The sequence below is a fragment of the Bradyrhizobium sp. 142 genome, from assembly GCF_023074015.1.
Lineage (GTDB): Bacteria > Pseudomonadota > Alphaproteobacteria > Rhizobiales > Xanthobacteraceae > Bradyrhizobium.
The window spans coordinates 1-55,879 of sequence record NZ_JADPKQ010000294.1; the positions used below are offsets into that span (position 1 = coordinate 1).

Sequence of the window (55,879 nt, forward strand, 5' to 3'; positions counted from 1 at the left end):
CGACAAGCCTCCGCCAGTCAATCCCAGCAAGCCAAAGCCCAGGTTCTCTCTCGACCAGCTGGAGCTCATCTATGTGTGATTTTCCCGGGACAGCCCTGCGCAAGCGGGAGAGGGAGCGCACCTTCTTCGTGGCTCAAGTCGAGGCAACGCTCTGAGCCTGCTCGACAGGCAGATCATCGGCGTTGGGATCGCCGGGCGCCGTAGCCCAGGCGAGCTCGACCAGCGTCACGAACCTGCGTCCGGAACCGTCGAGCTGGCATACGATCAAGCCTTGCTCCTCCATGTAGCTCAGCAAGCGCTGTGCCCGGCGCAGCGAATGCGAGCCATAGGCGCGCGCGATCACGGCATCGCCGGGACACGGCCAGCCTTCCTTCGCCGCGCGCGCGATCATCATGAACACGCCCTGCATGTCTTCGGGCAGGATCGAGGCGCGGAGCGACACATCCTGCCAGGCATCATCCTCGGCAAGCTCAGCGCCAAGTCCCGCGCGTGCACGCGTCAACATGCGGCGGAATTCGGTGAGGTCGGGCACGGCCGAGCCGAGGCCTTCGATACGGCAGCGAACCACGAACTCCTGATAGAGCACGCCGATAGCGCGGAAGCCGGCATCCGGCTCGGCAAGCACGGCGCGCAAGGTCCGGTCCACGCGCTCGCGCCGGTCCGCCAACTCCTCAGCGCTCGCCGGCAGTTCGATCGCTTCAGGCCGGATTTCCGGGGCGGCGGCCTTTGCGGCCCGGAGCTGTTCGAGGAGATCGGGCGCCGGCCGACGCTGCGGCCGGCTGGCATCGGGCGGTGGCGCAGCCAGGATCACGGCGCGCGCATCCTCCAGCGTCGCTTCCGGCATCGGCATGAGCCGGGGCGTGGAATTGCGCGGCTTGGTGTCCGTCGCGCCGATATGCAGGCGCAGCGGACGGCGTGACAGCGCCGGGCCGAGCGCCATGAACTGTCCGCGCTCGAGATCGCGAAACGTCTCCGCCTGACGCCGCTCCATCCCGAGCAGATCGGCGGCGCGCGCCATGTCGATGTCGAGGAAGGTCCGGCCCATCAGGAAATTGGAGGCCTCCGCCGCGACGTTCTTGGCAAGCTTTGCCAATCGCTGGGTCGCGATGATCCCGGCCAGTCCGCGCTTGCGGCCACGGCACATCAGGTTCGTCATGGCACCGAGCGAGAGCTTTCGCGCCTCGTCCGACACCTCGCCCGCGACCGCCGGTGCGAACAGCTGCGCCTCGTCCACCACCACCAGCATTGGGTACCAGTGGTCGCGATCCACGTCGAAGAGACCGCCGAGGAAAGCCGCTGCGCGCCGCATCTGGTTCTCGGCATCCAGCCCTTCGAGATTGAGCACGGTGGAGACGCGATGCAGCCGCGCGCGTTCGCCGGCGACCTGAAGGCCGCGCTCGGTATGATCCTCGGCCTCGATCACGAGATGGCCGAAATGCTCGGCCAGCGTGACGAAGTCGCCCTCGGGGTCGATGATGGCCTGCTGCACCCAGGGCGCGCTCTGTTCCAGCAGCCGCCGCAGCAGATGCGATTTGCCGGAGCCCGAATTGCCCTGCACCAGGAGGCGGGTCGCCAGCAGTTCTTCGAGGTCCAAGGCCGCCGCGGCGCCCGCAATGGTCTGCCCCATCTCGATCGCAACCGTCATGTCCCGACTCAGACCCCTTCATTCGCGGACAGGGGCTTATCAACCCGGCCGGGGCGCGTCGAGCGGCACGCGACAAAACGCGTCGCGTTGCCCACGGCGGAGTTCAGGCGTGATTCGACAGTTGGAGGGTGGGGATCGTCGTCCGCGTCATCCGGAATCGCGCGGGATCCGAGTTCCTGCCCGCTGCGGTCACGCTCGTCTGGAGGCCTGCGGGTCGATGAGGATCGATCGGAATGAAGGCCACGGCGTGCCGCTACTGCGCGCCGGATCCGCCCTGCACGATCTTCTCGTTCAGCTTCAGGTCCACGGTTTCGACGGTGCGGTCGATCTCGGCATTGGGCGCGCCGAGCTGATGCGAGATCAGCTTCACCAACAAGTCGACGCGCTCGATAAAAGGAGCACCGCTCGCAACCGCGCGCGCCGCCGATGACGGCTTGAGCAGGCTTTCGGCAGCCTTGGCGTATTTCGCGAACGGCACCTGGTCCTGCGGATCGGCGCCGAGCTTCCGGGCGATGGCATCGACATGGTCGTAGATCGTCTGCGAGCGCGCGAGATCGCCGTGCACGGCGTCGCGGATCGACTGTGCCTCGTGCTGTGTGATGCAGCGGTAGTTGCCGGTCAGCAGCATCGACCATTTCGCCAGCGGGACGAACAGCGAAGAGAACACCTTCAGCTTCACCGGCACGTCGTGGCCATCGAGCGTCACGGCGTCGATGTCGGCTTCGAGCTCGCGCAGCACCTTGTTGTGCTTGTCGTCGGCGAATACCGACGCCTTGAAGTTCGTGGGCAGGCCGACATGAAGCACGTTTGCCGCCTCTTCCGGCGGACGGAATGCCTGCGGATCGGGCGAGCACAGCGTCACCAGTCCCGGCTCGAACCGCTCCCATACCTGCGCATTGGTGTAGGCCTCCTCGAGCTCCATGCCTGCGAGCGACGGAATCCGCTTAAGATAGGGCAGCGGCGGCATGTTCATGATCGACAGGCACGGCAGCTTCGCCGCGGCGATCCTAACCATGAGAACGCGAACCGTGTGGTTGGCGTATTGCGGCTCCTGCATGGCAAGGCCGACCATGTCGTAGCGGGAGACGTCGACGTCGGCCGGCGTCACGGCGTCCAGCTTGCCGGGCAGGTCGCGCGAGAAGATCGCCCGGTGCACCGCCTCGTCACGCAACTTGATGCGCACCTCGGTGCCGTCGCGGTTGATCAGCTCCGCGGTCTTGGCGCGGCAGACCAGGGTGACGTTGTGCCCGGCCATCAAGAGCTTCGTGCCCAGCAGGGAACCGTAAGAAGCTCCGAGAATCAAAATGTTGCGCGCCATGCTCTTCCCTATAAATCGCGTGATTTTTGGGCCCCGGCCGTGATCCGAGGGCGATTAGGGGCATGTAAGGCGAAGTATCCCACAATGGCAACTGGGATAATGCATACAAGGCAGCGTCAATATTCTCGCTTCGTTCTTGGCGAGCCCGACAACGAGACAGCTGTGACGAGCCGCCACCTCAAGAATACGCTTTCTCGAGATTCGGATTTATCGCCGCGGGCCGGGTTGCGGTGGATGCGGCAGCCTCGGGCGCGACCATCGAGCAACGGGAGCGCTTACGGCGAACCAGGCCGCGAAACTTCCGCAAACCCAGGCCACGCCATTCACCCCGGAAATTGCGCGCGGCGTCAGCCCTGGCTCGCGACGCGGGCGCGATCGAGATGTTCCTCGATCTTCGGGCGGTCGCGGGTGCGCTCAAAACTCGTGCAGAGCAGTTCGGTCTCCTGGAGCGAGACCGGGGCGCGGTACAGCCGGCACATGAATTCGGCGGTCGCACGTCCCTTGCTCGTGCTGGGACTGCGTTCGGCGAGAAACATGCAATCCCGGCAGATGCTGGCATCGAGTCGCTGATGTGCCGCATCGAGGTGATTGAGGATATCTCGCAGCGAATCGCGCAGCTTGATGCATTCTTCGGTGCCGAGTGCCGTGACCGCATTCACCACGTGATTGACCGGATCGTGCTGGCTTAGGTATTTCTCGCCCTGCGCCGTGACGTTGAGTACGACGGAGCGCTTGTCCTCGGGCGAGGGCTTCCGCACCAGGAAGGACTTGCTCTCCAGCGTCTTCACGATCTGCGATGCAGTCGCCCTGGTGGCACCGATGAAACCGGCGAGCGCGGACGGCGTGCGCGAAAACCTGTTGGCTCGGCCCAGAAAGCGCAGCGCCATCCATTCCCGATCTCGTAATCCGTGCTGGTTGCCTTCGAAATACCAAGCCCTGGCCGCCTGAACCAGCAGCTCGACGGCCTCGCGTGCCAATGGCATGAATCTACCTCGTCCCCGGAACTTCGTCTGCGGCGTCCCGAAGCCGCCTTGCGCCCTGGCTCGCGAATCCATCGAGAGACATCGGACGGCCGAAGCTGTCCGATGAGCACGTCATACCCGGCTCTCGTTCGAACGCACGGACTGCAACGCGCCCGACCTCGACCCATGGGCGTTGCATCGTCCGGAGCAGGAGGCTGCGTCGCTGATCGCATGTCAATCGCGTCGTCGCCGTGGAGTCCGAGTTGCCGTCACCAGCGGACGATGGATCGGAGTTGTTCAACCGAAGCCCCTAAACGTTCAAGTCACAAGCCACGCGTTTCTTATACTCCACTGAAACGATGAATGAGCTTCTCAACAAAATCAAGTAGAGACACCCCTCGAGACCGGATGTCGCTGCAGGCGAATGTAACGTTCAAGACAATCTCGCTGTTCGGGACACATGATAGTGAACACAATACGCCGCTCCGCAAGCAACATGCACGCAACTATACGACGGTTTAATTGCACAGCATGTTGTTGTCCGTCGTTGATGCAAGTTGATCGAAGCTTGTGCATGACGACGATGTGCATGGGCATGTCATCCACAACCTTGTGCGATGGGTCGCCAGGGGAACTCGGAGGGAATGCACGCGCCGGTTGTTCGGCCGGCGATCGCAGAAGGATGCGTTCGGTCGTTTTCGCCACGGCCGCGCGCTGCCCATGCGGATGGTTGATGCCCAGGCTGATAGCGGCGATGCATTGGCATGCGCCGGAAGCGGGGTGCCATGCGCGATCGATTGTTGAAAAAAGCGAGCAGGGGAGAGCGCGGGCGCGAAGCGCGCGCCGTCTTCCCTGATTAGCCGCCCTTGAGCATGTCTCTGAGCTCGCGAAACGGATCGGCGCTTGGCGGCGCCGAGGCGTCCTGCCGCATCGCGTTGTAGATCCGCGGCACCATGTCGACCGCCTGGTCGAGACCCGAATCACGTCCCGACTGATATCCGCCCATCAGCCGAAGGTCGCGGGTGTCCTCGTATTTGGCGATCATGGTGCGCAGCTTGCTCACCAGCTCGCGCTCCTCTGGGTCCCAAACGTTATGGGCGAGGCGAGAGACTGAGGCCAGCACGTCCACGGCCGGATAGCGCGCCTGGTCGGCGATGTGCCGGCTGAGCACGATGTGCCCATCGAGCGTGCCGCGGATGGTATCGGCAATCGGCTCGTTGTGATCGTCGCCGTCGACCAACACGGAGAAAATGCCGGTGATCGTGCCGGTTCCCTCCTCGCCGGGGCCGGCCCGCTCGAGGAGGCGCGGCAGGTCGGTGAAGACCGTCGGCGCATAACCGCGCGCGACCGCCGGTTCGCCGGCGGCGAGGGCGACTTCGCGGGCGGCGTGGGCGAAACGGGTGATCGAATCGAGCACGAGCAGGACCGATTCGCCCCGATCACGAAAATATTCGGCGACCGCCATCGCGGTCTTCGGCGCCAAACGCCGCATCATCGGGCTTTCATCTCCCGTCGACACAATGGCGACGGCGCGGTTGCGGTTGGTGCCGAGCACGTCCTCGATGAATTCGCGCACCTCTCGGCCGCGTTCGCCGACCAGGGCAAGGACGACGGTGTCAAAACCTTCGCTGCGGGCGAGCATCGCGAGCAGCGTCGACTTGCCGACGCCGGAGCCGGCAAAGATGCCGACGCGCTGGCCGGCGCAGATCGGCGCGAACAGATCGATGACGCGCACGCCGGTGCGCAGCGGCTTGTGAACACGGGCGCGCTTCATGGCCGAAGGCGCCTCCGCCTCGGCGGAGACGGTCCGCGATCCCGGAGTGAGGGGGCCCTGTCCGTCGAGCGGCGCGCCGAGCGCGTTGATGACGCGTCCCTTCCAGCTCGGATCGGGCGCGAAGGACAAGGGCGGCATCCGGTAGGCGACCGAGCCAAGGCCGCCCGCGAACTGGCGGTCGAACGGTTTGGCGATGATGCCTTCGCTGTCGATCCGCACCACCTCGCCGATCTGGGGCCTGCCGCCCGAATTGACGCCAATGAGCTCGCCGAGCCTGACGAAGCGCGACAGGCCGGAAACACGGAAATGCGTCGGCGCGATCTCCGAGATCGCGCCGCTGACGCTTGCAAGGGGAGTGCTCTGCTGAAGCTCCAGCAGCGCCCACTCAAGTTGCCGAAGAGCGTTCAAGGAAACCGTCCACTCTCATTGCGCACGAGGCGCAGTCTACCTGCCGGGATCGCCCAGCGTCCGGATTGCGTTCTGGAGCGCGCTCTCCGTGCCCTCGACCAGCGAATTCGTGCCGTCGAAGGCGCGCGAGGCCGACATCAGCTTCGTCAATTCCATCATCGGATTGGCGCCGGAGCCCTCGACATAGCCTTGCTTGAAGCCGTCTCGGGCGAAATCGGAGATGGCGGTCGCAGGCCGGTCGGGCGTGACACCGGAATTGCCGTAGCGCTCGAGATTGGCATCGGCGGGAATGTTGAACAGGCCGATGGTGCCGATCTCGTTGTTGTCCTGGGTAATCGCACCGCTGCGCGAGATCGAGACCGGTCCGCCGTTCGGGTCGAGCGTGATCTGCGCACCGCCGGAATCGACGACAGGGAAACCGGTCACGGTCTGAAGGTCGCCGTTGGGAGCGATCTGGAGCCGGCCGTCACGGGTATAGACCGTGCCGTTCGGACCGGCGAAGGCGAGCCAGCCCTGTCCGACCACGGCGACGTCGAGCGGGTTGCCGCTCTCGGTGATATTGCCGAGTTCGCGCGAGATGATGTTGTCGCCGGGCGAGGAGAACGCGACGGGGTTCGCACCAGCGCGCGACAGCACGGTCTCGAATTTCACCACGTCGGTGCGAAACGCCGCCGTGTTGACGTTGGCGACGTTGTTGGCGATCGTCTGGAGGCGCTTTTCAAGAGCGACTTGTGCCGACAATCCCACATAGAGAGCCGATTGCATGACTTACTTTCCGAACCGGATGGATTGAAGTTTCGAGAGCATGTCGGTATCCATGCTGGTCGTCGTCGACGCGCCGCCGATCAGGACCAGCGCGGGGTTGGTCGAGTTGTCGCTCTGGGCCTGGACTGCATCCCACATCGCGGCAAAGCGTTGCACGAATTTGTTGACCTTGGTCGGGTCCTGGAAATCAGTAAGCTTGATCTTGCTGGTGATCATCTTGGCCTGGGCGTCGATGTCAGCCGAGCTGATGGTCGACGACAGGCCGAGCGCTGTCTGGACCACCTGCGTCAGCGCCTTGTCCGCGAGAATCTGGTAGGAATTCTTGATCGTGGAGGCCTTGCGCGTGAAGTAGAGCGCCAGCCGCAGGCCCTCGTTCTGGTCGCCGGCCTTCTGCTCCATCGTCTGCGTGACATATTGGGTTGCCGTGCCGGTCGTGGCCGCGGCGGTCTGGGTCGCCTTGCTGCCGAGGGCAGCAAAGTTGAAGGCGGCGGCGAATTCCCGGTAGCGGGTGTCGGTCAGCTTGTTGGCGAAGGTGTCCTTGTTCGCGATCCCCTCGGTCAGCACCTTGCGCATGAACGCCTTGGCGTAGACCATGTCGCTGAGGCCATAGGCCTTCATCGCATAGGAGTAGAGGCGATAGTCCTTCAGGAAATCGTCGATGGTCTTCACGTTGCCGATATGGCTGAAGAAATAATCGGTCTCGCGGCTGACATCCGGCTGCTTCGCGACCTGCGTCAGCGACTTGCCCATGTCCTTGGTCAGTCTGGTGTAGTCCGCGATCGTGGATAGCATGACACGCGCCCCTCTGGCCGCCATTGCGACGTCGTCTCAAGCTGCCGCCAGTTGCTTGCGCGGGGCTGGCGAGGGGGAAGCCAGCTTCGCGCAAGCGTCGCCGGCTAGTTATTCCCGATGGGATCGGTGATGGAGCGGCGTGTTGGGCAGTTTCGTGGGGATCGTCATCACGGTAGCGGCGCTGCTCGGCGGATTTGCCGCCATGGGCGGGCATCTGGGCGTGCTGATGCAGCCGTGGGAGTTCGTGATCATCATGGGCACCGCGGCCGGCACCTTCATCATGGCCAATCCGTGGAAGGTGGTCGTGGATACCGGGCTTGCGTGCGCGCAGGCCGTCACCGGCGCGGTGCCCGGTGAGCGCTACTATCTCGATCTGCTCGGCGCTCTCCATGCCCTGATGCGAGAGCTGCGGGGCAAGGGCCGCAACGAGGTCGAGGCGCATATCGACGATCCCGCGTCCTCCGAGATCTTCAAGGCGTTCCCGAGCGTGCTCGGGGATGCCTCGCTGCTCCAGTTCATCTGCGACTATGTCCGCCTCATCATCATGGGGAATGCGCGCACGCACGAGATCGAGGCGCTGATGGACGAGGAAATCCATACCATCGTGAAGAGCAAGCTGTCGCCCTACCATGCGCTGGTGGTGGTGTCCGAGGCTCTGCCGGCGCTCGGCATCGTCGCCGCAGTGCTCGGCGTCATCAAGGCCATGGGCGCGCTCGACCAGTCGCCGAAGCTCCTGGGCGGCTTCATCGGTGCGGCGCTCGTCGGCACCTTCGCCGGCATCTTCCTGTCCTATGGCATCATTTCCCCCTTCGCGCTGAAGATCAAGTTGACGCGCGAGAAGCGCTGCCGGCCCTACATCATCGTCAAGCAGACGCTGCTTGCGTTCATGAACGGTGCCATGCCGCAAATCGCCGTCGAGCACGGTCGCAAGATGATCGCCAGTACCGAGCGGCCGTCGATCGACGTCGTAGAGAACGAGACGATCGCCGGTCCCAAGGCCGTCGCGACCGATGCCGAACCGAAGGCTGCACGCGCATGATGACGGAAGACCTCGACGTCGATCAGCAGAAGCGGCTGCCGAACTACCTGCTGGACGCTGCCGGCATATCGATCGAGCGTATGCCGATGCTCAATGTGATCTTCGATCGCATGGCGGCATCGTGCACGGACAGCCTCCAGCCGATAGCCGGAACGCCCTGCTATTTCTCCGTCAACGGCATCACGAACGGGCGCGTTGGCGACATCATCAAGGACTACGAGGCCAATGCCGTCGCGGCGGTGCTCTATGCCGAGCAGTGGGATTCCAGAATCCTGATCATGCTTGACCGCGATTTCGTGTTCACGATGGTCGAGGCGATGTTCGGTTCCGACGGCGCCGAACCGCCGCTCGACGTCGAACGGTCCTTCTCGAACATCGAAATCCGCCTGGTCCAGGCGCTGTTCGAGCGCTTCGCCAAGGCACTGCAATCCTCCTTCGCCGGCACCTCCAACGTCACCTTCCGCGTCGAGCGGGTCGAGACGGCGATGGCTTCGCTGGCAATCGGGCGCAGCGGCAACATGTCGATCTGTGCCAACATCATGCTGCAGGCGCTCTATCGCGGCGGCCAGATGTTCCTGATCATCCCGCACTCTGCACTCAATCCGTTGCGCCAGAAGCTCGCGACCGTGGTCGTCAGCGACGGCCGGGCGTCCGATCCGCGCTGGCGCGAGCAGATGGAGAGCGAGGTCCATCGCACCGAAGTTACGCTGAGCGCCGTGCTCGACGAAAAGATGATCTCCCTCGGCGACGTCGTGAAGTTCCAGGTCGGGCAGGTCCTCGAACTCGAAGCCACGCCGCGTACGCTGGCTCGGCTCGAGAGCAACAACCAGGTGCTGTTCTGGTGTCAGATCGGCCAGCTTGATGGCTATTACGCCATGCAGGTGGCTGATCCCGTCGATCAGAAACGGGAGTTCGTCGATGATATCCTATCTCGTTGATGCGGTGCTGCTGATTGCGCTCGCCTTCACCAGCATGCGGGTGACGCGGATGCACCGCGAACTGGCGCGGCTGCGCAGCTACCAGGGCGAATTTTCGACCATCGTCCACGAGACAGCGGGCGCCTTCGATACGGTCATCACCGCGGCGCACGATTCCACCGCAAATCTCGGGCGGCTCGCCAACGTGCTGAGCGCGAAGATCGATCAGGCTCACGAAGCGATCGCGGCGCTGGATGCGCGGCGCGGCCTTGCGCCCGCGACGAGCACGAGCGGCACCGAGGCGAACACGCATTGAATTTGGGGCTTGCGGGACATTTACGATCAAAACGTCATCTGACGGCGGCCCGCAGGCGGGGGAATGATCCAGGGGCGGCGCTCCGGGACTGGAAATACCAAGAGGCGATACCAAATGGCGCAATCGTTCGACTATGAGTCTGCATCTGCATCGGCAGACACCGAGACGTCTCCGCTGGAGCGGTTGGCGGAGATCGCCGCTCGTACGGCGGAGGAGACCGGCAAGTTCGCCAATGTCGATGCGATCCTGCGTATCCCCGTCACCATGCAGGTGGTGCTGGGCTCGGCGACCATCCCGGTGGCAAACCTGATGAAACTTGGACGCGGCGCCGTGGTACCGCTCGACCACAGGGTCGGTGAGCCCGTCGATGTGGTGGTCAACGGCCGCGTCGTCGCACGCGGCGAGGTCGTCGTTGTCGAAGAGGACAATTCCCGCTTCGGCGTCTCGCTGACCGAGATTGTCGGGCCGCTGGGGCAGGGTGAAACCTGACCATGGCGGCACAGGTCGGCATCGCGCCCATCAAGCTGCGAGGCGTTGCCACGCTCGGTGGAACGGAAAAGGTCGCGGCGCTCCTGCTGGCCATGGGCCGGCAGGCGGCCGCGAGCGTGCTCCAGCAATTCGAGCCGCAGGAGATCCGCATCGTCACCAAGGCCGCGGCGGAGCTGCGGCCGATCACGGCGCAGGAGCTGGAGGGTATCGTCGAGGAGTTCGCCCAGCAGTTCTCGATGGGTGCCAACATTCTCGGCACCCTCGGCGGCCTGGAAGCGGTGCTCGGCGACGTGCTTCCGGCCGACCAGGTCTCGGCGATCATGTCGGATCTGCTCGGCAATTCGAGCCGGTCGGTCTGGGAGCGCGTCTCGTCGGTGTCGGAAAACTCGCTCGCGAGCTATCTCTCCAAGGAGCATCCGCAGACCGCGGCGCTCATCCTGTCCAAGGTCAAGCCGGCGTGCGCCGCCAAGGTCATGAGCCAGCTTCCCTCGAGCCTGCGCAATGAGCTGATGCGGCGCGTGCTCAGCCTGAAGCCGATCGTCGACGACGCCATGAAGGTCCTGGAAAAGACGCTGCACGAGGACCTGACGCTCAACTTTGCCCGAAATCTCGGCGCGGATACCTACGCCCGCGTGGCCGATATCATCAACAAGATGGAGCGTGGCCACATCGAGGACATGCTGAAGAGCCTGTCGGAAAAGCGGCCGAAGTCGGCCGAAGTGCTGAAGGAGTTGCTGTTCACCTTCGACGACGTCATCCATCTGACCCCGAAGGCGCGCACCATGATTTTCGACCAGGTGCCGACCGACCGCATCGTCATCGCCCTGAAGGGCACCGACAAGCATTTCCGGGAACTGATCCTGTCCTCGGTCGCCTCGCGCGTCCGGCGCGTCGTCGAGCACGAACTGGCCATCGGCGAGCCGTCGAACCAGCGCGACGTGCTCGAGGCGCGGCGAGTGATCACCGACCTTGCACTCGACCTCGCGGAGAAGGGTGAAATCGAGCTCAACCCCGAGCAGGAGGATGAGCTGGTCTTCCGCTGACCGCTGACAGGGCATGGCAGAATCATCCGACCAGGAGAGCAAAACAGAAGAGCCGACCGAGAAGAAAGTCCGCGATGCGCTCGAACAGGGCAAAATCCCGGTCTCTCGGGAGGCTTCCATCTTCGCGTCGATGGCGGCGCTGATGGTCATACAGGCCTTCCTGATCGGTCAGGGCGTGCAGCAACTGACGCCGACCCTGACGAGCTTTCTCGACGATCCCGAGGGCTTTCCGCTGAGCACGGGGGCAGAGGCGCAGAACCTGCTCACCGTGGTCGGCCTCCAGGCGCTGCGATTCCTGGTGCCGCTGGTCGTCATCATGGCGGTGTTCGGCCTGGCCGCCTCGCTGCTCCAGAACGCGCCACGCCTCGTGCTCGAGCGCATCCAGCCGGACCTTTCGCGAATTTCGCCGGTGCAGGGCTGGAGCCGGTTGTTCGGAACCCAGGGACTCGTGGAGTTCGCCAAGTCGCTGTTCAAGCTCGTCGCGGTGAGCGTCGTCGTCGGCGTCGTGCTGCGTTCGTCGGAAGCCAGGGCGTTCGAGGCCATGTACACCGATCCTGTCGCGCTGCCAGAGATGATTCTCAGCATCGCGATGCGGATCGTCTCGGCAATCTGCATCGCGACGATCGTCCTGGTCGCAATCGATCTCGCCTGGTCGCGCTTCCACTGGCGGCGCGAGCTGCGCATGACGCGGCAGGAGATCAAGGACGAGCACAAGCAGGCCGAGGGCGACCCGTTGATCAAGGCGCGCCTACGCTCGCTCGCGCGCGACCGCTCGCGCCAGCGGATGATCGCGTCCGCATCGCGTGCGACGCTGGTGATCGCGAACCCGACGCATTTTGCGATCGCGCTGCGATATCACCGTGAGGAGAACCCGGCGCCGCTCGTATTGGCCAAGGGCATGGATGCGCTCGCGCTCAAGATCCGCGAGGTCGCCGAAGAGAACAGAATCCCGGTGATTGAGAACAAGGCGCTGGCGCGTGCGCTCTACGAGGCGGTTCAGGTCGACCAGGTGATTCCGGCCGAATTTTTCCGGCCCGTCGCCGAGATCATTTACTTCCTTCAGTCGAAGCAGTCGCCGCGGCCTGAGAACGTTCAGTAGAGTTCCGAGGACGGCATCCCGCGCATCAGCCTGAGGAAAGCTTGTGGCCCTAGGCTTCTCCCGAATGGACCAGAATGGGACTGCCGTGGGACCGCTTTATCTCTTTGAACTCGCATCGTCGCAGGCGCGCTGGCTCGAGCTTCGTCAGTCGACCATCGCCACCAACGTCGCCAACGCCAACACGCCGGGCTTCAAGGCACGCGACGTCGAGCCCTTCAACAAGGTTCTCGATGGAATGCCGGTCAGGCTTGCGACCACATCGCCTTCGCACATGCAGCTTTCCGCGGCCGAGACCGACACGCGGGCGACGGCGAAGAAGGACAGCTGGGAAGTTGTTCACTCCGGAAACTCGGTCAGCCTCGAACAGGAGATGATCAAGGGCAGCGACGTCAATCGCGACTATTCGATGAATTCGGCGATCGTGCGGTCGTTTCACCGCATGGTCCTGTCCAGTGCAAAGGCCTGAGGTAAACTGACATGCTGGACGCCCTGCAGTCCTCGTTGACCGTCGCAAGCTCCGGACTCGAAGCGCAGTCGACGCGCATGCGCATCGTCTCCGAGAACCTCGCGAACGCGAGCTCGACGGGGCGCACCGCCGGCGCCGAACCCTATCAGCGCAAGACGATCACGTTCGATGCTGCGTTGGATCGCGCCGCGGGTGCGCAGCTCGCGAAGGTCAAGGAAATCGGAGTCGATACCACGCCGTACCGCGTGGAGTACGATCCGGGACATCCGGCCGCCGACAAGGCCGGCTACGTCAAGTTTCCCAACGTCAACATGATGGTCGAGATGGCGGACATGCGGGAAGTCAACCGATCCTACGAGGCCAATCTCCAGGTGGTGAAGCAGGTAAGGTCGATGCTGGGCATGACCATCGATCTTCTGAGGAGCTGACAATGCTAGAGGCGATTTCCTCCACGGCGACTTCCGCAGGGCAAGCGGTCGCCCGCGCGACCGAGACTCAGGCCATCGCGCCGGCGGCGACGCCCGCAATCCAATCGGGCGACGGCGTCGGCTTCGACTCCGTGCTGAAGCAGGTGACCTCGGACGCGATCGGTACGCTAAAGGCGGGCGAAGCGGCATCGATCTCGGCGATGCAGGGCAAGGAGTCGACGCGGCGCGTCGTCGAGGCGCTGATGTCGGCCGAGCAGGCCTTGCAGACGGCGGTCGCGGTCCGCGACAAGGTCGTGCAAGCCTATCAAGAAGTCGTTCGTATGTCGATTTGATCTGAAGGAGTCACACTGTGAAATCGCTTGCCATTGCGGCCACGGGCATGAATGCCCAGCAGACCAATATCGAAGTCATCGCCAACAACATCGCCAATATCAACTCGACCTCGTATAAGCGGGCACGGGCTGAATTCACCGATCTGTTCTACCAGATGGACCGCATGCAGGGCGTCTCGAACGTCTCGGGTTCGTCGCCGATCCCGGAAGGCGCCAATCTCGGCCTCGGCGTCAAGTCTGCGGCCATTCGCAAGCTGCACATCCAGGGCGCGCTCACTCAGACCGGCAATCCCTATGACATGGCGATCAACGGCCGGGGCTGGTTTCAGGTGCTGGGCCCGAACAACGAGGTGCAATATACCCGCGCGGGCTCGTTCAACACCAATGCCAACAGTCAACTCGTCACGACCGACGGCTACCTGCTTGATCCTTCGATTACGGTGCCGCAGGGAACGGTCGAGGTCACGGTCAACCAGTCGGGACAAGTATTCGCCAAGCTCGATACGGAAGTGAACCCGCGGCAGATCGGCCAGCTCAACCTTGCCAACTTCGCCAACGAAGCGGGCCTTGAGCCGCTCGGCAGCAATCTCTATCGCGAGACCACGGCGTCCGGTACGCCCGTCGTCGGTCTGCCGGGCGATGCCGGCTATGGCAAGATCAACCAGAAGTACCTCGAGGCTTCGAACGTCGATCCCGTCAAGGAAATCACCGAATTGATTTCGGCGCAGCGCGCCTATGAGATGAATGCCAAGGTCATCCAGGCTTCGGATGAGATGGCGTCGACCGTATCGAAGGGCCTTCGCTAGTTCCGGTGTGTCGATGTTGAACAGGGTGGGCCTGATCGCGCGTGGGTTGGCCTCCGCGCTGCTGGTTCTCGTCTCCGCGCGCTTGGCCGCGGCAGAGGAGCGGCGGCTTCCCGTGCCGGCGGTGTCGATTCGCGCCGGCGAGCTGATCAGGGACGACATGATCACCGAGCGCGCTTTTGCGCCGAACGTGCTCGGCGTGGCCATGTTCTTCGAAGGACGCCAGGTCCTCGTCGGACGCATGGCGCGGCGCGCGTTGCTGCCAGGCCAGCCGATCCCGACCAATTCGGTGGAGGATCCCTGGACCGTTGCCCGCGGCGCCATGGTCAAGGTCGTGGTCGAAGACAGCGGCCTGTCGATCGTGACCTATGGCTCGGCGATGCAGTCGGGCGCCCCCGGCGCTCTCATCCCGATACGAAACACCGATACCGGCGTGATCATCAGGGGCGTCGTCCAGCCGGACGGCACCGTCAAGGTCGTGGACGGGTCATGATCAGATTTCTGCTTGCGCTGATGCTCGTCGTCTCCGCGGCTGACGCACAGGCTGCCGTCCGCATCAAGGACATCGCGGACATCAAGGGATTGCGCGAGAACCAGATCGTGGGTTACGGCCTCGTCATCGGCCTAAACGGCACCGGCGACACGCTTCGCAACGCTCCGTTCACCGAGCAGTCCCTGCAATCGATGCTCGAGAATATGGGCATCAACGTCAGGAACGAGACGACGAGCACCAATAATCCTCCGCGCCCGACCACCTTGCGCACCCGCAACGTCGCCGCCGTGATGGTAACGGCGGACCTGCAGCCCTCGATCGGGCCGGGCGAGCGTATGGACGTGACGGTGTCGTCGCTCGGCGATGCGACCTCGCTGCTCGGCGGCACGCTGGTGATGACGTCGCTGCGCGCGGCCGACGGTGCGGTCTATGCGGTGGCCCAAGGCGCCGTCACGGTCGCCGGCTACAGCGTCGGAGGTCAGGCCCAGAACGTCAGCCAGGGCACGCCGACCGCGGGGCGCATCCCAAATGGTGCGCTGGTCGAGCGCGAGGTGCAGGGAAGTCTCCATGAAATGGAATTCCTGGTACTGGAGCTCAAGAATCCCGATTTCGTCACCGCGACGCGAATCCTCGATGCCATCAACCGCTACGCCGGCGGTCGCTACCGCGCGCAGATCGCTTTCGAGCGCGACTTCCGGACCATCGTGCTGTCCAAGCCGCGCCATATCGGTCCCGTCCGCTTCCTTGCCGAAATCGGCGAACTCACCGTCGAGCCCGACACGCCGGCGCGGGTTGTGATCAACGAGCGCACCGGCACGGTGGTGATTGGACGTGACGTGCGAATCTCGACCGTGGCCGTGACCCACGGCAACCTGACGGTTCGAGTCACCGAGCTACCGGTGGTGTCGCAGCCGGCGCCGTTCTCGCGGGGCCAGACCGTGGTCGTTCCCCAGACCGTGGTCGAGGCCAACGAGGCCGGATCGCAGGTGGCGATCCTCAGTGGCGTCGATCTCCAGCGCCTGGTGCGCGGGCTGAACCAGATCGGCCTGAAGCCGTCCGGCATCATCGCCATCCTCCAGGCGATCAAGACGGCCGGCGCGCTCCAGGCCGATGTCATCGTGCAATGATGCACAAGCGTCGTGCAAGCTTGGTCGCTCAATGCTCAGGACTTGACCGAGAATCGCACGCGGCCCGATGCTGAAGCTGGATCACAAAGCCAAACTCCTTCTCCTGGTCGCGGTGTCTGCGCTCGGATGCGCATCGCCTGCGCTGGCGCTGGACGAGGCGACGCCCTCGAAGCCGCTCAACCTACTCTCCTTCGCGCGCGCGCGGGCGCCGGGACCTCAAAAGCCCCGTAACGTCACGTCGTTCCCGAGCGACGCTGCGGCGGTGCGGGCGACGGCCTGGGCGGCCGAAGACTCAGGACCCGCGATCACCGGTGCAGTGCCAGCTCCCGAGACAGCCACGCCGGTGCCGGCACCCGCGCCCGCACGCCCGGCCAAGCCCGCCAGCGTCACGGCGCCGCCGAAGCCTGCACCGCCGCAGGCCGCCGTGCCCGCGGACAATGAGGTCGCCCTGTTCTGCAGCAACGTGGCCGACCCTGCCGTCGATGCAAGGCTGGCCTGGCAGCTCAAGGAGCTGGAGAAGGCCGAGAGCCAGCTCCGTGAGCGGATCGCCGAGGTCGAGGCCAAGCGGGCCGAATACGAGAAGTGGATGGCGCTGCGCGACGACTTCCTCAAGAAGGCCGAAGCGAGCGTCGTCGAGATTTATTCGCGCATGAAGCCGGACGCCGCGGCCACCCAGATCGCCGGGATGGCGGACGAGACCGCCGCGGCCGTGCTCGCCAAGCTCAGCCCGAGGAGCTCGAGCGCAATCTTCAACGAGATGGATACGGCACGCGCGGCGCATCTCGCCGATCTGCTTGGCGGAATGCGTCGTGTGGATGACGGAAAGACCAGGTAGATGAAGAAGCCGATCCTCATCCTGTTGCTCATGTTGCTGGCCGGTTGCTCGCATGATCCGGCCGAACTCCTGACCGGTCCGAAATTGTCGCCCGTTGGCAGCGGCCTGAGGACGCAGGCCGACCCGATTCCGGTGACGCCCCGCATGCGCACGCCCGTCAGCTATCGCTCCACCTGGGACGACGGCACCGACCTCTACCGCGATCCCCGCGCCCGCCGCGTTGGTGACGTCGTGACGGTGATCATCTCGATGCAAGACAAGGCCAAGCTCGACAACAAGACGGGCCGCTCGCGCGATTCGCAGATCAAGTTCGGGCTGGACTGGTTGATGGACGTCGCGGGATGGCAAGACAAGGGCCAGACCAACGCCAACCTCAGCACCAACACCCAGATCAAGGGCAACGGCCAGATCGATCGTACCGAGGACATCAAGCTCTCGATCGCCGCGATCGTCACCGACGTATTGCCGAACGGCAATATGATGATCAGCGGTTCGCAGGAGTTTGGCGTCAATACGGAGCTGCGCGTGCTCAACGTCGGCGGCATCGTGCGCCCGCGCGATATTTCGCGAACCAACACGATCTCCTACGAGAAGATCGCCGAGGCGCGCGTCTCGTATGGCGGTCGCGGAAATCTGTCGGACGTGCAGCAGCCTGGATGGGGACATCGGATCTATGACGCCGTTGCGCCGTTCTGAGGTTCAAGGATTCGACGCCGCGTCGCGGGGGCAGGGAGCGCCATGCGCCTGATCGCCGCCATTGTGGTCCTGACGCTGGTCGCGATCGGTGCGGGCGCGTTAGCCGGCCTGCATTTGTTTGCGGCCGCCGAGCGTGTCGCCGACGCGAAGAAGAGCCCGACGCCGCCACCCGTTGCCTCGAGCTACGCCGGCAGCGCGCGGCTGAGGAAGCTGTCTCCGATCGTGACCAATCTCGCCGCCCCGGCCAACAACTGGGCGCGCGTCGAAGCCTCCATGGTGACCGACAGCATGAGCGACGAGGACGCCGGCATTCTCGCCGCCCATATCAGCGAAGACATCGTCGTCTATCTGCGGTCGGCCTCCGTCGCCCAGTTCGAAGGATCGCGCGGGCTTCAGCATCTGCGCGACGATCTGTCCGAACGCGCCAATGTCCGATCTTCAGGCAAGGTGCGCGAATTGATTATTGAGACATTGGTGATCCAGTGAGGGTGAGAGTCCTGCTGCTCGCGTTAATTCTGGTCGTCCTGCCCGAGGTGGCGCTCGCCCAGATGCCGGACCTCAACTCGCTGCTGCCGCCGGGAAACGGTTCGACCAGCGGCCGGATCATCCAGTTGATGGCGCTGATCACGGTGCTGTCGGTGGCGCCGGGGCTGCTCATCATGGTGACCAGCTTCACGCGATTTGCCGTCGCGTTGTCGTTCCTGCGCGCCGGTCTCGGCCTGCAGACCACGCCGGCCAATCTGGTGCTGATCAGCCTCGCTCTGTTCATGACCTTCTATGTCATGGCGCCGACCTTCGATCGCGCCTGGGAAACCGGCGTCCAGCCGCTGATGAAGAACGAGATTTCGGAGGAAGAGGCCTATCTGAAGATCACCGATCCGTTCCGCGAGTTCATGCTGGCCCATGTCCGCAACAAGGATCTCCAGACCTTCGAGGCGCTCGCCGCGGAGAGTTTCCGCAAGAAGCTCGACGACAAGCGCATCGACATGCGCGTCATCATTCCGGCCTTCATGATCTCCGAACTCCGGCGCTCGTTCGAGATCGGATTCCTGATCATCCTGCCGTTCCTCGTCATCGACCTGATCGTGGCGACGCTGACGATGTCGATGGGCATGATGATGATGCCGCCGACCATCCTCGCACTGCCGTTCAAGATGCTGTTCTTCGTGCTGATCGACGGCTGGAATCTGCTGGCCTCCGGACTGGTGAGGTCGTTCTCCTGAGCGCCGCAATGGTCGGCCGGTCGGCTGGTTATGGTTAGCAAAAACTAATATTAACCATATGATATTGCAGCGGAATTCAAGCCGATCTTAATCTGGGCGCAAGATTCGGCGTGTTAGCAATGCGGCACGGCGGGTTGGACCCCACCCCTATCAGTCCAAAGGCATGATGCCGCCCTTCCGTACCGGTGAAAGCCCGGTATGTCCCCTGATGAAAATGTAACGCGTACATAAAGGGACATTCGCAATGTCAAGCCTTCTCACGAACTCGACCGCTATGACCGCGCTCCAGACCCTGCGGTCTGTCAGCTCGCAACTCTCCACCACGCAGAACCGGATCTCGACCGGCCAGCGCGTGGCTACCGCTTCCGACAACGCCGCCTATTGGTCGATCGCGACGTCGATGCGCGCCGACAACGCCGCGCTCTCCGCGGTCTCCGACTCGCTCGGTCTGTCGGCTGCGACGGTCGACACGCAGTACACCGCTCTGACCACGGTTATCGGCGACAAGGACTCCGGCCTGACCAAGCTCCAGGCTTTGCTGGTCGAAGCCAAGACCGCCGGTATCGACCGCACCAAGATCCAGGCAGACGTCACCCAGATCCAACAGCAGATGAAGAGCACCGCCAATGCGGCGACCTTCAACGGTGTGAACTGGCTGAGCACGACCGCCACCACGCCGACGACAGTCAACCTGGTATCGTCGTACTCACGTGTCGGCGCCACGCCGACCACCGGCTCGATCAGCCTCACCGTCGCCAACTATTCGCTCTATTCGAGCACCCAGACGGGCTTCCTGGACACGGTGAGCGGCACTGCGTCGGTCGACACGATCAACATCGGCGCGCTGACCGACTCGGCGGCTGACCAGACCACGCTCGACGGCTTCATCGCGCAGGTCACCGGCGCGATCAACTCGGTAGCCTCGGCCGCCGCTGACCTCGGCGCCGTCAAGACCCGCATCTCGACCAACACGGACTTCGTGAAGTCGCTGATGGACTCGGTTGATCGCGGTATCGGCCAGCTCGTCGACGCCGACATGAACCAGGAGTCCACCCGCCTGGCGGCCCTCCAGGTCCAACAGCAGCTCGGCGTCCAGGCGCTCTCGATCGCCAACAACAGCAGCCAGAGCATCCTGTCGCTGTTCCGCTAAGCTTCAAACCATCCGGGGAGGGCCGCGCTTCTCGCGAAGCGCGGCCCTTTTATTTGGCGTGACGCCGCCCGCACGCCATGATCTCGGCTGCTCTGTTGCAACCAGGGCACAGAGCCACAAGCCTCGCACAAGCTTCAACTTCTACCATCGCCGCTACGACAGGTTGGGCCCTCAAAGCGAATTTTCGCGGGCACAAAGGCATGACGCCGCCCTGTCGTACCGGTGCAAGCCCGGTATGTCCCCAAACTCAATTCAATCTTCAAAGGGACATCAAAATGGGTTCTAGCCTCCTCACCAACTCCGCAGCAATGACCGCGCTGCAGACCCTCCGGAACGTCAGCGCCAGCTTGCAGACGACCGAAAACCGGATCTCGACCGGCCAGCGCGTCTCGACCGCCTCGGATAACGCTGCCTACTGGTCGATCGCGACCTCGATGCGCGCCGACAACGCCGCGCTCTCCGCCGTCTCCGACTCGCTCGGTCTGTCGGCTGCGACCGTCGACACCGAATATACCGCTCTGACCGCAGTTGTCGGCGATAAAACCGGCGGCCTGACCAAGCTCCAGGCGCTGCTGGTCGAAGCCAAGACCGCCGGTATCGATCGCACCAAGATCCAGGCGGACATCACCCAGATCCAGCAGCAAATGAAGGGCACCGCAAACGCGGCGACCTTCAACGGGGTGAACTGGCTGAGCGCGACTGCGACCACGCCGGCGACCTTCAACCTGGTGTCGTCGTTCTCTCGTGTCGGTGGCACGCCCACCATCGGGTCCATCACTCTGACGATCGCCAACTATTCGCTCTATACCAGCACCCAGACCGGCATCCTGGACACGGTAAGCGGCACTGCGTCGGTCGACACGATCAGCATCTCCGCGCTGACCGACTCGGCTGCTGACCAGACCACCATCGATGGCTTCATCGCCCAGGTCACGGCCGCGATCAACTCGGTGGCCTCGGCCGCCGCCGATCTCGGCGCCGTCAAGAACCGCATCTCGACCAACACGGACTTCGTCAAGACCCTGATGGACTCCGTGGACCGTGGTGTCGGTCAGCTCGTCGACGCCGACATGAACGCGGAATCCACCCGCCTCCAGGCGCTCCAGACCCAGCAGCAGCTCGGCGTTCAGGCGCTCTCGATCGCCAACCAGAACAGCCAGAGCATCCTGTCGCTGTTCCGTAACTAAGCGGCGAGTCCGAAATGACCGTGCTCCCCAGGGAGCACGGTCCCCCGCCGTGATCGGCGGATGTAGTGGCACGAAGCGTGCCCGCAAGCGACTTCTGACGCCAGCCTTCATGCAACACGCCGCAGCCGATCGCGTGCCATGCGCCCAGTCGCCTGCATGTTGACATTGAACCGATTGCGCTGCCCAAGCTTCTTGTAAAATTGCAACGCCTCGAAGGCGAACCGACACGTTCGTGTCCTCACGCAACCTCCAGACAAGGTTCGCAGCGGAGTGTCATCTACGTTCGCATTGGTACGAGGTCTTATGCTCAGCCGCGCGCAGCTACAGCAGCTGCTCAACAATCTGCTGGAACTCGGGCCGCGACGCCTGATGGCCCTGGGACTGATCGGCTTTGCCGTTCTCGTCACCGTCGTCGGAGGCGCCTATTATCTGAGCCGGCCGGAATTCGAATCGCTCTATACCGGCCTCAGCCGTGAAGACGTGACCCGCATCGGCGCCGCGCTGCGCGAGCAGAACATCACCTTCGACGTCAGTGCGGCCGGCGACGCCGTTTCGGTGCGCCCCAGCCAGACCATGCAGGCGCGGATGCTGCTCGCCGAGAAGGGGTTGCCGACCAGCGCCAATTCCGGCTACGAGCTGTTCGACAAGATCGGCTCGCTCGGCCTGACCTCGTTCATGCAGGAGGTCACCAAGCTCCGTGCGCTCGAAGGCGAAATCGCCCGCACCGTTCAATTGATGAAGGGGGTCAAGGCGGCGCGGGTGCACATCGTCATGCCTGTGCGCGGCTCGTTCCGCGCCACGCAGCAGCCGCCGTCGGCATCGGTCGTGCTGCGTACCGACGGTGCGATCGAAGCACGCACGGCGCAGTCGATCCGCCATCTCGTCGCGGCCGCCATCCCCGGCATGACCCGCGACAAGGTGACGGTGCTGGATGCCGACGGATCCATGCTGCTGGCCGAAGAGGATGAGGCCAGCGCCGCGCCTACCAAGATGGCGAGCCTGCAGAAGACGGTTGGCGGGATGGTGCAGGAGAATATCCGAAAGGCGCTGACGCCGTATCTGGGCCTGGACAATTTCGAGGTGAGCGTCGCCCCGCAACTCTCGACCGACAAGCGGCAGACCAACGAGACCGTCTACGATCCGGAGAGCCGCGCCGAGCGATCGGTCCGGAACGTCCGCGAGAAGGAGACGTCGCAGAACGCGGATCGCTCGCAGCCGACGACGGTGCAGCAAAATCTTCCGGACCAGCAGGTGAATGCCGGCGGCACCAAGAACTCCAGCGAAGACAAGCAGCGCCGAGAGGACGTCACCAATTTCGAGGTCTCATCCAAGACCACGACGACTGTGAGCGATGGCTATTCAGTCAAGAAGCTCTTCATCGCCGTGCTGGTCAACCGCACGCGGCTTGTCGCCGATCTCGGCGACAAGAGCAACCAGGCCATCGTCGACAGCAAGCTCGCCGAGATCAGCCAGCTCGCGGCGACCGCCGGCGGACTGGACAAGCAGCGTGGCGACCAGATCCAGGTGACGGCCGTCGACTTCATCGAGGGCTCACGCGAGCTGGCGCCGGTGCCTCCGATCAGCTTCGTCGAGATGATCAACAAGCAGCTCGGCAGCGTCATCAACGCGGTGACGATCCTGGCCGTCGCCTCGATGCTGGTCTGGTTTGGCCTGCGACCCGCGGTCAACGGCATCCTGACCCACCGAGCGCAGCAGGAGCAGACCGAGGCCGCGGAGGCTGCCGAGCTCGAGGCCGCCGCAGCCCTCGCACTGCCGGAAAGCGATCTGGCTGAGCTCAACCTCGTCGAAGACCTCGAAGGCAAGATGCAGCGAACGCCGCAGAAGCGGCTGGAGCAGATCGTCCGCCTCGACCAGGCGCAGGCGGCCGCGATCCTTAAAGACTGGATGCGACGGGAGGAAGCGGCATGAACGCGGCAATCGGAAAACTCCTGACGCAGTTCGACGCGAACGGTCGGGTCAAGTCGCAGCCGCTTCCGCCGCCGAAGGCCCAGGAGCCGGCGGCAAGACCGAAGGAGGTCCGGCGCGAGCCTCAGCCTCAGCCCCAGGCTCAACCGCAGCCGCCGCAGCCTCAGTCACCGCCTCCGGCGTCCAAGGCGGAAACCCCGCCGGCCAATCTTCTCGACGATGCCCATCGCCGCGGCTATGCCGCCGGTCTTGCGGAAGGCGACGCCAAGCTCGCCGAAGAGCGCGTCCGTAGCGCCATCCGGCTCGGCGAAGAGCGGGCCAAATGGTCCGACCAGCAGGCGGTCGCGGTCGTCAACGGTTTCGAGTCCGCCTGCCGCGAGATCGAAACCAATATCGCAAGCTCCGTTGCGCGGATCCTGCTGCCGTTTCTCGCCGATGCCGTGCGTGACAAGGCGATCGGGTCCCTGGTCGAACAGATTGCTGCGCTGACTGGTTGTTCGCCGGTGCCGGTGTTCAAGATCACCGGTCCGGGCGAGTTGCTCGATCTCGTGCGGGCGCAGCTCGATACGGCCCGGCGAACGGGCCTCGAATACGAGGCCGCTGACACTTTCGAGGTTCGCGTCGTCGCCGACCAGACCGTGATCGAGACGCAGATCTCGATTTGGGCCGAACGCCTGAAGGAGGCGCGCCGGTAGTTCGCCATGAATGAGGTCAAGCAAGAGCTCGTGATCATCCGCCGGCGCAGCGCCTTCGACGACGAGAAGGCGCACGGTGGCGTTTGGAAGATCGCCTATGCGGACTTCATGACCGCGATGATGGCATTCTTCCTGGTCATGTGGCTGATTAACGCGCTCAACCAGGACCAGAAGCAGGTGGTCGCGAGCTATTTCAACCCGATCAAGCTCGCAGAAAACGCGCCCGCTCCCAAGGGCCTCAAAGACCTGAGCAAGAAGGAGCCGTCTTCATTCGAAGGCCAGGACGGAAAGCGTCAGCCGGGCGGGCCGAGCGAGGAGCGCCGCGGCGACTCGCCGACGGCGGAGAAGCCGCCGTTCTACGAAGAGAAGGTCCTGTTTCGCGATCCCTACGCCACGCTTGCCGAGATCGCCAATAGCGCGAACCAGGCCTCGGGCCAGCGGCGCGCCGGCGCCCTGACGTCCGCGGAAGAAGACGGTCTGAAAGGTGGCGACGCTTATCGCGATCCGTTCGACCCGGGCTATTGGAAGCTTGCTCCGCAAGCTTCCAAGGATGCCGATCCCATCATCGAGAACGAGCCGAAGCCGAATACTTCCGCGCGCGACAACCCGGCAGGTACAGGCCAGGGCGAGCCGCAGGCGCGCCGTGCAAAATCGGACGATGCCGGCGGAAGCGTGGCTCCGAACCCAGACGCGTCGTCCGCAAGCATGTCCCCGCTGCTGCCGCCCGGACCCGCGCCGTCGCAGTCTTCGCGCGAAGGCAGCGCCCAGGCGAACGCTCAGCCCGGCGCCCAAGCCAACACACAAGCCAACACACAAGCCAACACGCCTGCCAACGCCACGGCGCCGCCGCGACCCGCCGATACCGCGAAGGACGCCGATCCGCGCGAAGCCGCCCAGGCGCAGCAGCCGACCGTCAAGCAGCTTCAGGCCGCGATCGCCGACGCGCTGTCGGACATCAAGGCCGGCGCCGGACCGGTGGCCGAGGTTCGTCAGGTCGAGGAAGGTCTTCTGATCAGCCTGACCGATGATGCGAGCTTCGGAATGTTCGCGGTCGGCTCAGCCGAGCCGCGCCCCGAGCTGATCCGTGTGATTGACAAGATCGGGCCGCTGTTGACCAAGCGCCAGGGCCCAATCATCGTCCGCGGCCACACCGACAATCGGCCGTACCGGTCGGAGACGTACGACAATTGGCGGCTGTCGACCGCTCGTGCGCAGATGGCTTACTACATGCTGGTCCGCTCCGGCGTCGATGCGCAGCGGATCGAGCATGTCGAAGGCTACGCCGACCGTCGGCCGAAACTCCCGAACGATCCCGCCGCCGCGCAGAACCGCCGCATCGAGATCCTGATCCGGGAGAAGCGTTCTTGATCAGGCTGCTGCTTAGCGCCGTCCTGCTGGTATTGCCGCTCACCGCGGCACGCGCAATCGCCGAGCCTGGGCCGGCATCGGTCGAACCCTATGAGCTCGTCCGTTCGTTGCAGGCGGTGCAGGACGGAATCGCCAATGGCGACACGGCTGCTCATGGCAGCCACATCGCGCTGATCAGGCAGATCGGCGAAAAGTTTCTCGCAGCCGATGCGAGCGTCTGGAGCAATCCGCAGAACGGCCAGGCTGTCGTCATCTATCTACTCAGCGGCGGCGCGCCCCAGATCGTCCGCAAGCTGCCGCGCGACAAGCTGAACGTCGATGAACGGCTGCTCAATGGCGCGCTGGCCTATGTCGAGGGTCGCCAGGACGAAGCCCGCGAACTGCTCAAGGACGTCAAGCCGCGCACGATTCCATCGGGCCTGGGCGGGCAGGTCGCACTGGTCCAGGGCGCGCTGTTCGCGCGATCCGAGGCATCGCTCGCGATCGAGCGTCTGGACGACGCCCGCCTGCTCCTGCCGGGGACGCTGGTAGAGGAGGCGGCGCTACGGCGCGAGATCCTGTTGGTCGGGCAGGCCGAGGACTTCGACAAGTTCGAGTTCCTGACGCTGGCCTATATCCGCCATTACCGCAACTCCATCTATGCCGGCGATTTCTGGCAGCGCTTCTCCTCGGGCCTGACGCAATCGAGCGTGGCCCTCGACGACCGTCGCTTCGCGCGGATCGGCACCCTGCTGGAGCAGATCGATCGCGCCAGCCGCCTCAAGCTCTATCTCGTGATTGCCCGCGCCGCGATGCTCCGCGGGCGACTGGCCGTGACCCGGCTCGCAGGGGAGCGGGCGCTGGCGCTCAGCGCTGATGCCACGGCGGATCGCGAGCGTGCGCATTTATTCCGCGGCGTCTCGCGCGCGCTCACCGACGAATATGACGGCGGGCTCGCTGAGCTGAAGGCGCTTGACCGGTCAAAGCTGCCGGAGCGCGACATTCCGCTTCTGAATGCAACGGTCCAGCTCGCGCTCGATGTCCGCAAGCCGATCGCGGGCGCGTCAGCCGGTGCCACGGCCGATAAGTCTGCGCCTACGCCAGCGCGCCTTGATCTCGCGTCGTCGACCACGACGCTTGCGCGCGGCCGCAAGCAACTCGGCGAACTGGAACTCCTCACCAAGGACCGACGACCATGACCAAGCTCAACGGAACCTCCGCGCAGCTTTTCTCTGGTCTCGCCGAAAGCCTCGGCGTGCGCGGGACGTCGCGCGCCGGCAAGAATGCCGGGGGGAAATCCTCCGGAGACGCGGCGTTTAACGATCTGCTCCACACCGTCTCGAACCTTGCGAAGCGGGCGCTCAACGATGAAGGCGGCGACGCGACCGTGAAAGCCGGAGCGCTGCGCACGCATCTCGCGCATCCGACCGAGAAGGGCAAGCCGAAGGACGATGCGGCGCGCGAGCGCACCGAGGCAGTCGAGGAGTCCAAATCGTTGGAAGACCAGAGTCCGGTCGACCAGGCCGTGAAGGCCGACATCCAAAGCCGATCGAGCATTCCCATGATCATCGGGCAGGACCTCGCCGCCATGCCGGCCATGAAGCCCCAGATACAACCGCCAGCGGGCGACAAGAAAGATGCCGCTGCGCGGGACGAACGACAGTCCTTGGCGAAGCGCGACGTTCAGAGCGTGAGCATGACGAAGGGGGCGGCGGGCGATGTCGCTCCCACCGTTCCATCCGGCTCGCGTCCGCAGGTCGCGGCTCCGCAACCGGCGGCGGCGCAGGAGGGCAGCGATGCCTCGCCGAAAGCAATGCCCACCACGCCCAGTTTCGAAACCGTCACGGCCAATGTGGAGCGCGCCGCGAAGGTGTCGGGGCGGGACGCGTTGCCCGAAGCGACCAAGGTCACCGTGGTTCAGCAGGAGACGCATCTGCCGCCGGCGCAGTTCAGTGCGACCCAACAGGTCGCGAACGCGGTGGTGTCGGAGCTGAAGGGTTCGCCTCAACCGGCGGCATCCGCTGCGCCCGATCTCGCCGCGCCCCTGGCCAACGTACCCGATCAGCCGCTGAGGATTCTTACGATCAATCTCGAGCCGCCGGCGCTGGGCAACGTCACCGTTCGGCTTCGTCTCGTCGGCACGGAGGTCTCCGTCCACCTCGCGGCCGAGCGCAAGGACACCAGCCAGATGCTGGACCAGCAACGCGACTCGATCCGCGAGCTCATGCAGTCGGCGGGCTATGTCGCCGAGGTCGCACCTGTCCAGCACGGCTCGCTGGACGGATTCCAGTCTGGCTCCGGCCAGTCGCAGCCGCAGCTCTCTGGCCAGCAACACCAATCGCCGCAGTCGCAAGGGACGTTCGACGGCGCGAGCACGTCGCCCGGGCAATCGGACGGCGGAGCCAAGCAAGCGCGGCAAGAGCGCCAACCCAATCAGGAGACGCGTCATGACCAGGACGTGGCGCCGCATCTTCGTCGCGGCCCTGTTTATCTGTAACGCCGGCGCCGCGCAGGCCGCCACCGACGGCGCACGCCCCTGCGAGCGCGAGATGGCGCGCGCCTCACGGCAGCACGGGATTCCACTCGGCATTCTCTATGCGGTTGGCCTGACCGAAACCGGGCGTCGCGGTGCGCTCTATCCTTACGCGCTCGGCGCGGAGGGACAGACGGTGTTCGCCAAGGACATGGGGGACGCGATCGCGAATTTCGAAGCGATGCGAGCTAAGGGCATCAAGCTCATCGACCTCGGCTGCATGCAGATCAACCACTACTACCATGGCGACAAGTTCGCTTCGGTGCAGGCGATGTTCGATCCGGTCAGGAATGTCGATTACGCGGCGCGCTTCCTGAAGGAGCTGAAGCAGCGCGAGGGCAGCTGGACCATGGCGGTGGCCCGCTACAATGCGGGCCCCAACAACCAGTCGGCGCAGAAGCGCTATGTCTGCCACATCGTCGCGCATCTTGTCTCAAGCGGCTTCGGCGCGTGGACCGACAAGGCGCGCTCGTTCTGCCAGGCGCAGACGACATGAAGTTGTGCATCGTTCCTTATCATCAGCCTCGCGCAAGCAAGAACCACCATTGTAATTGCAACCTACCGAAGGAGTCCTATTCATGAGCCTGTATGGTGTTATGCGCACCGGCGTTTCCGGGATGTCCGCGCAGTCCAACAAGCTGTCGACCGTCTCGGACAACATCGCGAACGTCAACACGACCGGCTACAAGCGGGCTTCGACCGAGTTCTCCTCGCTGATCCTGAAGAGTGGCTCCGGCAATTACGATTCCGGTGCCGTCGAGACAACCGTCCGCTACGCCATCAGCGACGCGGGACATCTCCAGTTCACGACCTCGACGACCGATCTCGCCGTCCAGGGCAACGGCTTCTTCGTCGTGCAGGACCCGAACGGCAACAACTTCCTGACGCGCGCCGGAGCCTTCGTGCCCGACAGCACGGGTAACCTCGTCAACACGGCCGGCTTCCAGCTGATGGGTTACAACATCCAAAACGGCGCCGTGCCGAACGTCTCAGCCAATGGCTTCGGCGGCCTTCAGGTGATCAATGTCAACCAAATGGCGCTGCAGGCCTCGGCCTCGACCAAGGCAACTGTCGCCGCCAATCTGGCTCCAAGCCCCACCAACCTTGCGGCGCCGGCCAGCCCGACCAACTATACGTCGAAGACGTCAATGGTGACCTACGACAATATTGGCAGTGCCGTGACGCTTGACGTCTATCTTGCCCAGACCGCGACGGATACCTGGGATATCCAGGTCTACCAGGGAGGAGCACTGCTTGCACCAACCGGCCCCAGTACCACGTTCACCTTTGACACGACGTCGGTCGGCAAGGGCGCTCTGGCTGCAGCGAGCACGAAGTCGCTTTCATTCAACGTTCCCAGTTCCGGCGGTTCGACCTTCCCCTTCACGATGGACCTCTCGGCCATGACGCAGGTCGCCTCGAGCTTCGACTTCAAGGCGACGGTCGACGGCAACGCGCCGTCTGCGGTCGAGAAGGTCAACATCGACGACAAAGGGGTGGTAAGCGCGGTCCTCAAGAATGGCACGCAGCTTCCAAGCTTCCAGATCGCGCTCGCCAACGTGCCGAGCCCGGATCGTCTGACGCCCGAAGTCGGCAACGTCTATTCTCCGAACCTGGATTCGGGAACCGTGCAGGTCGATGTCGCCGGCAAGAGCGGTCTCGGAACCATCAAGTCGGGCGCGCTGGAGGACTCCAATGTCGATCTCGCGGACGAGCTCACTGGCATGATCGAGGCGCAGCGCGGCTTCACCGCGAACTCGAAATCGTTCCAGACAGGCGCCGATCTGCTCGACGTCGTCGTCAACCTGAAGCGCTGAATCCCCAAGCGTTCATCCCGGGCAAGAGCAAGCCATGTCCCTTACCGCCGCTCTCGACTCCGCCCGCGCCTCGCTCATGGCGTCGGGCATCCAGTCCTCGACCATCTCGCGCAACATCGCCGGTGCCAGCGCCACCGGTTATTCGCGCAAGATTGCCGTGCTGGACAACCTGCCCAATGCCGGTGTCTACGTCGCAGCGATCCAGCGTGCCGCCAGCTCGGGTCTCTACAACAACGTCCTGATCGCGACCTCGTCGTCGGCCAAGCAGAGCACGATATTTGACGGTCTCCAGAAGATCGCATCGGCCACGGTGGACGATCCGGAGCTCGACCAGTCGCCCACCGCCCAGCTCAACAAGCTGAAGCAGGCGCTCCAGCAATATGCCAACGCCCCGGACAATACCACGCTGGCGCAGGCGGCGGTCACGTCCGCCAAGGACATGGCGATCGCGCTCAACCAGGCGACCCAGACCGTGCAGTCGGTCCGTGAGGGCGCCGATGCCGACATGAAAACGTCGGTTCAGAACATCAATCAGTTGCTCTCCCAATTCCAGACCGTGAACACCGCGATCATGAAGGGCACGATCTCCGGCGACGACATCACCGACTACCTCGACCAGCGCGACAGCATCGTCTCCCAGCTGTCGCAGGAGCTCGGCGTCACGATGTCGATCCGTCCCAACGGCGACGCGGCGCTTTATGCCGACAGCGGTGTGGTTCTGTTCGACAAGACGGCGCGGACGGTGAGCTTTGCGCCGACCAATGCCTACACCGCCGGCACTACGGGCAATGCTGTCTACATCGACGGCGTGCCGGTGACCGGTGCCAATTCGGTGATGCCGCTGAAATCAGGCAAGCTCGCGGGCCTCGCTCAGCTGCGTGATCAGGACACCGTGATCTATCAGAGCCAGCTCGACGAAATCGCGCGCGGCCTGATCGATACCTTCAAGGAGAGTGATCAGTCCGGCGCGTCGCTGCCCGATGTGCCCGGCCTCTTCACCTATCCCGGCGCGCCGGCGATACCGGCGAGCGCCACCGTCTCAGTCGGCCTTGCCGGCCTGATCAGTGTTGCGGCGTCGGTCGATCCGGCGCAGGGCGGCAATCCCGATCTGCTGCGCGACGGCGCGATCAGCGGCAACGTCGCATACCAGTACAACACCGCCGGCAACGCCGGCTACTCGGCCCGGCTGCAGCAGCTCATCGGTGGCATGGATGCGTCACAGCCGTTCGATGCAACCACGCAAGGCAAGCCGAGCGGCAGCTTGATCGACTTCGCGTCGTCGTCGACGAGCTGGATCGAAAACCAGCGTAAGGCCGCGGACTCCAACGTCACCTACCAGAAAACGCTACTCGACCGCAGCACCGCCGCGCTGTCGAACGTCAGCGGCGTCAACATGGACGACGAGATGTCCTTGATGCTTCAGGTCGAGCGCACCTATTCGGCGTCGTCGAAGATCATCTCGACCGTCGACGAAATGTTGCAGAGCCTGCTGGCCGCCGTGGGGAATTAAGCCATGATGAGCGCGAACTACATCTCGACCTTGATGCTGTCTTCGACCTTGAGGTCCTCGATCACGAACAACCAGGCTGCGCTGAGCAAGGCGTCGAAGGAGGCTACCACCGGCCGCTTCGCCGATGTCGGCCTCGAGCTTGGTGCCACGACGGGAGGCGATCTCACCCTGCGGGCGGACCTGAGCTTCGCCGATCAGCTGGTCGATACCAACGGCCTCGTCTCGGGACGCCTGGATGTGACGCAGAACCGGATCACCCAGCTCAACACGACCGCAACGTCCTTCCTCAAGGACCTGATCGCGGCCCGCAGTACGGACGGTGGCGGCCGAGTCATCCTGCCGCCCGCGTCCTCCAACCTCCAGGATCTGATCGGTGCGTTGAACGTCTCCTATAACGGCTCGTATCTTTTCTCGGGCATCAACACGCAGAACACGCCGATCACGGCTTACACCGCGGGCTCGGCCAGCAAGAACCAGGTCGACGCCGATTTCCTTGCGACCTTCGGCTTCTCGCAATCCTCGGCCAGCGTGAGCAGCATTACCCCGGCCCAAATGCAGACCTTCCTCGACACCACCTTCGATGCGGAGTTCGCGAGCCCGGCCTGGAACACCAATTGGTCAACGGCCACTGACCAGGTCATGCAAAGCCGTATCTCCACGACCGAGATCGCCGATACGTCCGTTAGCGCCAACCAGACCGGCTTCCGCAAGCTCGCCGAGGCCTACACCATGATGGCGGATCTCGGGAACGCGAACCTGAACCAGACGACGTTCCAGGTCGTCGTGGACAAGGCCATCGGTCTCGTCGGTAACGCCATCACTGACCTCGCTGTGCTCGGCGGCGGCGTCGGCACGGTCCAGCAGCGGATTAATTCTGCAACCGACAAGCTCAAGACGCACCAGGACATTCTGAACAATCAGATCGTCGGTATGGAGAAGATCGATCCGGCGGAAGCGTCGGTGCGCGTCAACACCTTGCAGACCCAGATCCAGACCGCGCTTGCGCTGACGTCGCAGCTCCAGAAGATCAGCCTTATCAACTATCTCTGAGCCAAGGCTCCTTCGGTTCGTAACCTTTGTCTTGTTCTTCGGTTTCCTGTGCAGAGTGGTCCTGATGACTTTTGAAGCCTATGAAGCGGTCGTCGAAGACAGCGGCCAGGAGGCGCGCGGGCGCGAGCGGCACGCGCTCAGCCTCGGCATCGACCGGCTGGAGCGGCTCCAGAAGGGGCGCTTCAGCCTCGAGGATCTGGTCGAGAGCCTGCTCTATGTCCGGCGGCTGTGGACGATCTTCATCGAGGATCTCGCCCATCCCGAGAACGCGCTTCCCGACAAGCTGCGCGCCGACATCATCTCGATCGGCCTGTGGGTGGTCAAGGAAGCCGATCGGCTCCGCGAGGAGAGATCGAACGACGTGATGCAGCTCATCGAAATCAATCGCCTGATACGAGACGCTCTTTGATGAAGGTATCCTTGCGGGCGGGCGAACGGATCTACATCAACGGCGCGGTGCTGCGCGTGGACCGCAAGGTCTCCATCGAGCTCGTCAACGACGTGATGTTTCTGCTCGAAGGGCAGGTCATGCAGGCTTGCGACGCCACCACGGCGATGCGGCAGCTCTATTTCGTCGTCCAGCTCATGCTGATGAATCCAACCGACGTTCGGGACCCGATGGCGCTCTATCGGCCGCATCATGCGGCGCTTCTCGCGCTCTGCGAGAACCGCGAGATGCTGGACGGGCTTAACGCGATCGACGAGCTGGTCGGCTCGACCCGCTATTTCGAGGCGCTCAAGCGGATCAGGGCGTTGTTTCCAGTGGAGCAGGCAATTCTTGGCGGCGCCATGATCGATTCCCCATTCGAGGCTGCCTGACAGCGGAGAGGCACATGAACGTTCCCAGCGCGACCGAGACCACCAGCAAGACCACTTCGACCGGCTCTCCCACGGCCACGTCGAGCAACAGTGTCGACTACAATACGTTTCTTCAGCTCCTCGTGGCCGAGATGAAGAATCAGGATCCGACCAATCCGATGGACACCTCGCAATATATGAGCCAGTTCGCCCAGCTCTCGACGGTCGAGCAGGCCATGCAGACCAACACCAAGCTCGATGCGCTGCTGTCCTCGCAGGCCTTGTCGCAGGCGGACGGGTTGATCGGACGGACCGTCAGCTTCACCGACTCGACCGGAGCGAGCTTCACCGGCAAGATCGCGTCGGTCTCCATCAACAGCGACGGCTCGATTGCGACCCTCGAGAACGGCACGAAGGTCGCGATCGGACCCGGCCTCACGCTCAGCTAGCCATGAACGAGCGTGACGCCCTCGACATCGTCCAGGCGGCGATCTGGACGATCATCGTCGCCTCGGGGCCCGCGGTCGGCGCGGCGATGCTGGTCGGCACCATCATCGCGCTGCTTCAGGCCCTGACCCAGATCCAGGAGGTGACGCTGACCTTCGTTCCGAAGATCATCGTCATTCTCCTGGTCGTTGCCGTATCCGGCTCCTTCATCGGCGCGCATCTCTCCACTTTCACCGAGATGGTCTATTCGCATATCGAACGCGGCTTCTGATCCGAGGGCCGCCGGCCCACCACCCTCGCGTAAGCTTTGCGCGGCAGATTAGGTGCGGACCCTCTGCCGGTGACCCATGGCCGATACGTTAGCTGCTAGCCTGCCGACCCCGCGACGACTCGGGGCCGACGCCTTTTTCGCCGGCGGCATCGTGGCCATGCTCACGATCCTGTTCCTGCCGATCCCGCCGATCCTGATCGATCTCGGCCTCGCTTTCTCGATCGCGTTGTCGGCGCTGATCCTGATGGTCGCGTTGTGGATCCAGCGGCCGCTCGATTTTTCCGCTTTCCCGACCGTACTGCTGATCGCGACCATCCTGCGCCTGGCGCTCAACGTCGCGACGACGCGCCTGATCCTGTCGCGCGGCGGGGAGGGGGAAACTGCCGCGGGCCATGTCGTTGCCGGCTTCTCCAAGTTCGTCATGGGCGGCGACTTCGTCATCGGCCTGATCATCTTCGCGATCCTGGTCACGGTGAATTTCGTCGTGATCACCAAGGGTGCAACGCGTATCGCCGAAGTCGGCGCCCGCTTCACCCTGGACGCCATTCCCGGCAAGCAGATGGCGATCGACGCAGACCTGTCCGCGGGCCTGATCGACGACAAGGAAGCCCAGCGCCGGCGCCGCGAGCTCGAGGAAGAGAGTGCGTTCTTCGGCGCCATGGACGGTGCCTCGAAGTTCGTCCGCGGCGATGCCATCGCCGGCCTGATCATCACCGCGATCAACATCTTCGGCGGCATCGTGATCGGCGTCACCCATCACGGCCTCAGCCTTGCACGCGCCGCCGACGTCTACACCAAGCTCTCCGTCGGCGACGGTCTGGTCACGCAGATGCCTGCGCTGATCGTGTCGCTGTCGGCGGGCCTCCTGGTCTCCAAGGGCGGCACCAGGGGGTCCGCGGAGCAGGCTGTGCTGCGGCAGCTCGGCGGCTATCCGCGCGCGGTGTCGGCCGCGGCGCTGATGATGTTCGTGCTCGCCTTGATGCCGGGGCTGCCGATGGCGCCATTCGTGCTGCTCGGAGGGGTCATGGCGTTCGTCGGCTACTCGCTACCGAAGCGGCAGGCGGCGCGGGAGCGGAAAGAGGAGGCGCTCAAGGCCGACGAGCGGGCGCAGAGCGATACCAAGGAATCCGTCAAGGAGCAGCTCAAGATCGCCGAGATCGAGCTGTCGCTTGGAGGCCACCTTTCGGTTCATCTCTTGGGTTCGCGCAACGAGCTTGCGCACCGCGTCGGCAAGATCCGCAAGAAATTCGCCAAGCAATACGGCTTCGTGATTCCCGAGATCAAGCTCACCGACAATCTGTCGATCGATCCCAAGAGCTACCAGATCCGGATCCACGACACGCGCGTCGCCCATGGCGAGCTGCGGCTCGGCGAGGTGATGGTGCTCGTGGACAAGGATGGCAACCCCGATGTCCCCGGCGAAGAGGTGATCGAGCCCGCCTTTGGCATGAAGGCGCTCTGGGTGACGGAAGCTTTCACCGACGAGGTCAAGCGGCAGGGCTGCAAGCCCGTCGACAATCTGTCGGTTCTGCTCACGCATCTCAGCGAGGTGCTTCGAGCGAACCTTGCCCAGCTGCTGTCCTACAAGGACATGCGTGCCTTGCTCGACCGGCTCGATTCCGAATACAAGCGCCTGGTCGACGACATCTGTCCGTCGCAGATCTCCTATTCCGGCCTGCTGGCGATCCTGAAGATCCTCCTGGCCGAGCGCGTATCGATCCGGAACCTGCATCTGATTCTCGAAGCGATCGCCGAGATCGCGCCCCATGTGCGGCGGTCCGAACAAGTCGCCGAGCATGTGCGCATGCGTCTCGCCGCGCAGATCTGCGGCGACCTCTCCGACAATGGCGTGCTCAACGTCGTCCGCCTCGGCAACCGCTGGGATCTGGCGTTCCACCAGAGCCTGAAGCGCGACGCCAAGGGGGACGTCGTCGAATTCGACGCCGATCCGCGGCTGATCGAGCAGTTCGCGACCGAAGCCAGCGCCGCAGTCCGGAAGTTCACCGAGAACGGCACCAGCGTGGTGTTGGCGGTCACGCCCGAAGCGCGTCCCTACGTTCGCATGATCCTCGAACGGGTATTCCCGACCCTGCCGATCCTGTCGCATGTCGAGGTTGCGCGCAGCGCCGAGATCAGGCCGCTTGGAGCCATATCGTGATCAGCGGCCTCACCGACAGCGTACTCGTGACGTTCATCGTGTTCTGCCGCATTGGCGCCTGCCTGATGCTCGTGCCCGGCTATTCCAGCGTCAACGTTCCGGCCCAGGTTCGCCTGTTCGTCGCGCTGGTCACGACGTTTGCGCTCACGCCGATCTTGATCGCCGTCCTGAAACCACTCACGGAGAACGCAGCACCGCTGACGCTCGCGCTACTGATCTGTTCGGAGCTCCTTGTCGGCAGCGTCATCGGGCTCGGTGGGCGCGTGTTCTTTCTTGCGCTCCAGACCATGGCAACCGTGATGGCGAGTGCGATCGGCCTCAGCAACATCCCGGGGACGCCGGTGGGTGACACCGACCCGGCACCGGCCCTGGTGCCGTTGATCATGGCGGCCGTCACCACACTGTTCTTCATGACCGATCAGCATTGGCAGGTCCTGCGCGGGCTGATGAACTCCTACGATGTCTGGCATCCCGGCGACAGGATCGGCGGAAGCATGGCACTCGACCAGCTCGTCGGCCGCCTCTCGGAGGCGTTCGTGCTGACGCTGCGGATTACCAGCCCATTCATCGTCTACTCGGTCATCGTCAACCTGGCGGTCGGCCTCATCAACAAGCTGACGCCGGCAATTCCCGTCTATTTCATCTCGGTGCCCTTCGTCCTGTTCGGCGGATTCCTGCTGCTCTACCTCACCAGCGACGAGCTGCTGACGCAATTCATGCTCGGCGTGTCGTCGTGGCTGGCGGAATGACCGGCCATGACGTCGCGCGCGGACAAGCTCGGCCGGATCGTCTCGCTCGTGAAGCTTCAGCTTCGGTTGTCCGAATGGCAGCTCGCGCAATTGCGCCAGCAGGAGAGAACCTTGCACGACGAGCAGACCTGGCTGGTCGGAGTTCTGAACGAAAGGGAGTTGCCGGCGGGCTCGTCGAACGAATCGATCGCGCGACGCCTTACCAGGACGAGCGTCGGCGCACGCGCCTTGCAGGCCCGGGCCGCTCAGCAGCTCGACCAGGTCCGCGCGGAGAACCGCCGTGTGAAACAGCTCGAGCAGGTCGCGAAAACGGCGCTCGCGGACAAGCTTCGCGAGGCGGAGAAGCGCTCGCTCGAAGAGATGACGGGCACAAGCCCCGCCGTGCGCGACTGGACGCCACGGCCAGCCAACCGGAACAAGACATGATCGTGACCGCGACACCCGACCTCGTTCTCGACGTCCTTGCGGCCGCCGATCCCGTGACGCAGCGCGCGGCGACGGCGAAGCTCGATGCATTGAAATCCCCGGAGGCCGATTTTGCCGCCACGATGGATGCCGAGGTCGGCAAGGCCGCGGCCACGACGCCAGCTGGCGATCCGTCCACGGCAAATACGGCGGACGCGCAGCCGTCGCTGCCGAACGCCGCGGCGCCGGTGCAGGTGATCAAGGCGCCGGCCTCGGGCGAGGTCTACCGCAAGTTCGAGGCGTTCATTCTCCAGACCTTTGTCGAGACGATGTTGCCGAAGGAGTCGGAGGAAGTCTTCGGCAAGGGGACCGCCGGCAGCGTCTGGAAGTCGATGCTTGCGGAGCAGCTCGGCAACCAGCTTGCGAAGGGCAAGGGGATCGGCATTGCCAGGCAGCTCGCCGCTGCGCATCCGGCCGTTCTGGACGTTCCGGGCAAGGGCGGATGATGGATCTGGGATGGGTGACGAAAGTTGAGGAGTGAATTTCCGATGCAGGCAAATGAAGGCGCGGCGGCGCTGGTGATGGAACAGCCCGAGGTCGACACCGAGGCGACGGTGGAAGCCACGCAGGGCGCGGTGATGTTGCCGGTGCACCTGCCAAATGCCGGCGGTGAGGTGGCGCCCGACGGCACCCATGCGGCGAGATCGGACGAGGTGTGGGGCCTGCTGGCGTCGATCCGCCGGCTTGAAAGTATCATTGAAGAGGAGACGGTCGCGCTCGCGACCGGGAAGAAGATCGATTTCGACGACTTCAGCGCGCGGAAGAGCCGGAGCATGCTGGAATTCGTCCGCCTGATGCGGGCGCGGATGCATCTCGGCGCCGAGGCGGAGATCACCGCGGAAATCCAGCGCCTGCGCCAGAAGCTCGAGCGGAACCGCGCCATCCTCGAAATGCACTACGACGCCGTGCGCGAGGTCGCGTCCATCATCGTCAGGGCGGTCAAGGAGGCCGAGTCGGACGGCACCTATAGCGGTCGCGCAGTGCAGGACGGAAGATGATCAGACTGGTGCTGGCCGGACTGTGGGTATGCATCCTCACCGCGGGCACGAGCTATGCCGTGGCCTATTGGAAGGAAAACGGCAGCCTGCTGCCGGCGAAGGACGAATATCTCGACGGGCTGCAATACCAGAAGACGCGGGCGCTGAGCGTGCCCATGGTCGAGAACGGAAACGTGCAGGGCTACATCGTCGCGCGCTTCGTCTACACTGTGGAGGCGCGGACCATGCACCAGCTCACCGTTCCGCCCGAGCCGTTCGTCGTGGATGAAGCCTTCCGTAGGATCTATGCGGACGAGCGCCTCGATTTCAGGAAGCTCGCCCGCTATGACCTCTCCGTCCTCACGACCGCCATCAAGCAGCGCGTCAACGAGCGGATGCAGGCCGACGTCGTCCAGGACGTCCTGGTCGAGGACTTCAACTACGTCTCGAAGGACGAATTCCAGCAGAAGCCGTAGCGCAACCGACCTGCGCCGCGAAGCCGGCCGGGCGCTCTGCCGTCTGTCCGCCGCTGAAAATGCACCGGCCTCTGCGGGATATGGCCGCAGAGGCCGGTGTCGTTTGGTATCGATGTCGTGTCGCGTCAGTTTCCTGCCGGGTACGCCGCCGGGGCGGCGTGGGCCCTGTTCAGGAGGATGCCGACCTCGCCGAGATCCTGCATCGACTCGTCGATGGCCTCGCCGGCCGGGATGTTGAGGCGATAGCCGACGTAGCGCCGCGCCACGATGGCGTCGAAGCCGAGGCGGTCACGAAGCTTCTTGCGCAGCTTGCTCACATGGCTCTCGATCACGCTCTCGTCGAAGGTTGCCTCGAAGATGCCGTAGACCGCGTTGAAGATCTGCGTCTTGGTGATCCACTTTCCGTGGTTGCCGACCATGTATTCGAGAATGCGCAGTTCGCGGCGGGGCAAGGTGAGGGCGCGGCCGCCGATCTCGGGGTCGCGTCCGTTGAAGAAGACCTGGATTCTGGTTTCGCAGGGCCTTGGCAGGTCGCCGACCCTGCGTCGTGAGATCGCGGCCGTTCGGGCCAGGATCTCGCGAAGATGGATCGGTACGTAAACCACATCGTCCACGCCCGATTCGAAAAGCTCAAGCGTGTTCTTGAGCATTTTCTGGCCGCTCATGGCGATGATGGGAGCCGAGGAGCGCTTGCGCATCGCCCGCGGCAGGCTTCCGCGGGTATCGCAATCCCCGAGGAGGAAGGCGTCGACTGCTGCCAGATCCGATTCATTGGCGGATTGCAGCCAGTCCCAGAACTCTCCGGAGGAAAAGCCGATCGACGATACACCTTCGCGATCGAGCCCTCCGACGTAGCTGTTCGCGACGCTCTCGCGATCATCAACGATTATATACATCAGTCTTTCGCCCCTGTTTCGCACGTGTTGCGGCCGGATGGGTTAGTGTGATGCCCGGCTCGGCAACCATGCTGTTTGACGATATTTCCTTCCCGCGAACCGTTATTATGGTTTCATATTCGCGGGCAGCCCTACGCATCCAGTGCCTGCATGTGCAGGCCTGTTACTTCGACTCGATACTGAACGCTACGACGTGAGGCCCGGCGGGTGTCTACGGATCACCTCGCGGGGCGGATTGTGACAGCGACCTAGAACAGTTGCGCCAAGTTGCTCATCGCGTCCGAACACCACTGAACTGTGTCGATCTCCTCGCCATCCGGCGAGAATCACTTGAGTAGGACCGTAACAATTGCCTATTTCCGATCAAGCACGCGGAACAAAGCGGTTGCTACGCGTGCTTGATGCTGTTGGTTTGTTTCGAGTTGTTTCTTGGTATGTTCGATCGCATCAGTTGATTCAAAATTCGAACTAGTTTTGCACCGTAGCGGTTATATGGTTCCGTACACCCGTACAATTACAGCTGTTTCGGGCGGCACCGCGGGTCAGGTGCACTGAGGCGTTTTCAACTCCCGATTGACCCTCGCGAGTGCGCTTGGATGTGCGACAATTCGACTCATGTATGGCGGGGCGGCTCCAGCTTTGCGAAAATCTTGGCGAATGTGTGTCTTTCGAGTCGCACTCTCGCCGCATGCGTGACGCGTCTGACTCATTCGACGTCGCGTTGCGCGTGACGTGAACTTTTCGACGCGCACGTTTCAGGCAAGCTTCGACAACTAGTTTGGTTCGACAGATCGAACCGAACGGAGCATTTTCATATGTTGTCCGATGGCAAAGCTCGTCCCAACGAAACCGCGGATGTGCCTGCGGCGGCGAAGCAGGCTCCGCAGGCGAGCGCCGCGAAGGACAATGCGACGCGTGCGGCAAAGACCGCTGCCAGCGCGAGACCTGCGTCGGCGTCGGCGAGCGATGAAACTCTCGCCAAGGAGGCGCTCGAGGGACTCAAGCGCATTCGCGCCAAGGCGCGCCTCGACAAGATGGCGATACCGAAGCCTACGCCGGCTGTCATCCGCCCGGCCGTGCTTGTGGCCAAGCCGCCGCCGCCGCGTCCGACATGGGTCGTGCCGCTCGCAACATTGGCGGTCGCCGCGGTGCTTGTGGTCTGTGCCTGCACCGGCGTGATCGCCTATCTCACCACGCAGCCGAGCCAGACCAGCGCCTCCGCCAATACGGAGATCAGGAACCTGCGCGAGACGGTCGCGCAGCTGCGCAAGCAGGTGTCGGGCGTGTCCGAAAACCTGGACGGCCTGCGTACCGCGGTCGATTTCTCGAGCAAGGCGACCAGCGATCGTTTCGGCCGTTTTGCCGAGAACCTGGATCGTATCGAGCGCGTCAGTTCGTCCTCGACGGTGAAGCTCGACAGGCTCGCCCAGGCGCAGATCCAGGCTCCGGCGCCTGTCGCCTCGCAGCCTCAGCCGTCGTCGCAGACCATGCCGATGATGGCCTCGGTCGCAGCGCCCGAGATCACGGGCTCGGTGTCTCCATCCGAGCGCACGTCGGTACCGCGCAAGGCGGTCAAGGGCTGGTCGGTCCGTCAGGCCTATGAGGGGATTGCCATCCTGCAAAGTCCGAACGGTGTGATCGAGGCGGTGCTGGGACAACAGGTGCCCGGCCTTGGCCGCATCGAGGAGATCAGGAGCGAGAACGGCCGCCTCGTCGTGGAGACCAGCGGTGGCGTAGTCTATTCGCCACGCAAGGCAACACCGTAGTCCGCGCACTTCTTTATTGGCGGTGATGCTCGAAGCTGGTGCACAGCAACTCGACTTCGGCCTCCGCGATCGGAGCGCGAAACAAGCGGCAGGTGTATTCGGCCGCTGTCTTGCTGTCGGTGGTGGTGCGGTCCTCGCGGAGGAAGATGCAGCGCTTGCAAACGTCGGTATGATGCCGCTGTTCGGCCGCGTCCGATTGGTCCAGCACGTGCCGGAGCCCGTCGCGGAAGCGGACCTTGGCATCATTGTCGAGGACGCCGATGGCCTCGACGAGAACGTTGACGGGGTCACGCACCAAGAACTTCTTACCCTGCTGCGTGACACTCAGCATCACCGAACGCTTGTCCTTGGCCGACCGAGTCCGCTCCAGATATCCCAGCCGTTCGAGCTCACCGATGATGAACGAGGCGGTGCCGCGCGTGGTGCCGACGTAGCTCGCCAGCGCCGACGGCGTCCTGGAAAACCGGTTGGCGCGGGACAGGAAGCGGAGCGCCATCCATTCGCGATCGCGCAAGCCGTGCTTGGTACCTTCGAACCACAGGATCCGCGCAACCTGCCCCAATAATTCAATCGATTCGCGAGCCAAATTCATTTCAATTCCACGTCGGATAAAGCTTTATTCAATTGAGCTTTTGGTAGCGCAATCTGGGAAGATGGAACTTTCGGACGTGGAACTAGAGCGTCACAAAGAAAGTTCGAGTAAATCGCGCGGCTCAACTCTTCTGAAAATTTCACTCAAATGACCGAGGTTCGCGCACGAAATTCCGCTGATATGCGATGCCCGTGCAACATGATGTGTTGTTGCGGTCATTGCGCCGCCCCTTTTGGTGCGACGGAAGGTTTGGAAATGCGCGCGCTGACGGGGTATCTGCAGCTCCGGACGGCGTCGGCAGGTGGGGAAGAACCGCCTTTTTCGGTTAACAGATGTTGCGCCGCAGCGCAGCTACGCGGTTAAATCCGGCGCACAGTCAAATCAGGGAATGTCGATTGTCGTCTGTGGACAAATGGCAAAACCGTACAGGTCAAGCGCGCAGCATTGGCCGCCACCGTCGGCAACATGCTCGAATTCGACGACTTCATCACCTACAGCTTCTTCGCCATCCAGATCCGGCCGTGCTCGCACGCTGGTGATTTGCATCTTGCCGGCAATTATTGGCGAATGCGTTGCTTTCCATGCCGACTATCGCGGCAGCTACCGCAAGGATGCTGCGGAAGATGCCTGGAAACGGGTGCAGGCCTGGCTCAAGAAATATGGCGTTCTGAGCTAACGCTGGGTTTCGAGAGGGGCGGCCTGACCGACCACCCCTCTAATTCATTCAGCGCGCCACAGCGCATCCAGGCCCTGCCGATAGGTCGGGTAGGCCAGCGTCACGCCAAGTTCGCGCTTTAATTTCGCGTTTGAGACACGCGCGTTGCCGGCGTAGAAGCTGCGGGCCATTGTCGACATCTCGGCCGTCTCGAACGCCTCTTCAGCCGGCGGCGCAATGCCTGCAAGCTTTGCCGCATAGGCGATCACGTCCTGCGGCGGCGCAGGCTCGTCGTCGCAAACATTCCACGTGCCGCCGCCCTGATGGCGTACCGCAGCCAGGATCGCGCTTGCGATGTCGTCGACATGGATGCGGTTGAAGACCTGTCCCGGCTTAATGATGCGCCGGGCCGTTCCAGCCCGCAGCGTCGCCAGCGCGTTGCGGCCAGGACCGTAGATGCCCGCAAGCCGCAGGATCGTGACATCGCCGGGCCCCGACTCCATCCAGGCGCGCTCGGCCGCAAGTCGCATGCGCGTCCGGTCGAGGGTGGCCCGCGGGGGCGTGCTCTCGTCGACCCATGCGCCGCCGTGGTCGCCATACACGCCCAGTGTAGACAGGTAGACGATCTTCCGGCACCGGGCCGAGGCCAGCACGTCCGCGAACGCCGCGATGGCCGGGTCGCCCGCGCTACTGGGCGGGATCGACACGAGAAGGACGTCGGCCTCGCGCATCCGCTCGACCGTCTCGCGATCCGGACCGCTCTCGGAAAACGGATGTACCTCGATGCCCGCTAGGCCTTGCCGCTTCGCGGGATCGCGCACCGTGCCGGCGATGTGCGAGAAGCTGCCGCCGAATCTGCGGACGAAATGCTCTGCGCTATAGCCCAGGCCGAGGATGAAGAGCCGCATGCGTCCGCCGTGCTGGTCGGAATTCCCTTCGCGCCGCAGCGCGCGTCCCTGCTCATAAGAGATTTTTGGGTCCGGCAAAAGATATTGCAATTTTACGCGTCCGCCACTGCGGGCGATGCTCGCTTGTCAGTGGAGCGTCTGGAGGGAGGCGTCTATCATGCAGGCAGAAGCAGCGCCTGCCGCAGCGCTATACGACGCCGCGGAGCTGATCCGGCGTGCCAGCGCGCTGATCTTCGATGTCGACGGCACCCTGGCCGAAACCGAGGAACTGCACCGGCAGGCCTTCAACGAAGCCTTCCTGCGCCACAGCCTCGCCTGGCACTGGGATCGTGCCGTCTACAAGGATCTGCTGAGGGTAACGGGCGGCAAGGAACGCATCCGCGCCTACCACGAGAGGCAGCGGGCCGCTGCGCCATTATCGGACGTGGATATCGCAGAGCTTCACCGCATCAAGACCGCGCATTACGCCGAACTGGTCGAGACCGGCTGTTGCCCGTTGCGGTCGGGCGTGGCGGAACTGCTGGCGGCGGCGAGGTCGCGCGGCCAGCGGCTCGCGATCGCGACGACCACCTCGCGCGGCAATATCGATGCGCTGCTGTCGCAGGCGCTGGGGAAGCGCTGGGCTGCGGACTTCGAGGCCATCGTCGCCGGCGACGATGTTCGGCACAAGAAGCCTGCGCCGGACGTCTATCTCGAAATCCTGGGGCGGCTGAAGCTGGAAGCCGCCAACTGCGTCGCGATCGAAGACTCCGCCAATGGCCTGCTCGCGGCCTCGCGTGCCAATATCCCGGTCGTGATCATCCGCAGCATGTTCTTCCGGGACGATGATTTCGCCGATGCGCGGTGCGTGCTGGAGGAGCTGTCGGAACTTGCGGGCCTCGGATGAGACCACAGAACAAAAAAGTGAAAAACAACCCCATGCACAGTAGATCACGCCGGCGTGTCTGGCCGCGTCAGTGGACGCGGCGAGACGGGCTATCTTCCTCAGCCTGCTCGACAATCTGGGCGATCGGGCTCGACTGGTGGTGCACCAGGCGCCAGCCGTCGCCGACGCGCTTGAAATGGTTGGCGGCGGCAAGTGCGGTGCCGTCGACGATCTCGATGCAGAGTACGCGCGCGCTGTCGCCGTCGACGATCGCCTGCGGCTCGGCGCAGACGATCTGCGGCCGCTCCGGGCTTTGCAGGATATCGCGCCAGCTCCCGATCACGGTGGCCCGCCCGACGATGGCCGGCCAGCCGGGATGGATGCAGGAAATGGCGTCATCGTCCGCCCACATCCGTTCCATGCCGGCAAAGTCGCCCGTCGAAAAGGCAGCGTAAAAGGCCGCGTTGGCGGCGATGACCTTGTTGTCCTTCGTCATGCCTCCCGGGTGAGGCAAGGACGCGGAAAAATCAAGCGCGACTTCCGTTGATTTTAGCCGCAGTGCAGCATCGATATTCGGCTGCCGTCAGAGCGAAACGTGCGTGTCGACCGACCGCCGCGCACCGTCCGCATAGAGACGGCCGAGTGCAGTGGTGACCGCCGTGCGCAGTCGTGGCTCGGCTCCGAGCGGCCCGAACAATTTTTCGACGCCGAGCAGTGCAGGCGCAAGCCGCTCGGCGACGGGACCGGCCTCGCGCGCCAGTGTCGCGAATTCGCCGGCGAGCGGATCGCGCACGTCGATCGCGCGGCCTTGCTCGTCGATCGCGGTGACGTAGCGCATCCAGCCGGCTACCGCGAGCGCATGGGTCTCGATCGGCAGGTTCCTGGCGAGGCGGTCCTGCATCGCGCCAAGCAAGCGCTGCGGCAATTTTTGCGAGCCGTCCATCGCGATCTGCCAGGTCCGGTGATGCAGAGCCGGATTGGCAAAGCGCTTGAGCAGCGAGGCGCGGTAGGCCGCAAGATCAGTGCCGGATGGCATCGTCAGCGTCACCGCGGCCTCTTCCATCATTTGGTCGGCAAGCCGCGCGAAGTGCGGATCGGTCATGGTGTCGGCGATGGTCTCGTAGCCGGCGAGATAGCCGAGATAGGCCAGCGCCGAATGACTGGCGTTGAGAAGACGCAGCTTCATCAATTCGAACGGCTTGACGTCCGCGACGAGCTCGACACCGGCGGCGGCGAGATCAGGCCTGCCCGCGGCGAAGCGGTCCTCGACCACCCACTGCGTGAACGGCTCGGTCATGACCGGCCACGCGTCGCGGAGGCCAAGCGCAGCGGAAACCGCATCTCGGTCGGCATCGGTTGTCTCGGGTACGATGCGGTCGACCATGGTCGAGGGAAAGGTGGCCGTATCGGCGATCCACTTGCCGAGCTCCTTCGATCGCAGCGCCGCGAACTGCGTCACGATCCGCTGCACGGTATGGCCATTGGCGGCGAGGTTGTCGCAGCACAGCACGGTGAAGGGCGCAACGCCTTGCGTCCGCCGGCGTGCAAGGGCGGCAACGATGAATCCGGGGGCCGAGCGCGGTGCGTCAAAATTGTTCAGATCATGCACGACGTCCGGATGCCGCTCGTCGAGATCGCCGGTCTGCGGCGTGTGGCAATAGCCTTTCTCTGTGACGGTGAGGGAGACGATGCGGATGGCCGGATCGGCCATCGTGTCGACCAGCCGGGCCGGGTTCTCGCGCGCAACGAGGCTGCCAAGCAGCGCGCCGATCACGCGATGCTCGGTGTCTTCGGCGGCGCGCACCGCGAGCGTGTAGAGATGGTCCTGCGGCGCGAGCGCGTCGCGCGTATCCGGACTGCGCAGGCTCGCGCCGACGATGCCCCAGGCGGCGGCGCCGGCGGCAAGACAATCGTCGATGACGACGGCCTGATGGGCGCGATGGAAGGCGCCGAGGCCGAGATGGACGATGCCGGGCGTGACGCGCGAACGGTCATAGGCCGGGCGGCGGATGGCCGGCGGCAGCCGATCGAGATTGGCGCGGCCAAGGCGCATAGAATTAAGGCGCATGGTCGTCTCTCCCCCTTGCTTTGCCGCTGCTTGACATGGCGCCTGACCTGGGTCAATGCTCCGGTCAATTGGTAAGACCAATTTTCCAAAATTGGCGGGCCGCCGGGGCGCGAAGCTTCCCGGCGAGACCCTTTACGGGGAGGCCAGCGTGCCGCTGGAAGCTGTGGAGGCGAGACGGCTCTATCGCCAGGTCGCCGATCAATTGCGAAGCCTGATCGACAGCGGTGAATACGCGGTCGGCAGCCGCTTGCCGACCGAGCGCGAGCTCGCCGAACAGCTCAAGGTCTCGCGGCCGACGGTGCGCGAGGCGCTGATCGCACTCGAAGTCGAAGGCCGCCTCCGTATCCGTGTCGGTTCCGGCATCTACGTGATCGAACCTGCGGGTGCCGCGGTGCCCGTGCCTGCCGCGGTCATCGAAGGCCCGTTCGAACTGCTGCGGGCCCGCGAATTCCTCGAGAGCGCGATCGCCGAGCAAGCCGCGCGCGTCGCGAAGAAGGACGACATCGCGCGCATCGATGCCTCTCTGGTTGCGATGGAGAATGTCGCGCATCCCGGCGAAGCCTCGATGATCCACGACCGCGCCTTTCACGTCGCGATCGCCGGCAGCCTCGGCAACGCCGTTCTGGTGCGCGTGGTCGGCGATCTCTTCGACCAGCGCCTCAATCCCTATTTCGCGCAGCTCGCGCATTATTTCGAGAACCCGCGCACCTGGCACGCGGCGCTCGATGAGCATCGCGCGGTGCGCGATGCCATTGCGGCGCACAATCCCGGGGCCGCGCGCGATGCGATGCGCAATCATCTGGCGCGCTCCCAGGAACGCTTTGCCCAGAACTTTGGCCCGGAGACCGTGGCCGGATCGGCCTCCGGGCGCAGCCGGGCGGCCCGATCCATAGCAAAGCCGGCAAGGCCAAAACGGGCGCCGAGCAAGCAGGCCAAGGAAACCGGAAAGAGCGGGACTGCACGGCGGCGATGACATTGGACGGTCCGTATTCCCATTGGGTGCCGGGCGAACAAGAAGCAGACCTAAAAGATGGAGGAACAGTCAGTGTTGAAGAAAATGACGATGGTGCTCGCGGTCTCGGCCGCGGCGATGTGTGCGACGACCAATGCCGGCATGGCTCAGACCAAGCTCAAATGGGCCCATGTCTACGAGACCTCGGAGCCGTTCCATACCGCCTCGCTCTGGGCGGCGCAGGAGATCGGCAAGCGCACCAACGGGCGCTATGCGATCGATGTCTTTCCGGCGTCCCAGCTCGGCAAGGAGGCCGACATCAATCAGGGCCTCTCGCTCGGCTCGGTTGACATCATCATCTCCGGCTCGAGCTTTGCGGCCAAGAGCTTTCCGCCGATCGGCGTGACCTACTATCCCTACACCTTCCGCAACGCCGATCATCTGCTCGCCTACACCAAGAGCGACATCTTCAAGGAGCTCGCCAAAGGCTACGAGGACAAGAGCGGCCACCACATCGTCGCGGTGACCTACTACGGCGTTCGCCAGACCTCGTCGAACAAGCCGATCAAGAATTGCGCCGACCTGAAGGGCCTGAAGATGCGGGTGCCCGACGTCCCGGCCTATCTGGCGATGCCGCGTGCCTGCGGCGCCAACACCGCGCCGATCGCCTTTGCCGAAGTCTACCTCGCGCTCCAGAACGGCACCGTCGAGGCGCAGGAGAACCCGCTGACTACGATCGAGGCCAAGAAGTTCTACGAGGTGCAGAAGCACATCGTGCTGACCGGCCACATCGTCGATCACCTCAACACGGTGGTTGCCGGTGCGCTCTGGAAGAAGCTGAGCGACGAGGACAAGAAGATCTTCACCGACGTGGCCCAGGAGGCGGCGGCCAAGGCAACCGAGGAGATCAAGCAGAACGAAGCCAAGCTGGTCGCCTTCTTCAAGGACAAGGGCCTGACCGTGACCGAAGTCGACAAGAACGAATTCCGCGACACCGTGCTGAAGAACGTCGCGTTCGAGACCTTCGGCTATCGCAAGGCCGACTGGGAACGCATCCAGGACGTGAAGTAGCAGCTCGACTGACATTCCGGGTTTCGCTTTGCGAGCCCCGGAATGACGGCCAGTCCATTCGAGGAGTAACCACATGTCCACCGCCGAATTGCACCGGCAAATCACCGCGGACGAGATCGCCCATACCTTCGAGGAGGAGGCGACGCCGAAGGTGGACCTCGGCATCTACGCTTTCGAGGACTGGCTGGCGCTCGCGATCTTCTGGGTGATGGCGCTCGCCGTTTTCCTCCAGTTCTTCACCCGCTACGTGCTCAACGACAGCTACGCCTGGACCGAGGAGATCGCGACCTACTGCCTGATCGGGGTGGTCTTCATCGGCTCGTCGATGTGCGTGCGGCTGTCGCGGCACATCCAGGTCGACCTGATCTACCGCTATCTGCCCCACCTCGTGGCGCGGGCGTTGTCGACGGTGATCGACCTGATCCGGATCGCCTTCTTCGGCTACGCCACCAAGCTGGTCTGGGTCTACATCCAGATCATCGGCGACGAGTCGATGACCACGATCAATTTTGCCAAGAACTACGTCTATTACGCGGTGCTGCTCGGCTTCGTGCTGATGTTCGCGCGCTCCGTGCAGGTGGCGCTGCAAAACTGGCGGCAGGGCTACTCGATCCTCGAACGTCCCGGTGCCTACGACGGATCGGAAGGGTAATTTCATGCTGCTGTTGCTTGGGGGCTTTCTCATCCTGATGCTGCTTGGCGTGCCCGTGGCGATCGCCATGGCTGCGTCGTCGCTGCTCTATATCCTGGTCAGCGGCGTGACACCCGACGTCACGCTGGCGCAGCGCATGATCGCCGGCGTCGAGAGCTTTCCGCTGCTCGCCGTGCCGTTCTTCATCCTGGCCGGCAATCTCATGAACATCGCCGGCGTCACCGGCCGCATCTACAAATTCGCCGTCGCGCTGGTCGGCTGGATGCGCGGCGGTCTCGGTCACGTCAACATCATCGGCTCGGTGATCTTCTCCGGCATGTCCGGCACCGCGATCGCGGATGCCGCCGGCCTCGGCACCATCGAGATCAAGGCGATGAAGGACCACGGCTATTCCACCGAGTTCTCGGTCGGCGTCACCGCGGCCTCGGCAACGCTCGGGCCCATCATTCCGCCGTCGCTGCCCTTCGTGATCTACGGCATGATGGCGAACGTCTCGATCGGCGCGCTGTTTTTGGGCGGCGTCATTCCGGGCGTCGTCCTGACCCTGCTGATGATGGCCACCGTCACCTACTTCGCGCACAAGAATAAATGGGGCAGCGACACGCCGTTCTCCTGGCCGCAGCTCGGTTCGGCTGGGCTCGAGATCGTCGTGGTGCTGAGCTTCCCGCTTGCGATCTGGCTGATGACACTGGCCGGCATGTCGACCAACATGGCGGTTGTCATCGGCCTCGGCGCGCTGCTCGCGATCGACTGGTACTTCGATTTCTCCGCGGTGATGGCGCTGATGGCGCCGGTGATCCTGATCGGCGGCATGACGCTCGGCTGGTTCACGCCGACGGAAGCCGCGGTTGCGGCGGTGATCTGGTCGCTGTTCCTGGGCCTGGTGCGCTACCGCACCATGACGCTGAAGACCGTGGCCAAGGCGACCTTCGACACAATCGAGACCACCGCTTCGGTGCTGTTCATCGTCACGGCCGCCTCGATCTTCGCCTGGCTTCTCACGGTGTCGCAGGCCGCGCAGTTGCTTTCGGACTGGATGCTCAGCATCACCCACAACAAATGGGTGTTTCTGGCGCTCGCCAATATCCTGATCCTGTTCGTCGGCTGCTTCATCGACACCACGGCGGCGATCACCATTCTGGTGCCGATCCTGCTGCCGATCGTGCTCAAGCTCGGCATCGATCCGGTCCATTTCGGCCTGATCATGACGCTGAACCTGATGATCGGGCTCTTGCACCCGCCGCTCGGCATGGTGCTGTTCGTGCTGGCGCGCGTGGCAAAGCTGTCGGTCGAGCGCACCACGGTTGCGATCCTGCCTTGGCTGGTGCCGCTGATGCTCGCGCTGATCGCGATCACCTACATCCCCGAATTGACCCTCTGGCTGCCTAAATACATGGGACTCTCCAAATGACATCCACAGCTCTCGCTGCAACCCTGTTCGGCCCCGAAGATCTGCGCATGGTCGAGCATCCGCTCGACAAGCTCGCATCCGGCATGGTGCGCGTCCGATTCGGCGCTGGCGGGATCTGCGGTTCGGACATGCACTACTTCCGTCACGCCCGGACCGGCGATTTCGTCGTGAAGTCGCCGCTGGTGCTCGGCCACGAGATCTCCGGCGAAGTCGTGGAGATCTCTGGCTCCGCGCCGAACCTGAAGGTCGGTGACCGTATCGCCGTCAACCCATCGCGCTGGTGCGGCCATTGCGTCGCCTGCCGCGAGGGCCGGCCGAACCTCTGCGAGAACATCTACTTCATGGGCTCGGCCTCGAAGACGCCGCACATGCAGGGCGGCTTTGCCAACTATTTCGATGCGATCCCCGCGCAATGTGTGAAGATTCCCGATCACGTCTCCTATCAGGCCGCGGCGCTCGCCGAGCCGCTCGCGGTCTGCCTGCACGCGGTCGCCCGCGCCGGCAACATCGAGGGCAAGCGCGGCATCATCTTCGGTGCCGGCCCGATCGGGCTGTTGACCATGCTCGCCGCGCGCCGCGCCGGCATCGCCGACATCACGGTGGCCGACATCGCACCGGCGCCGCTCGCGTTCGCGAGCCGGCTCGGCGCCGATCACGTCGAGAACGTTTCGGGCGGAGAGGAGGGCTTGAAAGCCCAAGCTGCTTCGCGTCCCTATGATGTCGCTTTCGAGGTTTCGGGCACTGCCGCGGGCCTTGCCAGTGCCATCGGTATCGTCAGGCGCGGCGGCACGGTGGTGCAGATCGGCAATCTGCCGGGCGGGCAGATTCCGGTGCCGGCCAATGCCGTCATGGCCAAGGAGATCGACCTGCGCGGCTCGTTCCGTTTCGGCTTCGAGTTCATGACGGCGGTGGAACTGATCGCCGACGGCAGCGTCGATGTGTTGTCGCTGGTCACCGCCGAGCGGCCGCTGTCGACTGCGCCGGACGCGCTGCGACTGGCACTCGACCGTTCGCAGAGCGTCAAGGTCGTGCTGACTGCAAACTGATCCGGGAGATTCTAGATGATGTCGCAGGGATGGCGCTGGTACGGGCCCGATGATCCCGTATCGCTCGACGATGTCAGGCAGGCCGGCGCGACGGACATCGTCTCGGCGCTGCATCAGGTACCGATCGGCGAGGCCTGGACGCGCCAGGCGGTCGAGGAGCGCAAGAATTTCATCGAGCGCGGTCAGCCTGGCCGTTCGCCCTTGACCTGGTCGGTCGTGGAGTCGATCCCGATTCCGGATGACGTGAAGCGCCTAGGCGGCAAGGCCACGCGCTCGATCGAAACCTGGATCGCAAGCCTCGAGGCCGTGGCCGCCGCCGGCATCAAGATCATCTGCTACAACTTCATGCCTGTGGTCGACTGGTGCCGCACCGATCTGGAATGGGAGCTGCCGAACGGCGCCCGCGCCATGCGCTTCGACCAGGACCGCTTTGCCGCGTTCGAGCTGCACATCCTGAAGCGCCCTGCCGCAGCTCAGGAGTATTCGCCGGAGCAGCAGGCGCGCGCGAAGAAACTCTTTGAGACGATGAGCCAGTCCGACATCGACTACCTCGTCATGGTCATCGCCAGCGCGCTGCCGGGCTCGACCACCGAACCGATGACCATTCCGCAGTTCCGCGACCGGCTCGAGCAATATCGCGACATCACGCGGGACATCCTGCGCCGGCATCTCACCGAGTTCCTTGAGCGCGTCGCGCCGTTGGCCGAGCAGCTCGGCGTCTCGCTGACGCTGCATCCGGACGATCCGCCGCGCCCGCTGTTCGGCCTGCCGCGCATCGCCTCGACTGCCGACGACTATCAGGCGCTGTTCGATGCCGTGCCGTCGAAGGCCAACGGCATCTGCCTGTGCACGGGCTCGCTCGGCGTCCGCGCCGGCAACAATCTGCCCGAGATGGCCGAACGCTTCGGCCCGCGCATCGCGTTTGCGCATTTGCGCGCGACCAAGCGCGAGGCGGACGGCCTGTCGTTCTACGAATCCGATCATCTCGACGGCGACGTCGACATGATCGCGGTGCTCAAAGCGCTGCTGAGGGAGAACGCGCGGCGCTCGCCGGACCGGCAGATCGTCTTCCGGCCCGATCACGGCCACCGCATGCTCGACGATCTCGCTGCCACCAAGCGCACCAATCCCGGCTACACCGCGATCGGCCGCCTGCGCGGCCTCGCCGAGCTGCGCGGCGCCATCCGCGCGATCGAGCATCGATAGCTCGCGCTGCATATCAGCTTGGTAGCCGTCATTCCGGGGCGCGCGAAGCGCGAACCCGGGATCCATCGGCAGCAGGCGACGCCGCAAAATGGATTCCGGGTTCGCGCCAAGCGGCGCGCCCCGGAATGACGCAGAAACATCGCCTGGGCGCACGCCTGCCCCTCCAAGAGGTCAGGGCAATCGCATATGAACATTCACGAGAGGTCGTCATGCCCGGGCTTGTCCCGGGCATCCACGTTCTCTGTGCTGCGGAGCAAGGCGTGGATGGCCGGGACATAGGCGAGCGGAAGCTACGCCGTCCTTCGGACGGCTATGCCCGGCCATGACGCTGGGGAAGGTTCATCGTCCCAAGTTCTCACGTCAAATGCGATTGCCCTGCTCCAAGAGGGGATGAAGAGAAGCGCAAACCCGGGCAAAATGCGCCGGGAGAATGCAGAGCTGCATTTGCCGGGGTGCCGGGCAGCGGTTTCGGTCTTGCTCCTTATTTCCGCCTGTCCTACGCCACCTCCGAGCAAAACTTGCGCGAAAGCCGTCAAGCGCGTCGCCAGAGCCTGCAGGGAGCTATCATGACCATTCGCAACACCCGCACCGGGGGCCAGATCCTGATCGACCAGCTGGTCGCCCAGGGCGTCGAGCGCGTCACCTGTGTGCCGGGCGAGAGCTATCTCGCGGCGCTCGACGCGCTGCATGACAGCCCGATCGACGTCATGATCTGCCGAGCCGAGGGCGGCGCCGCGATGATGGCGGAGGCCTATGGCAAGCTCACGGGCAGGCCCGGAATCTGCTTCGTCACCCGCGGCCCGGGCGCAACCAATGCCAGCCACGGCGTCCACATCGCCATGCAGGATTCGACGCCGATGATCCTGTTCGTCGGCCAGGTCGATATCGGCATGCGCGAGCGCGAGGCGTTCCAGGAGCTCGACTACAAGGCGGTGTTCGGCACCATGGCGAAATGGGCGGTCGAGATCGACCGTCCCGATCGCATTCCGGAGCTGGTCGCGCGCGCCTTCCGCGTCGCAATGCAGGGGCGTCCGGGGCCTGTGGTGATCTCGCTGCCGGAGAACATGCTGACGGAAAGCGCAGCCGTTGCCGATGCTATGCGGATCGAGCCAGCGGTGAGCTGGCCGGCGCCCGCCGACATCGAACGCCTCAGTGCCATGCTCGCGAGCGCGAAGGCGCCGCTGGTCATTCTCGGCGGCTCGCGCTGGACGGATGAAGCGACCAGGAGCATCGCGCGGTTTGCCGAGCGGTTCGACCTGCCGGTCGCGACCTCGTTCCGTCGGGCCTCGCTGATCGACGCCGATCATTCGCATTACGCCGGCGATCTCGGCATCGGGCCGAGCCCGGGGCTGAAGGCGCGCATCGATGGCGCCGATGTCGTGCTTCTCATCGGCGGCCGCATGTCGGAAATGCCATCCTCGTCCTATACGCTGCTGGACATTCCCACCCCGCAACAGCAGCTGATCCACGTGCACCCCGGCTCCGAAGAGCTCGGCCGCGTCTACCAGCCGGCGCTCGCGATCCAGGCGACGCCCGCCGCCTTCGCCGCCGCCGTCGAGACGCTGAGGCCTTCGGCCGCGCCGGCCTGGAAGGGCGAGGCGGCGAAAGCGCACGCCGATTACCTGGCCTGGACCGAGACCGCGCGCGAGTTGCCGGGCGCGTTCCAATATGGCCAGGTCATGACCTGGCTGCGCGACCGCCTGCCCAAGGATGCGATCGTCTGCAATGGCGCCGGCAACTATGCGGGCTGGATCCATCGCCATCACCGCTTCCACAGCTTTGCGGCCCAGCTCGCCCCGACCTCGGGCTCGATGGGCTACGGCGTGCCGGCCGCGGTGCTCGCCAAACGGCAATACCCGGATCGGACCGTCGTCGCCTTTGCCGGCGATGGCTGCTTCCTGATGAACGGCCAGGAGTTCGCGACCGCCGTGCAGTACGACGCGCCGCTCGTCGTCATCGTCGTCGACAATTCGCAATACGGCACCATCCGCATGCACCAGGAGCGCGACTATCCGGGCCGCGTGGTCGGCACCCAGCTCAAGAACCCGGACTTTGCGATGTACGCAAAAGCGTTCGGCGGCCACGGCGAGCGTGTCGAGCGCACCGAAGAATTTGCGCCGGCCTTCGAGCGCGCGCTCGCCTCGGGCAAGCCGTCGATCCTGCATTGCATCATCGATCCGCGCGCGATGTCGGTCAGCAAGGATTTCGCGCCCGCGGTGAAGGCTTAAGCGATGTCGCAAAGCCTCCACGTCGCCATCATCGGTGCCGGCGCGGTCGGCGTGATCAGCGCCATCGAGGCATTGCGCGAGGGCCATCGCGTCACGCTGATCGATCCGGGCGAGCCTGGCGGCGAACAGGCGGCGAGCTATGGCAATGCCGGTTGGCTCTCCTCGCATTCGGTGATTCCGCCGGCCGAGCCTGGCATCTGGAAGAAGGTGCCAGGCTATCTAATGGATCCGCTCGGCCCGCTCGCGATCCGCTGGTCTTACTTGCCGAAGGCCTTGCCCTGGCTGATCAAATATCTGCTCTCGGGCTGGACCGAGGCGCGCGTCGAGAAGACCGCGTTTGCGCTGCGCGACCTCTTGAAGGACGCGCCGCTCCTGCACAGGAGGCTTGCGGAGGAGGCCGGTGTGCCCCAGCTGATCGAGCGCAACGGCGTGATGCACGTGTTCCTGTCGCGGGGCAATTTCGACGGCGACCTCGGCTGGCGCCTGCGCAAGCGCGTCGGCGTCAAGTGGCTCGAGCTTGATGCCGACGAAATGCGTCAGCGTGAGCCGGATTTGCACCCGCGCTACACTTTTGGCGTGGTGGTGGAGGAGGCCGGGCGCTGCCGCGATCCCGGTGCTTACGTTGCGGCCCTTGCCAATCATGCGCTTGCGAGCGGCGTGAAGCTCGTCCGCGCCAAGGCAACTGGTTTCAAGCTTTCCGGCGACAAGCTCCTGGCTGTTCTCACTGAAACCGGCGAAATTCCTTGCGATGCCGCAGTCGTGGCCGCCGGCGCCCGCTCGAAGCAGCTCACGGCATCCGTGGGCGATCCGCTGCCGCTCGAGACCGAGCGCGGCTACCACGTCATGATCGAGAATCCGGAGTCCGGTCCGCGCAGCTCGATAATGGCGTCCGATGCCAAGATGGTGGTGAACTGGACCGATAAGGGCCTACGCGCCGCCGGCACCGTCGAGATCGCGGGCCTGAAGGCCGCACCGAACTGGAAGCGCGCCGAGATCCTGCGCGATCATCTCTTCAGCATGTTCCCGAAACTTCCGAA

The 55,879-nt window shown here is 64.1% G+C and carries 59 protein-coding genes and 1 pseudogene (1 of these 60 cut by a window edge); 48 read left to right on the forward strand and 12 right to left on the reverse strand.

Going from position 1 to position 55,879, the window contains the following annotated elements; genetic code table 11:
• Positions 1 to 133: 133 nt before the first annotated feature.
• The 6 genes from IVA82_RS25795 to IVA82_RS25820 all read right to left on the reverse strand — a co-directional run bounded on the left by IVA82_RS25795 (position 134) and on the right by IVA82_RS25820 (position 7,664).
• Positions 134 to 1,645 (reverse strand): ATP-binding protein, encoded by a 1,512-nt coding sequence (locus IVA82_RS25795; RefSeq protein ID WP_247389687.1) that lies wholly within the window; start codon positions 1,643 to 1,645, stop codon positions 134 to 136.
• A 253-nt stretch (positions 1,646 to 1,898) separates the two neighbouring features.
• Positions 1,899 to 2,963, reverse strand: a complete 1,065-nt coding sequence (locus tag IVA82_RS25800; protein WP_247389688.1) for a 2-dehydropantoate 2-reductase — start codon at positions 2,961 to 2,963, stop codon at positions 1,899 to 1,901.
• 347 nt (positions 2,964 to 3,310) lie between these two features.
• Positions 3,311 to 3,946: a MarR family transcriptional regulator gene (locus IVA82_RS25805; protein WP_148738842.1), complete on the reverse strand. Its 636-nt coding sequence runs from the start codon at positions 3,944 to 3,946 to the stop codon at positions 3,311 to 3,313.
• Positions 3,947 to 4,781: 835 nt separating this feature from the next.
• Positions 4,782 to 6,107, reverse strand: coding sequence for a flagellar protein export ATPase FliI (fliI, locus tag IVA82_RS25810; protein ID WP_247389689.1), 1,326 nt, complete (start codon positions 6,105 to 6,107; stop codon positions 4,782 to 4,784).
• Between the two features lie 36 nt (positions 6,108 to 6,143).
• Entirely contained in the window at positions 6,144 to 6,872 is a 729-nt protein-coding gene (gene flgF, locus IVA82_RS25815; RefSeq protein WP_247389690.1) for a flagellar basal-body rod protein FlgF, read from the reverse strand.
• 3 nt (positions 6,873 to 6,875) lie between these two features.
• A complete protein-coding gene (locus tag IVA82_RS25820) occupies positions 6,876 to 7,664 on the reverse strand; it encodes a DUF1217 domain-containing protein (protein ID WP_187435769.1) in 789 nt (262 codons plus the stop codon).
• A gap of 142 nt (positions 7,665 to 7,806) precedes the next feature.
• Between IVA82_RS25820 and motA the strand changes: the two genes are divergently transcribed.
• The 37 genes from motA (at position 7,807) to IVA82_RS26005 (ending at position 38,526) form a co-directional block, all read left to right on the forward strand.
• Positions 7,807 to 8,703 (forward strand): flagellar motor stator protein MotA, encoded by an 897-nt coding sequence (gene motA, locus IVA82_RS25825; protein ID WP_148738837.1) that lies wholly within the window; start codon positions 7,807 to 7,809, stop codon positions 8,701 to 8,703.
• A complete protein-coding gene (locus tag IVA82_RS25830) occupies positions 8,700 to 9,641 on the forward strand; it encodes a FliM/FliN family flagellar motor switch protein (protein ID WP_148738836.1) in 942 nt (313 codons plus the stop codon). The genes motA and IVA82_RS25830 overlap by 4 nt, the downstream gene beginning before the upstream one ends.
• A complete protein-coding gene (locus tag IVA82_RS25835; protein ID WP_247389691.1) occupies positions 9,622 to 9,936 on the forward strand; it encodes a hypothetical protein in 315 nt (104 codons plus the stop codon). The genes IVA82_RS25830 and IVA82_RS25835 overlap by 20 nt, the downstream gene beginning before the upstream one ends.
• Before the next feature lie 114 nt (positions 9,937 to 10,050).
• Positions 10,051 to 10,425 carry a flagellar motor switch protein FliN gene (fliN, locus tag IVA82_RS25840; RefSeq protein WP_148738834.1) on the forward strand — a complete coding sequence of 125 codons (375 nt, stop codon included), beginning with the start codon at positions 10,051 to 10,053 and terminating at the stop codon, positions 10,423 to 10,425.
• Between the two features lie 2 nt (positions 10,426 to 10,427).
• Positions 10,428 to 11,468 (forward strand): flagellar motor switch protein FliG, encoded by a 1,041-nt coding sequence (locus IVA82_RS25845; RefSeq protein WP_247389692.1) that lies wholly within the window; start codon positions 10,428 to 10,430, stop codon positions 11,466 to 11,468.
• A 13-nt stretch (positions 11,469 to 11,481) separates the two neighbouring features.
• Positions 11,482 to 12,567 carry a flagellar biosynthesis protein FlhB gene (gene flhB / locus IVA82_RS25850; protein ID WP_247389693.1) on the forward strand — a complete coding sequence of 362 codons (1,086 nt, stop codon included), beginning with the start codon at positions 11,482 to 11,484 and terminating at the stop codon, positions 12,565 to 12,567.
• 64 nt (positions 12,568 to 12,631) lie between these two features.
• Positions 12,632 to 13,033, forward strand: a complete 402-nt coding sequence (gene flgB, locus IVA82_RS25855) for a flagellar basal body rod protein FlgB (protein WP_247389694.1) — start codon at positions 12,632 to 12,634, stop codon at positions 13,031 to 13,033.
• Between the two features lie 11 nt (positions 13,034 to 13,044).
• Complete coding sequence (gene flgC / locus IVA82_RS25860; protein ID WP_247389695.1) at positions 13,045 to 13,461, forward strand: flagellar basal body rod protein FlgC; 417 nt, start codon at positions 13,045 to 13,047, stop codon at positions 13,459 to 13,461.
• 2 nt (positions 13,462 to 13,463) lie between these two features.
• On the forward strand, positions 13,464 to 13,793 hold the full coding sequence (locus tag IVA82_RS25865) for a flagellar hook-basal body complex protein FliE (RefSeq protein ID WP_247389696.1): 330 nt from the start codon (positions 13,464 to 13,466) through the stop codon (positions 13,791 to 13,793).
• A gap of 17 nt (positions 13,794 to 13,810) precedes the next feature.
• Positions 13,811 to 14,599, forward strand: coding sequence for a flagellar basal-body rod protein FlgG (gene flgG, locus IVA82_RS25870; RefSeq protein ID WP_247389697.1), 789 nt, complete (start codon positions 13,811 to 13,813; stop codon positions 14,597 to 14,599).
• Positions 14,600 to 14,612: 13 nt separating this feature from the next.
• Complete coding sequence (flgA, locus tag IVA82_RS25875) at positions 14,613 to 15,089, forward strand: flagellar basal body P-ring formation chaperone FlgA (protein ID WP_247389698.1); 477 nt, start codon at positions 14,613 to 14,615, stop codon at positions 15,087 to 15,089.
• Positions 15,086 to 16,216: a flagellar basal body P-ring protein FlgI gene (flgI, locus tag IVA82_RS25880; protein ID WP_247389699.1), complete on the forward strand. Its 1,131-nt coding sequence runs from the start codon at positions 15,086 to 15,088 to the stop codon at positions 16,214 to 16,216. Before flgA ends, flgI begins: the two co-directional genes overlap by 4 nt.
• Before the next feature lie 67 nt (positions 16,217 to 16,283).
• A complete protein-coding gene (locus IVA82_RS25885; RefSeq protein ID WP_247389700.1) occupies positions 16,284 to 17,051 on the forward strand; it encodes a MotE family protein in 768 nt (255 codons plus the stop codon).
• A complete protein-coding gene (flgH, locus tag IVA82_RS25890) occupies positions 17,052 to 17,747 on the forward strand; it encodes a flagellar basal body L-ring protein FlgH (protein ID WP_247389701.1) in 696 nt (231 codons plus the stop codon). It abuts the gene before it with no gap.
• A gap of 42 nt (positions 17,748 to 17,789) precedes the next feature.
• Positions 17,790 to 18,233, forward strand: coding sequence for a flagellar basal body-associated FliL family protein (locus IVA82_RS25895; protein ID WP_247389702.1), 444 nt, complete (start codon positions 17,790 to 17,792; stop codon positions 18,231 to 18,233).
• Positions 18,230 to 18,970: a flagellar type III secretion system pore protein FliP gene (fliP, locus tag IVA82_RS25900; protein ID WP_247389703.1), complete on the forward strand. Its 741-nt coding sequence runs from the start codon at positions 18,230 to 18,232 to the stop codon at positions 18,968 to 18,970. The genes IVA82_RS25895 and fliP overlap by 4 nt, the downstream gene beginning before the upstream one ends.
• A 244-nt stretch (positions 18,971 to 19,214) precedes the next feature.
• Positions 19,215 to 20,120: a flagellin gene (locus IVA82_RS25905; RefSeq protein WP_247389704.1), complete on the forward strand. Its 906-nt coding sequence runs from the start codon at positions 19,215 to 19,217 to the stop codon at positions 20,118 to 20,120.
• Positions 20,121 to 20,395: 275 nt separating this feature from the next.
• The gene (locus tag IVA82_RS25910) at positions 20,396 to 21,307 is read left to right on the forward strand and encodes a flagellin (RefSeq protein ID WP_247389705.1); all 912 of its coding nucleotides are present in this window, start codon (positions 20,396 to 20,398) and stop codon (positions 21,305 to 21,307) included.
• Between the two features lie 303 nt (positions 21,308 to 21,610).
• On the forward strand, positions 21,611 to 23,236 hold the full coding sequence (fliF, locus tag IVA82_RS25915; RefSeq protein WP_247389706.1) for a flagellar basal-body MS-ring/collar protein FliF: 1,626 nt from the start codon (positions 21,611 to 21,613) through the stop codon (positions 23,234 to 23,236).
• Positions 23,233 to 23,928, forward strand: a complete 696-nt coding sequence (locus IVA82_RS25920; RefSeq protein WP_247389707.1) for a hypothetical protein — start codon at positions 23,233 to 23,235, stop codon at positions 23,926 to 23,928. Before fliF ends, IVA82_RS25920 begins: the two co-directional genes overlap by 4 nt.
• Before the next feature lie 6 nt (positions 23,929 to 23,934).
• Complete coding sequence (locus tag IVA82_RS25925; RefSeq protein WP_247389708.1) at positions 23,935 to 25,296, forward strand: MotB family protein; 1,362 nt, start codon at positions 23,935 to 23,937, stop codon at positions 25,294 to 25,296.
• Complete coding sequence (locus tag IVA82_RS25930) at positions 25,293 to 26,474, forward strand: chemotaxis protein (protein WP_247389709.1); 1,182 nt, start codon at positions 25,293 to 25,295, stop codon at positions 26,472 to 26,474. Before IVA82_RS25925 ends, IVA82_RS25930 begins: the two co-directional genes overlap by 4 nt.
• A complete protein-coding gene (locus tag IVA82_RS25935; RefSeq protein ID WP_247389710.1) occupies positions 26,471 to 27,772 on the forward strand; it encodes a flagellar hook-length control protein FliK in 1,302 nt (433 codons plus the stop codon). Before IVA82_RS25930 ends, IVA82_RS25935 begins: the two co-directional genes overlap by 4 nt.
• On the forward strand, positions 27,723 to 28,304 hold the full coding sequence (locus IVA82_RS25940) for a transglycosylase SLT domain-containing protein (RefSeq protein ID WP_247389711.1): 582 nt from the start codon (positions 27,723 to 27,725) through the stop codon (positions 28,302 to 28,304). Before IVA82_RS25935 ends, IVA82_RS25940 begins: the two co-directional genes overlap by 50 nt.
• Before the next feature lie 82 nt (positions 28,305 to 28,386).
• Positions 28,387 to 29,625 (forward strand): flagellar hook protein FlgE, encoded by a 1,239-nt coding sequence (locus IVA82_RS25945; protein ID WP_247389712.1) that lies wholly within the window; start codon positions 28,387 to 28,389, stop codon positions 29,623 to 29,625.
• A gap of 34 nt (positions 29,626 to 29,659) precedes the next feature.
• On the forward strand, positions 29,660 to 31,135 hold the full coding sequence (flgK, locus tag IVA82_RS25950; RefSeq protein WP_247389713.1) for a flagellar hook-associated protein FlgK: 1,476 nt from the start codon (positions 29,660 to 29,662) through the stop codon (positions 31,133 to 31,135).
• A 3-nt stretch (positions 31,136 to 31,138) separates the two neighbouring features.
• Positions 31,139 to 32,185, forward strand: coding sequence for a flagellar hook-associated family protein (locus IVA82_RS25955; RefSeq protein WP_247389714.1), 1,047 nt, complete (start codon positions 31,139 to 31,141; stop codon positions 32,183 to 32,185).
• Between the two features lie 64 nt (positions 32,186 to 32,249).
• On the forward strand, positions 32,250 to 32,594 hold the full coding sequence (gene flaF / locus IVA82_RS25960) for a flagellar biosynthesis regulator FlaF (protein WP_187435766.1): 345 nt from the start codon (positions 32,250 to 32,252) through the stop codon (positions 32,592 to 32,594).
• A complete protein-coding gene (gene flbT / locus IVA82_RS25965) occupies positions 32,594 to 33,004 on the forward strand; it encodes a flagellar biosynthesis repressor FlbT (RefSeq protein ID WP_247389715.1) in 411 nt (136 codons plus the stop codon). The genes flaF and flbT overlap by 1 nt, the downstream gene beginning before the upstream one ends.
• A gap of 14 nt (positions 33,005 to 33,018) precedes the next feature.
• A complete protein-coding gene (gene flgD, locus IVA82_RS25970) occupies positions 33,019 to 33,432 on the forward strand; it encodes a flagellar hook assembly protein FlgD (RefSeq protein ID WP_148738809.1) in 414 nt (137 codons plus the stop codon).
• Positions 33,433 to 33,434: 2 nt separating this feature from the next.
• The gene (fliQ, locus tag IVA82_RS25975) at positions 33,435 to 33,701 is read left to right on the forward strand and encodes a flagellar biosynthesis protein FliQ (RefSeq protein ID WP_148738808.1); all 267 of its coding nucleotides are present in this window, start codon (positions 33,435 to 33,437) and stop codon (positions 33,699 to 33,701) included.
• A gap of 76 nt (positions 33,702 to 33,777) precedes the next feature.
• On the forward strand, positions 33,778 to 35,859 hold the full coding sequence (flhA, locus tag IVA82_RS25980) for a flagellar biosynthesis protein FlhA (RefSeq protein ID WP_247493634.1): 2,082 nt from the start codon (positions 33,778 to 33,780) through the stop codon (positions 35,857 to 35,859).
• The gene (gene fliR / locus IVA82_RS25985; protein WP_247389717.1) at positions 35,856 to 36,608 is read left to right on the forward strand and encodes a flagellar biosynthesis protein FliR; all 753 of its coding nucleotides are present in this window, start codon (positions 35,856 to 35,858) and stop codon (positions 36,606 to 36,608) included. Before flhA ends, fliR begins: the two co-directional genes overlap by 4 nt.
• 6 nt (positions 36,609 to 36,614) lie before the next feature.
• Entirely contained in the window at positions 36,615 to 37,034 is a 420-nt protein-coding gene (locus tag IVA82_RS25990; protein WP_247389718.1) for a hypothetical protein, read from the forward strand.
• Entirely contained in the window at positions 37,031 to 37,519 is a 489-nt protein-coding gene (locus IVA82_RS25995; protein ID WP_247389719.1) for a rod-binding protein, read from the forward strand. The genes IVA82_RS25990 and IVA82_RS25995 overlap by 4 nt, the downstream gene beginning before the upstream one ends.
• 42 nt (positions 37,520 to 37,561) lie before the next feature.
• Positions 37,562 to 38,071, forward strand: a complete 510-nt coding sequence (locus IVA82_RS26000; protein ID WP_247389720.1) for a flagellar biosynthesis protein FlgN — start codon at positions 37,562 to 37,564, stop codon at positions 38,069 to 38,071.
• Positions 38,068 to 38,526, forward strand: a complete 459-nt coding sequence (locus IVA82_RS26005; protein WP_247389721.1) for a hypothetical protein — start codon at positions 38,068 to 38,070, stop codon at positions 38,524 to 38,526. The genes IVA82_RS26000 and IVA82_RS26005 overlap by 4 nt, the downstream gene beginning before the upstream one ends.
• A gap of 125 nt (positions 38,527 to 38,651) precedes the next feature.
• On the opposite strand, the gene IVA82_RS26010 is transcribed toward IVA82_RS26005, so the two are convergent.
• The gene (locus tag IVA82_RS26010) at positions 38,652 to 39,422 is read right to left on the reverse strand and encodes a response regulator transcription factor (protein WP_346658806.1); all 771 of its coding nucleotides are present in this window, start codon (positions 39,420 to 39,422) and stop codon (positions 38,652 to 38,654) included.
• Between the two features lie 815 nt (positions 39,423 to 40,237).
• Here IVA82_RS26010 and IVA82_RS26015 point away from each other — a divergent pair.
• A complete protein-coding gene (locus tag IVA82_RS26015; RefSeq protein ID WP_247389723.1) occupies positions 40,238 to 41,188 on the forward strand; it encodes a hypothetical protein in 951 nt (316 codons plus the stop codon).
• 13 nt (positions 41,189 to 41,201) lie between these two features.
• On the opposite strand, the gene IVA82_RS26020 is transcribed toward IVA82_RS26015, so the two are convergent.
• Together IVA82_RS26020 and IVA82_RS26025 are read right to left on the reverse strand one after the other, a co-directional pair.
• On the reverse strand, positions 41,202 to 41,780 hold the full coding sequence (locus IVA82_RS26020) for a MarR family transcriptional regulator (protein ID WP_247389724.1): 579 nt from the start codon (positions 41,778 to 41,780) through the stop codon (positions 41,202 to 41,204).
• A 381-nt stretch (positions 41,781 to 42,161) separates the two neighbouring features.
• Positions 42,162 to 42,326 carry a hypothetical protein gene (locus tag IVA82_RS26025; RefSeq protein ID WP_247389725.1) on the reverse strand — a complete coding sequence of 55 codons (165 nt, stop codon included), beginning with the start codon at positions 42,324 to 42,326 and terminating at the stop codon, positions 42,162 to 42,164.
• 31 nt (positions 42,327 to 42,357) lie between these two features.
• Between IVA82_RS26025 and IVA82_RS26030 the strand changes: the two are divergent.
• A pseudogene (locus IVA82_RS26030) lies at positions 42,358 to 42,456 on the forward strand (dienelactone hydrolase family protein); the annotation flags it as partial.
• Between the two features lie 44 nt (positions 42,457 to 42,500).
• Here IVA82_RS26030 and IVA82_RS26035 read toward each other — a convergent pair.
• The gene (locus IVA82_RS26035; protein WP_247389726.1) at positions 42,501 to 43,343 is read right to left on the reverse strand and encodes an SDR family oxidoreductase; all 843 of its coding nucleotides are present in this window, start codon (positions 43,341 to 43,343) and stop codon (positions 42,501 to 42,503) included.
• Between the two features lie 157 nt (positions 43,344 to 43,500).
• Here IVA82_RS26035 and IVA82_RS26040 point away from each other — a divergent pair, with 157 nt between their 5' ends.
• Complete coding sequence (locus IVA82_RS26040) at positions 43,501 to 44,229, forward strand: HAD family hydrolase (protein WP_247389727.1); 729 nt, start codon at positions 43,501 to 43,503, stop codon at positions 44,227 to 44,229.
• Positions 44,230 to 44,296: 67 nt separating this feature from the next.
• Here IVA82_RS26040 and IVA82_RS26045 read toward each other — a convergent pair whose 3' ends face one another.
• Positions 44,297 to 44,704, reverse strand: a complete 408-nt coding sequence (locus IVA82_RS26045; RefSeq protein ID WP_247389728.1) for a nuclear transport factor 2 family protein — start codon at positions 44,702 to 44,704, stop codon at positions 44,297 to 44,299.
• A gap of 87 nt (positions 44,705 to 44,791) precedes the next feature.
• On the reverse strand, positions 44,792 to 46,276 hold the full coding sequence (locus IVA82_RS26050; protein WP_247389729.1) for a mannitol dehydrogenase family protein: 1,485 nt from the start codon (positions 46,274 to 46,276) through the stop codon (positions 44,792 to 44,794).
• Between the two features lie 148 nt (positions 46,277 to 46,424).
• On the opposite strand from IVA82_RS26050, the gene IVA82_RS26055 reads away from it, so the two are divergent.
• The 8 genes from IVA82_RS26055 to IVA82_RS26090 all read left to right on the forward strand — a co-directional run.
• Positions 46,425 to 47,249 carry a FadR/GntR family transcriptional regulator gene (locus IVA82_RS26055; protein ID WP_247389730.1) on the forward strand — a complete coding sequence of 275 codons (825 nt, stop codon included), beginning with the start codon at positions 46,425 to 46,427 and terminating at the stop codon, positions 47,247 to 47,249.
• A 90-nt stretch (positions 47,250 to 47,339) separates the two neighbouring features.
• Complete coding sequence (locus IVA82_RS26060; RefSeq protein WP_247389804.1) at positions 47,340 to 48,299, forward strand: sialic acid TRAP transporter substrate-binding protein SiaP; 960 nt, start codon at positions 47,340 to 47,342, stop codon at positions 48,297 to 48,299.
• Positions 48,300 to 48,372: 73 nt separating this feature from the next.
• On the forward strand, positions 48,373 to 48,951 hold the full coding sequence (locus tag IVA82_RS26065; RefSeq protein ID WP_247389731.1) for a TRAP transporter small permease: 579 nt from the start codon (positions 48,373 to 48,375) through the stop codon (positions 48,949 to 48,951).
• Positions 48,952 to 48,955: 4 nt separating this feature from the next.
• A complete protein-coding gene (locus tag IVA82_RS26070; protein WP_148738793.1) occupies positions 48,956 to 50,362 on the forward strand; it encodes a TRAP transporter large permease in 1,407 nt (468 codons plus the stop codon).
• Positions 50,359 to 51,408 carry an L-idonate 5-dehydrogenase gene (locus IVA82_RS26075; protein ID WP_247389732.1) on the forward strand — a complete coding sequence of 350 codons (1,050 nt, stop codon included), beginning with the start codon at positions 50,359 to 50,361 and terminating at the stop codon, positions 51,406 to 51,408. The genes IVA82_RS26070 and IVA82_RS26075 overlap by 4 nt, the downstream gene beginning before the upstream one ends.
• An 18-nt stretch (positions 51,409 to 51,426) precedes the next feature.
• Entirely contained in the window at positions 51,427 to 52,614 is a 1,188-nt protein-coding gene (gene uxuA, locus IVA82_RS26080; RefSeq protein ID WP_247389805.1) for a mannonate dehydratase, read from the forward strand.
• A gap of 566 nt (positions 52,615 to 53,180) precedes the next feature.
• Entirely contained in the window at positions 53,181 to 54,842 is a 1,662-nt protein-coding gene (locus tag IVA82_RS26085; RefSeq protein WP_247389733.1) for a thiamine pyrophosphate-binding protein, read from the forward strand.
• A gap of 3 nt (positions 54,843 to 54,845) precedes the next feature.
• A protein-coding gene (locus IVA82_RS26090) for an FAD-binding oxidoreductase (protein WP_247389734.1) crosses the window boundary here: on the forward strand, positions 54,846 to 55,879 show its 5' portion. It continues 232 nt past the right edge of the window; 1,034 of the gene's 1,266 nt are visible here — the first part of the coding sequence; its start codon is at positions 54,846 to 54,848; the stop codon falls past the right edge of the window.

Coding starts and splice junctions, on each gene's coding strand:
- IVA82_RS25990 (WP_247389718.1), top strand. CDS start 36,615: ATGACGTCGCGCGCGGACAAGCTCGGCCGGATCGTCTCGCTCGTGAAG.
- flgK (WP_247389713.1), top strand. CDS start 29,660: ATGTCCCTTACCGCCGCTCTCGACTCCGCCCGCGCCTCGCTCATGGCG.
- IVA82_RS25945 (WP_247389712.1), top strand. CDS start 28,387: ATGAGCCTGTATGGTGTTATGCGCACCGGCGTTTCCGGGATGTCCGCG.
- IVA82_RS26000 (WP_247389720.1), top strand. CDS start 37,562: ATGCAGGCAAATGAAGGCGCGGCGGCGCTGGTGATGGAACAGCCCGAG.
- IVA82_RS26040 (WP_247389727.1), top strand. CDS start 43,501: ATGCAGGCAGAAGCAGCGCCTGCCGCAGCGCTATACGACGCCGCGGAG.
- IVA82_RS25830 (WP_148738836.1), top strand. CDS start 8,700: ATGATGACGGAAGACCTCGACGTCGATCAGCAGAAGCGGCTGCCGAAC.
- IVA82_RS26065 (WP_247389731.1), top strand. CDS start 48,373: ATGTCCACCGCCGAATTGCACCGGCAAATCACCGCGGACGAGATCGCC.
- IVA82_RS26025 (WP_247389725.1), bottom strand. CDS start 42,326: ATGCAAATCACCAGCGTGCGAGCACGGCCGGATCTGGATGGCGAAGAA.
- IVA82_RS25995 (WP_247389719.1), top strand. CDS start 37,031: ATGATCGTGACCGCGACACCCGACCTCGTTCTCGACGTCCTTGCGGCC.
- IVA82_RS26035 (WP_247389726.1), bottom strand. CDS start 43,343: ATGCGGCTCTTCATCCTCGGCCTGGGCTATAGCGCAGAGCATTTCGTC.
- fliN (WP_148738834.1), top strand. CDS start 10,051: ATGGCGCAATCGTTCGACTATGAGTCTGCATCTGCATCGGCAGACACC.
- IVA82_RS25795 (WP_247389687.1), bottom strand. CDS start 1,645: ATGACGGTTGCGATCGAGATGGGGCAGACCATTGCGGGCGCCGCGGCG.
- IVA82_RS25955 (WP_247389714.1), top strand. CDS start 31,139: ATGATGAGCGCGAACTACATCTCGACCTTGATGCTGTCTTCGACCTTG.
- fliF (WP_247389706.1), top strand. CDS start 21,611: ATGCTCAGCCGCGCGCAGCTACAGCAGCTGCTCAACAATCTGCTGGAA.
- flgA (WP_247389698.1), top strand. CDS start 14,613: ATGTTGAACAGGGTGGGCCTGATCGCGCGTGGGTTGGCCTCCGCGCTG.
- flgB (WP_247389694.1), top strand. CDS start 12,632: ATGGACCAGAATGGGACTGCCGTGGGACCGCTTTATCTCTTTGAACTC.
- IVA82_RS25940 (WP_247389711.1), top strand. CDS start 27,723: ATGACCAGGACGTGGCGCCGCATCTTCGTCGCGGCCCTGTTTATCTGT.
- IVA82_RS25905 (WP_247389704.1), top strand. CDS start 19,215: ATGTCAAGCCTTCTCACGAACTCGACCGCTATGACCGCGCTCCAGACC.
- flhB (WP_247389693.1), top strand. CDS start 11,482: ATGGCAGAATCATCCGACCAGGAGAGCAAAACAGAAGAGCCGACCGAG.
- IVA82_RS25835 (WP_247389691.1), top strand. CDS start 9,622: ATGATATCCTATCTCGTTGATGCGGTGCTGCTGATTGCGCTCGCCTTC.
- flgH (WP_247389701.1), top strand. CDS start 17,052: ATGAAGAAGCCGATCCTCATCCTGTTGCTCATGTTGCTGGCCGGTTGC.
- IVA82_RS25805 (WP_148738842.1), bottom strand. CDS start 3,946: ATGCCATTGGCACGCGAGGCCGTCGAGCTGCTGGTTCAGGCGGCCAGG.
- IVA82_RS25885 (WP_247389700.1), top strand. CDS start 16,284: ATGCTGAAGCTGGATCACAAAGCCAAACTCCTTCTCCTGGTCGCGGTG.
- flgC (WP_247389695.1), top strand. CDS start 13,045: ATGCTGGACGCCCTGCAGTCCTCGTTGACCGTCGCAAGCTCCGGACTC.
- IVA82_RS26020 (WP_247389724.1), bottom strand. CDS start 41,780: ATGAATTTGGCTCGCGAATCGATTGAATTATTGGGGCAGGTTGCGCGG.
- IVA82_RS26015 (WP_247389723.1), top strand. CDS start 40,238: ATGTTGTCCGATGGCAAAGCTCGTCCCAACGAAACCGCGGATGTGCCT.
- flaF (WP_187435766.1), top strand. CDS start 32,250: ATGACTTTTGAAGCCTATGAAGCGGTCGTCGAAGACAGCGGCCAGGAG.
- uxuA (WP_247389805.1), top strand. CDS start 51,427: ATGTCGCAGGGATGGCGCTGGTACGGGCCCGATGATCCCGTATCGCTC.
- flgI (WP_247389699.1), top strand. CDS start 15,086: ATGATCAGATTTCTGCTTGCGCTGATGCTCGTCGTCTCCGCGGCTGAC.
- IVA82_RS25845 (WP_247389692.1), top strand. CDS start 10,428: ATGGCGGCACAGGTCGGCATCGCGCCCATCAAGCTGCGAGGCGTTGCC.
- flgF (WP_247389690.1), bottom strand. CDS start 6,872: ATGCAATCGGCTCTCTATGTGGGATTGTCGGCACAAGTCGCTCTTGAA.
- IVA82_RS26085 (WP_247389733.1), top strand. CDS start 53,181: ATGACCATTCGCAACACCCGCACCGGGGGCCAGATCCTGATCGACCAG.
- IVA82_RS26075 (WP_247389732.1), top strand. CDS start 50,359: ATGACATCCACAGCTCTCGCTGCAACCCTGTTCGGCCCCGAAGATCTG.
- IVA82_RS25935 (WP_247389710.1), top strand. CDS start 26,471: ATGACCAAGCTCAACGGAACCTCCGCGCAGCTTTTCTCTGGTCTCGCC.
- fliQ (WP_148738808.1), top strand. CDS start 33,435: ATGAACGAGCGTGACGCCCTCGACATCGTCCAGGCGGCGATCTGGACG.
- IVA82_RS26045 (WP_247389728.1), bottom strand. CDS start 44,704: ATGACGAAGGACAACAAGGTCATCGCCGCCAACGCGGCCTTTTACGCT.
- flgD (WP_148738809.1), top strand. CDS start 33,019: ATGAACGTTCCCAGCGCGACCGAGACCACCAGCAAGACCACTTCGACC.
- IVA82_RS25820 (WP_187435769.1), bottom strand. CDS start 7,664: ATGCTATCCACGATCGCGGACTACACCAGACTGACCAAGGACATGGGC.
- IVA82_RS26070 (WP_148738793.1), top strand. CDS start 48,956: ATGCTGCTGTTGCTTGGGGGCTTTCTCATCCTGATGCTGCTTGGCGTG.
- IVA82_RS25865 (WP_247389696.1), top strand. CDS start 13,464: ATGCTAGAGGCGATTTCCTCCACGGCGACTTCCGCAGGGCAAGCGGTC.
- IVA82_RS25800 (WP_247389688.1), bottom strand. CDS start 2,963: ATGGCGCGCAACATTTTGATTCTCGGAGCTTCTTACGGTTCCCTGCTG.
- IVA82_RS25920 (WP_247389707.1), top strand. CDS start 23,233: ATGAACGCGGCAATCGGAAAACTCCTGACGCAGTTCGACGCGAACGGT.
- IVA82_RS26010 (WP_346658806.1), bottom strand. CDS start 39,422: ATGTATATAATCGTTGATGATCGCGAGAGCGTCGCGAACAGCTACGTC.
- IVA82_RS25925 (WP_247389708.1), top strand. CDS start 23,935: ATGAATGAGGTCAAGCAAGAGCTCGTGATCATCCGCCGGCGCAGCGCC.
- flbT (WP_247389715.1), top strand. CDS start 32,594: ATGAAGGTATCCTTGCGGGCGGGCGAACGGATCTACATCAACGGCGCG.
- IVA82_RS26060 (WP_247389804.1), top strand. CDS start 47,340: ATGGTGCTCGCGGTCTCGGCCGCGGCGATGTGTGCGACGACCAATGCC.
- flhA (WP_247493634.1), top strand. CDS start 33,778: ATGGCCGATACGTTAGCTGCTAGCCTGCCGACCCCGCGACGACTCGGG.
- IVA82_RS25910 (WP_247389705.1), top strand. CDS start 20,396: ATGGGTTCTAGCCTCCTCACCAACTCCGCAGCAATGACCGCGCTGCAG.
- IVA82_RS26005 (WP_247389721.1), top strand. CDS start 38,068: ATGATCAGACTGGTGCTGGCCGGACTGTGGGTATGCATCCTCACCGCG.
- IVA82_RS25895 (WP_247389702.1), top strand. CDS start 17,790: ATGCGCCTGATCGCCGCCATTGTGGTCCTGACGCTGGTCGCGATCGGT.
- IVA82_RS26050 (WP_247389729.1), bottom strand. CDS start 46,276: ATGCGCCTTAATTCTATGCGCCTTGGCCGCGCCAATCTCGATCGGCTG.